The 55,353-nt window shown below is 71.5% G+C and carries 56 protein-coding genes and 1 tRNA gene (2 of these 57 running past the window's edge); 34 read left to right on the forward strand and 23 right to left on the reverse strand.

The window, feature by feature from the left end:
• Positions 1 to 51 carry the 3' end of a class II fructose-bisphosphate aldolase gene (fbaA, locus tag J3P44_RS00285; protein ID WP_255888232.1) on the forward strand. Its footprint begins 984 nt before the window's first position, so 51 of the gene's 1,035 nt are visible here — the last part of the coding sequence; its start codon lies off the left edge, out of view; the stop codon is at positions 49 to 51.
• A 70-nt stretch (positions 52 to 121) separates the two neighbouring features.
• On the opposite strand, the gene J3P44_RS00290 is transcribed toward fbaA, so the two are convergent.
• From J3P44_RS00290 to lysS, 6 genes are all read right to left on the reverse strand, one after another.
• Complete coding sequence (locus J3P44_RS00290) at positions 122 to 2,239, reverse strand: M14 family zinc carboxypeptidase (protein WP_255888233.1); 2,118 nt, start codon at positions 2,237 to 2,239, stop codon at positions 122 to 124.
• A 97-nt stretch (positions 2,240 to 2,336) separates the two neighbouring features.
• The gene (mctP, locus tag J3P44_RS00295; protein WP_305121854.1) at positions 2,337 to 4,064 is read right to left on the reverse strand and encodes a monocarboxylate uptake permease MctP; all 1,728 of its coding nucleotides are present in this window, start codon (positions 4,062 to 4,064) and stop codon (positions 2,337 to 2,339) included.
• Positions 4,061 to 4,342, reverse strand: coding sequence for a DUF3311 domain-containing protein (locus J3P44_RS00300; RefSeq protein WP_255888234.1), 282 nt, complete (start codon positions 4,340 to 4,342; stop codon positions 4,061 to 4,063). The genes mctP and J3P44_RS00300 overlap by 4 nt, the downstream gene beginning before the upstream one ends.
• Before the next feature lie 88 nt (positions 4,343 to 4,430).
• Entirely contained in the window at positions 4,431 to 4,856 is a 426-nt protein-coding gene (locus tag J3P44_RS00305) for a DUF3151 domain-containing protein (RefSeq protein WP_255888235.1), read from the reverse strand.
• 166 nt (positions 4,857 to 5,022) lie between these two features.
• A complete protein-coding gene (locus tag J3P44_RS00310; RefSeq protein ID WP_255888236.1) occupies positions 5,023 to 6,075 on the reverse strand; it encodes a type IV toxin-antitoxin system AbiEi family antitoxin domain-containing protein in 1,053 nt (350 codons plus the stop codon).
• A gap of 254 nt (positions 6,076 to 6,329) precedes the next feature.
• Positions 6,330 to 8,036 carry a lysine--tRNA ligase gene (gene lysS, locus J3P44_RS00315; protein ID WP_255888237.1) on the reverse strand — a complete coding sequence of 569 codons (1,707 nt, stop codon included), beginning with the start codon at positions 8,034 to 8,036 and terminating at the stop codon, positions 6,330 to 6,332.
• Positions 8,037 to 8,253: 217 nt separating this feature from the next.
• Between lysS and J3P44_RS00320 the strand changes: the two genes are divergently transcribed.
• A complete protein-coding gene (locus J3P44_RS00320) occupies positions 8,254 to 9,225 on the forward strand; it encodes a helix-turn-helix domain-containing protein (protein ID WP_255888238.1) in 972 nt (323 codons plus the stop codon).
• A gap of 24 nt (positions 9,226 to 9,249) precedes the next feature.
• Here J3P44_RS00320 and J3P44_RS00325 read toward each other — a convergent pair whose 3' ends face one another.
• Positions 9,250 to 10,161, reverse strand: coding sequence for a diacylglycerol/lipid kinase family protein (locus J3P44_RS00325; RefSeq protein WP_255888239.1), 912 nt, complete (start codon positions 10,159 to 10,161; stop codon positions 9,250 to 9,252).
• A 158-nt stretch (positions 10,162 to 10,319) separates the two neighbouring features.
• Between J3P44_RS00325 and J3P44_RS00330 the strand changes: the two genes are divergently transcribed.
• From J3P44_RS00330 to J3P44_RS00345, 4 genes are read left to right on the forward strand one after another with little or no spacing between them, the layout of a single operon-like run.
• Complete coding sequence (locus J3P44_RS00330; RefSeq protein ID WP_255888240.1) at positions 10,320 to 11,603, forward strand: adenylosuccinate synthase; 1,284 nt, start codon at positions 10,320 to 10,322, stop codon at positions 11,601 to 11,603.
• Positions 11,600 to 12,868: a phosphoribosylamine--glycine ligase gene (gene purD, locus J3P44_RS00335; protein WP_255888241.1), complete on the forward strand. Its 1,269-nt coding sequence runs from the start codon at positions 11,600 to 11,602 to the stop codon at positions 12,866 to 12,868. Before J3P44_RS00330 ends, purD begins: the two co-directional genes overlap by 4 nt.
• A 45-nt stretch (positions 12,869 to 12,913) precedes the next feature.
• Positions 12,914 to 14,341, forward strand: coding sequence for an adenylosuccinate lyase (purB, locus tag J3P44_RS00340; RefSeq protein WP_255888242.1), 1,428 nt, complete (start codon positions 12,914 to 12,916; stop codon positions 14,339 to 14,341).
• Positions 14,342 to 14,381: 40 nt separating this feature from the next.
• Positions 14,382 to 14,648 carry an acylphosphatase gene (locus tag J3P44_RS00345; protein WP_255888243.1) on the forward strand — a complete coding sequence of 89 codons (267 nt, stop codon included), beginning with the start codon at positions 14,382 to 14,384 and terminating at the stop codon, positions 14,646 to 14,648.
• Here J3P44_RS00345 and J3P44_RS25320 read toward each other — a convergent pair.
• Both J3P44_RS25320 and J3P44_RS00355 read right to left on the reverse strand, forming a co-directional pair.
• Entirely contained in the window at positions 14,645 to 17,491 is a 2,847-nt protein-coding gene (locus J3P44_RS25320; protein WP_255888244.1) for a helix-turn-helix transcriptional regulator, read from the reverse strand. The genes J3P44_RS00345 and J3P44_RS25320 overlap by 4 nt on opposite strands.
• Before the next feature lie 55 nt (positions 17,492 to 17,546).
• Entirely contained in the window at positions 17,547 to 17,744 is a 198-nt protein-coding gene (locus tag J3P44_RS00355; protein ID WP_255888245.1) for a hypothetical protein, read from the reverse strand.
• A gap of 183 nt (positions 17,745 to 17,927) precedes the next feature.
• On the opposite strand from J3P44_RS00355, the gene J3P44_RS00360 reads away from it, so the two are divergent.
• The 5 genes from J3P44_RS00360 to J3P44_RS00375 are packed head-to-tail and all read left to right on the forward strand — an operon-like array spanning position 17,928 to position 21,609.
• Positions 17,928 to 18,476: an antibiotic biosynthesis monooxygenase gene (locus J3P44_RS00360; RefSeq protein ID WP_255888246.1), complete on the forward strand. Its 549-nt coding sequence runs from the start codon at positions 17,928 to 17,930 to the stop codon at positions 18,474 to 18,476.
• Between the two features lie 19 nt (positions 18,477 to 18,495).
• A complete protein-coding gene (locus J3P44_RS00365; RefSeq protein ID WP_255888247.1) occupies positions 18,496 to 19,392 on the forward strand; it encodes a phosphoribosylaminoimidazolesuccinocarboxamide synthase in 897 nt (298 codons plus the stop codon).
• A gap of 11 nt (positions 19,393 to 19,403) precedes the next feature.
• Complete coding sequence (locus J3P44_RS25710; RefSeq protein WP_372496479.1) at positions 19,404 to 19,823, forward strand: SRPBCC family protein; 420 nt, start codon at positions 19,404 to 19,406, stop codon at positions 19,821 to 19,823.
• Positions 19,824 to 19,855: 32 nt separating this feature from the next.
• On the forward strand, positions 19,856 to 21,421 hold the full coding sequence (locus J3P44_RS00370; RefSeq protein ID WP_255888248.1) for a long-chain-fatty-acid--CoA ligase: 1,566 nt from the start codon (positions 19,856 to 19,858) through the stop codon (positions 21,419 to 21,421).
• Positions 21,421 to 21,609 carry a hypothetical protein gene (locus J3P44_RS00375; RefSeq protein ID WP_255888249.1) on the forward strand — a complete coding sequence of 63 codons (189 nt, stop codon included), beginning with the start codon at positions 21,421 to 21,423 and terminating at the stop codon, positions 21,607 to 21,609. The genes J3P44_RS00370 and J3P44_RS00375 overlap by 1 nt, the downstream gene beginning before the upstream one ends.
• Positions 21,610 to 21,773: 164 nt before the next feature.
• Here J3P44_RS00375 and J3P44_RS00380 read toward each other — a convergent pair whose 3' ends face one another.
• The gene (locus tag J3P44_RS00380; RefSeq protein WP_255888250.1) at positions 21,774 to 22,613 is read right to left on the reverse strand and encodes a DUF72 domain-containing protein; all 840 of its coding nucleotides are present in this window, start codon (positions 22,611 to 22,613) and stop codon (positions 21,774 to 21,776) included.
• 6 nt (positions 22,614 to 22,619) lie between these two features.
• Entirely contained in the window at positions 22,620 to 23,318 is a 699-nt protein-coding gene (locus tag J3P44_RS00385) for a GntR family transcriptional regulator (RefSeq protein WP_255888251.1), read from the reverse strand.
• Positions 23,319 to 23,416: 98 nt separating this feature from the next.
• Between J3P44_RS00385 and J3P44_RS00390 the strand changes: the two genes are divergently transcribed.
• The 8 genes from J3P44_RS00390 to J3P44_RS00425 all read left to right on the forward strand — a co-directional run bounded on the left by J3P44_RS00390 (position 23,417) and on the right by J3P44_RS00425 (position 29,282).
• Complete coding sequence (locus J3P44_RS00390; protein ID WP_255888252.1) at positions 23,417 to 24,655, forward strand: NRAMP family divalent metal transporter; 1,239 nt, start codon at positions 23,417 to 23,419, stop codon at positions 24,653 to 24,655.
• 11 nt (positions 24,656 to 24,666) lie between these two features.
• Entirely contained in the window at positions 24,667 to 25,440 is a 774-nt protein-coding gene (locus J3P44_RS00395; protein ID WP_255888253.1) for a LamB/YcsF family protein, read from the forward strand.
• A complete protein-coding gene (gene pxpB / locus J3P44_RS00400; protein ID WP_255888254.1) occupies positions 25,437 to 26,045 on the forward strand; it encodes a 5-oxoprolinase subunit PxpB in 609 nt (202 codons plus the stop codon). Before J3P44_RS00395 ends, pxpB begins: the two co-directional genes overlap by 4 nt.
• Positions 26,045 to 26,974 (forward strand): 5-oxoprolinase subunit C family protein, encoded by a 930-nt coding sequence (locus J3P44_RS00405; RefSeq protein ID WP_255888255.1) that lies wholly within the window; start codon positions 26,045 to 26,047, stop codon positions 26,972 to 26,974. The genes pxpB and J3P44_RS00405 overlap by 1 nt, the downstream gene beginning before the upstream one ends.
• Complete coding sequence (locus J3P44_RS00410; protein WP_255888256.1) at positions 26,964 to 27,767, forward strand: putative hydro-lyase; 804 nt, start codon at positions 26,964 to 26,966, stop codon at positions 27,765 to 27,767. Before J3P44_RS00405 ends, J3P44_RS00410 begins: the two co-directional genes overlap by 11 nt.
• A gap of 66 nt (positions 27,768 to 27,833) precedes the next feature.
• Positions 27,834 to 28,115 (forward strand): phosphoribosylformylglycinamidine synthase subunit PurS, encoded by a 282-nt coding sequence (gene purS / locus J3P44_RS00415; protein ID WP_255888257.1) that lies wholly within the window; start codon positions 27,834 to 27,836, stop codon positions 28,113 to 28,115.
• Positions 28,112 to 28,780, forward strand: a complete 669-nt coding sequence (gene purQ / locus J3P44_RS00420) for a phosphoribosylformylglycinamidine synthase subunit PurQ (protein WP_255888258.1) — start codon at positions 28,112 to 28,114, stop codon at positions 28,778 to 28,780. Before purS ends, purQ begins: the two co-directional genes overlap by 4 nt.
• Positions 28,781 to 28,841: 61 nt before the next feature.
• Positions 28,842 to 29,282 carry a DUF3817 domain-containing protein gene (locus J3P44_RS00425; protein WP_255888259.1) on the forward strand — a complete coding sequence of 147 codons (441 nt, stop codon included), beginning with the start codon at positions 28,842 to 28,844 and terminating at the stop codon, positions 29,280 to 29,282.
• 11 nt (positions 29,283 to 29,293) lie between these two features.
• Here the strand turns inward: J3P44_RS00425 and J3P44_RS00430 are convergent, their stop codons facing one another.
• From J3P44_RS00430 to J3P44_RS00440, 3 genes are all read right to left on the reverse strand, one after another.
• Positions 29,294 to 30,679, reverse strand: coding sequence for a glycoside hydrolase domain-containing protein (locus J3P44_RS00430; RefSeq protein WP_255888260.1), 1,386 nt, complete (start codon positions 30,677 to 30,679; stop codon positions 29,294 to 29,296).
• A 125-nt stretch (positions 30,680 to 30,804) separates the two neighbouring features.
• Entirely contained in the window at positions 30,805 to 31,203 is a 399-nt protein-coding gene (locus J3P44_RS00435) for a hypothetical protein (protein WP_255888261.1), read from the reverse strand.
• Positions 31,204 to 31,217: 14 nt separating this feature from the next.
• The gene (locus tag J3P44_RS00440) at positions 31,218 to 32,312 is read right to left on the reverse strand and encodes a hypothetical protein (RefSeq protein WP_255888262.1); all 1,095 of its coding nucleotides are present in this window, start codon (positions 32,310 to 32,312) and stop codon (positions 31,218 to 31,220) included.
• 175 nt (positions 32,313 to 32,487) lie between these two features.
• On the opposite strand from J3P44_RS00440, the gene J3P44_RS00445 reads away from it, so the two are divergent.
• Genes J3P44_RS00445 through purL form a run of 3 tightly spaced genes read left to right on the forward strand, consistent with a single transcriptional unit; the run spans position 32,488 to position 36,374 of the window.
• Entirely contained in the window at positions 32,488 to 32,841 is a 354-nt protein-coding gene (locus J3P44_RS00445) for a hypothetical protein (RefSeq protein WP_255888263.1), read from the forward strand.
• A 1-nt stretch (position 32,842) separates the two neighbouring features.
• Positions 32,843 to 34,048 (forward strand): hypothetical protein, encoded by a 1,206-nt coding sequence (locus J3P44_RS00450; RefSeq protein ID WP_255888264.1) that lies wholly within the window; start codon positions 32,843 to 32,845, stop codon positions 34,046 to 34,048.
• 10 nt (positions 34,049 to 34,058) lie between these two features.
• Positions 34,059 to 36,374: a phosphoribosylformylglycinamidine synthase subunit PurL gene (gene purL / locus J3P44_RS00455; protein ID WP_255888265.1), complete on the forward strand. Its 2,316-nt coding sequence runs from the start codon at positions 34,059 to 34,061 to the stop codon at positions 36,372 to 36,374.
• A gap of 116 nt (positions 36,375 to 36,490) precedes the next feature.
• Here the strand turns inward: purL and J3P44_RS00460 are convergent, their stop codons facing one another.
• Positions 36,491 to 37,273, reverse strand: a complete 783-nt coding sequence (locus tag J3P44_RS00460; protein WP_255888266.1) for an ABC transporter permease — start codon at positions 37,271 to 37,273, stop codon at positions 36,491 to 36,493.
• Entirely contained in the window at positions 37,270 to 38,307 is a 1,038-nt protein-coding gene (locus J3P44_RS00465; protein WP_255888267.1) for an ATP-binding cassette domain-containing protein, read from the reverse strand. The genes J3P44_RS00460 and J3P44_RS00465 overlap by 4 nt, the downstream gene beginning before the upstream one ends.
• A gap of 62 nt (positions 38,308 to 38,369) precedes the next feature.
• Between J3P44_RS00465 and J3P44_RS00470 the strand changes: the two genes are divergently transcribed.
• Positions 38,370 to 39,323, forward strand: a complete 954-nt coding sequence (locus J3P44_RS00470; protein WP_255888268.1) for a helix-turn-helix transcriptional regulator — start codon at positions 38,370 to 38,372, stop codon at positions 39,321 to 39,323.
• Here the strand turns inward: J3P44_RS00470 and J3P44_RS00475 are convergent.
• Positions 39,255 to 39,710: an MFS transporter gene (locus J3P44_RS00475; RefSeq protein ID WP_255888269.1), complete on the reverse strand. Its 456-nt coding sequence runs from the start codon at positions 39,708 to 39,710 to the stop codon at positions 39,255 to 39,257. The two genes, J3P44_RS00470 and J3P44_RS00475, sit on opposite strands and share 69 nt — an antisense overlap.
• A gap of 24 nt (positions 39,711 to 39,734) precedes the next feature.
• Entirely contained in the window at positions 39,735 to 40,583 is an 849-nt protein-coding gene (locus J3P44_RS00480) for an MFS transporter (protein WP_255888270.1), read from the reverse strand.
• 68 nt (positions 40,584 to 40,651) lie between these two features.
• Here J3P44_RS00480 and J3P44_RS00485 point away from each other — a divergent pair, with 68 nt between their 5' ends.
• The 11 genes from J3P44_RS00485 (at position 40,652) to J3P44_RS00535 (ending at position 50,217) form a co-directional block, all read left to right on the forward strand.
• Positions 40,652 to 41,224 (forward strand): winged helix-turn-helix domain-containing protein, encoded by a 573-nt coding sequence (locus J3P44_RS00485; RefSeq protein ID WP_255888271.1) that lies wholly within the window; start codon positions 40,652 to 40,654, stop codon positions 41,222 to 41,224.
• 110 nt (positions 41,225 to 41,334) lie between these two features.
• Positions 41,335 to 42,057, forward strand: a complete 723-nt coding sequence (locus tag J3P44_RS00490) for a prolyl oligopeptidase family serine peptidase (RefSeq protein WP_255888272.1) — start codon at positions 41,335 to 41,337, stop codon at positions 42,055 to 42,057.
• Positions 42,058 to 42,080: 23 nt separating this feature from the next.
• Positions 42,081 to 42,419 (forward strand): sterol carrier family protein, encoded by a 339-nt coding sequence (locus J3P44_RS00495; protein ID WP_255888273.1) that lies wholly within the window; start codon positions 42,081 to 42,083, stop codon positions 42,417 to 42,419.
• On the forward strand, positions 42,416 to 43,318 hold the full coding sequence (locus tag J3P44_RS00500) for a 2-hydroxyacid dehydrogenase (RefSeq protein WP_255888274.1): 903 nt from the start codon (positions 42,416 to 42,418) through the stop codon (positions 43,316 to 43,318). Before J3P44_RS00495 ends, J3P44_RS00500 begins: the two co-directional genes overlap by 4 nt.
• A gap of 9 nt (positions 43,319 to 43,327) precedes the next feature.
• A complete protein-coding gene (locus J3P44_RS00505) occupies positions 43,328 to 44,149 on the forward strand; it encodes a GNAT family N-acetyltransferase (protein ID WP_255888275.1) in 822 nt (273 codons plus the stop codon).
• 33 nt (positions 44,150 to 44,182) lie between these two features.
• The gene (locus J3P44_RS00510) at positions 44,183 to 45,532 is read left to right on the forward strand and encodes a dipeptidase (protein WP_255888276.1); all 1,350 of its coding nucleotides are present in this window, start codon (positions 44,183 to 44,185) and stop codon (positions 45,530 to 45,532) included.
• 43 nt (positions 45,533 to 45,575) lie between these two features.
• Positions 45,576 to 46,043 (forward strand): SRPBCC family protein, encoded by a 468-nt coding sequence (locus J3P44_RS00515; RefSeq protein WP_255888277.1) that lies wholly within the window; start codon positions 45,576 to 45,578, stop codon positions 46,041 to 46,043.
• Positions 46,044 to 46,046: 3 nt separating this feature from the next.
• Complete coding sequence (locus J3P44_RS00520) at positions 46,047 to 47,084, forward strand: NAD-dependent epimerase/dehydratase family protein (RefSeq protein WP_255888278.1); 1,038 nt, start codon at positions 46,047 to 46,049, stop codon at positions 47,082 to 47,084.
• A gap of 91 nt (positions 47,085 to 47,175) precedes the next feature.
• On the forward strand, positions 47,176 to 48,708 hold the full coding sequence (purF, locus tag J3P44_RS00525; RefSeq protein ID WP_255889143.1) for an amidophosphoribosyltransferase: 1,533 nt from the start codon (positions 47,176 to 47,178) through the stop codon (positions 48,706 to 48,708).
• A gap of 40 nt (positions 48,709 to 48,748) precedes the next feature.
• Positions 48,749 to 49,867, forward strand: coding sequence for a phosphoribosylformylglycinamidine cyclo-ligase (gene purM, locus J3P44_RS00530; protein ID WP_255888279.1), 1,119 nt, complete (start codon positions 48,749 to 48,751; stop codon positions 49,865 to 49,867).
• 158 nt (positions 49,868 to 50,025) lie between these two features.
• Positions 50,026 to 50,217: a DUF3073 domain-containing protein gene (locus J3P44_RS00535; protein WP_255888280.1), complete on the forward strand. Its 192-nt coding sequence runs from the start codon at positions 50,026 to 50,028 to the stop codon at positions 50,215 to 50,217.
• Positions 50,218 to 50,375: 158 nt separating this feature from the next.
• On the opposite strand, the gene J3P44_RS00540 is transcribed toward J3P44_RS00535, so the two are convergent.
• From J3P44_RS00540 to J3P44_RS24790, 5 genes are all read right to left on the reverse strand, one after another.
• The gene (locus tag J3P44_RS00540) at positions 50,376 to 51,467 is read right to left on the reverse strand and encodes a Glu/Leu/Phe/Val family dehydrogenase (RefSeq protein ID WP_255888281.1); all 1,092 of its coding nucleotides are present in this window, start codon (positions 51,465 to 51,467) and stop codon (positions 50,376 to 50,378) included.
• A gap of 101 nt (positions 51,468 to 51,568) precedes the next feature.
• Positions 51,569 to 52,894 carry a hypothetical protein gene (locus tag J3P44_RS00545; RefSeq protein WP_255888282.1) on the reverse strand — a complete coding sequence of 442 codons (1,326 nt, stop codon included), beginning with the start codon at positions 52,892 to 52,894 and terminating at the stop codon, positions 51,569 to 51,571.
• Between the two features lie 77 nt (positions 52,895 to 52,971).
• Positions 52,972 to 53,045 (reverse strand) — tRNA-Phe (locus J3P44_RS00550).
• Between the two features lie 52 nt (positions 53,046 to 53,097).
• On the reverse strand, positions 53,098 to 54,429 hold the full coding sequence (locus tag J3P44_RS25325) for a sensor histidine kinase (RefSeq protein WP_255888283.1): 1,332 nt from the start codon (positions 54,427 to 54,429) through the stop codon (positions 53,098 to 53,100).
• On the reverse strand, positions 54,426 to 55,353 hold the 3' portion of the coding sequence (locus J3P44_RS24790) for a cytochrome P450 (protein WP_305121858.1). 188 nt of this gene lie beyond the right edge of the window; the window shows 928 of its 1,116 coding nt (coding positions 189-1,116); the start codon falls outside the window, past its right edge; it ends in the stop codon at positions 54,426 to 54,428. The genes J3P44_RS25325 and J3P44_RS24790 overlap by 4 nt, the downstream gene beginning before the upstream one ends.

A 55,353-nucleotide genomic window follows, 5' to 3' on the forward strand; every position in this document is an offset into this window, starting at 1 on the left:
GTCGAAGCCTGCCAGAACCTCCGCTCCGCGGGCACGTCGCTCGCCGGCTGAGCGGGGCACCCCAGACCGGCGACGGCGCCCGCCCCTCGAGCAGGGGCGGGCGCCGTCGTCGTACGCGGCGTCAGCGACCCCAGCGGCGGGTGCACTCCTTGAGGTCGACGCTGACCTGCTGGCCGCGGTCGACGACGATCGGCACGGTCTGGAGGACCTGGCCGCTCTTCTCGCACGTCAGCGTCCAGGCCTCCACCAACGGGGCCGTGGTCTGCTCGGTGGCGTTGAACAGGCTCGCCGTGAGCGTGTAGGTCGGGCTGACGGACGCGAAGTTGATCACCCGGAGGACGTACGTGCCGGGCGTCGGCGCGTTGATCGTCGCCTTCTCCTTGTCACCCACGAAGTTGCCGGAGCCGCCGACCTCCGTGAGCGAGCCGTCGGCGTTCTTGCGGTAGACCTCGAGGTCCAGGTCGTCCGGGGTCGGCCAGTCGAGCTCGACCTGCATGATCTCCTGGTCGGCCTCGGTCACGACGAATTCGTGGTCGACCGAGGTGGTGGGCGCCGCCGTGCCGGTGAAGGTCTCGGACCGCGTGGGCTCCTCGTCGAGGAGCTTGACCAGTCGCGACTGGACCACCGGGCGGGTGGACTGGTTGACGTCCCAGGCGAAGGTCTTGCCGCTCGTGACCATCGTGGTCTCGAGCGAGTCGGTGAAGTCGTTCTCGGGGCTCCACGTAGGCGTCGAGAACTCCTTGCGCAGCCGCAGCGTCGCGCCGGCCGGCGCCTTGCCGGAGATCACGGCGTGGCTGGTGCGGCTGACGGCGTTCTCGAAGGCGATGAGGTAGGCCTCGCGGTTGCCCTTGCCGGCGTACTGCCCGGCCCCGACGTACTCGTCGACGACCTGCGCGAACGGCGGGTGGAACTCGTTGGGACCGATCTCGAAGGTGTAGCCGTAGCCACCGGTCGCGTTGTAGGACCAGTCCTCGGTGGTGCCGGTGGTGTCGTAGAGCTCCCAGCCGTGGATGTTGGCGTAGCCGTTCTGCGCCGTCATCCGCGCGCCGAGCTCCTTCATCGCGTGCTCGTCGGGCGCGTCGCCGACGGGGAGCCCGTCGGGTCCGATGGTGGTCGGGTTGACGCCGTTGGGGCGCAGCACCAGGTTGGAGAAGGTGTGGTTGGAGATCATCATCGTCACCTGACGGGTGGAGATCAGGTGGCGGACGTTGCGGGTCTCCGGCTCGGAGAACGGACCGGCGCCGCGATAGGTCGGGTCGGCGAACAGGTCCGAGGCGCCGGGACCGCCCCAGAAGCCGCCGTAGTTGCGGTTGGGGTCCACGCCCACGCCGTACCCGCCGTTGGAGGTCGCGCTGAAGACCGCGCAGGTCCCGTCGGGGGTGTCCTGGCCGTCGATGACCCGGCAGTTCTTGCGCTTGTAGGCGTTGCCGGGGGTGCCGAGGATCGTCGCCGTGCCGCCACCGTCGGTCGCGCGCAGGTCGACGAGCTGGCCGTCGGTGATGGACAGGTGGAAGCCGTCGGCGTTGACGACCGGCACGACGACCGCGCGCCCGCGCTCGAGGAGGCCGGTGATCCGCGGGTCGCCGGCTCGGGCGCCCTTGACCAGGTCGACGGCGAACTCCATCGCGTGCTCCCCTGAGGGCCACTCGCGGGCGTGGTGCAGACCGAACATCGCGAACGTCGGGCGGCCGTCGCGCGCCGCGACGTTCTTGGCGATCTCCACGCCGTAGACGGTCCGGCCGTCCAAGGTCTTCTCCGGCATCTCGAGGAGCTTGACGAGGCCGGGGTTGGCGTCCGCCATCGCCTTCATCTCGGCGTTGTAGTCGGCGAGCGTGCGGTAGGCGTCGCGGCCCGACGGCAGCGACGTACGCAGGGTGGTGGCGGCGAAGAGATCGTCGAGCCGGTTGATCTCCCCCTCGCGACGCAGCAGGTCGGGGATGCGCACGCGATAGGTGAAGCCGGCAGCGGTGAGCGCCTCGCGGTCGGCCGCGCTGTGCAGGACCACCTCGATGTAGTCGTGGCCGGCGTGCTCCGTCAGGTCGAGACCGAGGGTCTGCAGCCGGGACTTGTCGGCTCGCGTCGGGGTGTCGACTGTGACGAGCTGAGGGGCGAAGACGGCGGCAGCGGTGGTGCCGGCGACGTTGCCCTGTGCGGCGGTCGGGGCGGTCAGGGCCGCCGCTCCCATCGCGAGTGCGGCCAAGGCGGTGGCCTGGCGGCGGCGGGACGAGCGTGTGCGCATGTGTTCCTCCGGGGGTGAGCCGCGGCGTCGGGGGCACCGCGTCGAGTGGTTCAACGCGGCACCGTGCGCCAGGTCACGCCCCCGGAGGGACAGCAGGTCAGCGTGCCGGTGCGTTCCCAGGGACGTCGTCCGGGTCGCCGTAGCGGTCGCCGTGCGTGTCGTGCGCCGCCAGGTCCTTCTGCACGCGGGGGTCGTCCGCGTCGGCGAAGTAGTCGAACGGGATCGTCTCGTCGCTGCCGTTGGAGACCTTCATGGCGTTGAGGATCGCGCTGACGACGACCGCGAGCACGACATTGAGCACGAAGGCAGTGACCGCGATGTAGCCCATCTGCTCCAGGCCGGGGATGAGGGCCGTCGAGCCGCCGAAGTGCTTGCCCGTCACCGGGTTGACGACCTGGTAGGCCTCGATCGTGCCGTAGACCATGCCGGCCGCCCAGCCCACCAGCAGGCCGTGGCGGTGGAACCAGCGGGTGAAGAGGCTGAACACCACGGCGGGAAAGGTCTGCATGATCCAGATGCCGCCCAGGAGCTGGAAGTTGATCGCGTTCTGCTTGTCCAGCGTGAGCACGAAGAGCAGTGCGAACGCCTTCACCAGCAGCGACATGAGCTTGGAGACCTTCGCCTCCTGCGCTGGGGTGGCGTCCTTGTTGAGCCATTCCTTGTAGATGTTGCGGCTGAACGTGTTGGCCGCGGCGATCGACATGATCGCGGCCGGCACGAGCGCGCCGATCGCGATCGCGGCGAAGGCGACGCCGGCGAACCACGACGGGAACATGTCCTCGAACATCTGAGGGATCACCAGCTGCGCGTTGGGCTCGCCGTCGAGACCGATCGGCTGCGTGCCGGCGGCGATGGCGACCCAGCCGAGCAGTGCGAGCAGGCCCAGCACGAAGGAGTACGCCGGCAGGATCGCGGCGTTGCGGCGCACGACGTTGCGCGAGTTGGACGACAGCGACGCGGTGACCGAGTGCGGGTACATGAACAGAGCCATCGCCGAGCCGAGGGCCAGGGTGGCGTACGCCCAGAAGGCCGGCGAGCCGGGGATGAAGGAGGAGGTGGGCTTGAGGCCGGCCTCCACGGCCGCTGCGTTGTTGGACTCCATCTTGTCCTGGGCGGCGCCGAAGATCGCCTCCCAGCCGCCGACCTGGCCGGGCAGGTAGACGATCGCCACGATGATGACGAGGTAGATGAGGATGTCCTTGACGAACGCGATCACCGCCGGCGCCCGCAGGCCGCTGGAGTAGGTGTAGGCCGCCAGCAGGGCGAAGGCGATGAAGAGCGGGGCGTCCTTGGCGAGGAGGTTGTCGCCCCCGCCCAGCCCGGCCACCTCGAGCACCGCCTGGATGCCGACGAGCTGCAGGGCGATGTAGGGCATCGTCGCGACGAACCCGGTGACCGCCACTGCCAGGGACAGGGTGCGGTCGTCATACCGGCCCCGGACGAAGTCCGCCGTGGTGACGTAGCCGTGGCGGTGGCTCACCGACCACAGCCGCGCCATGAAGATGAAGATGATCGGGTAGAGGATGATCGTGTAGGGGACGGCGAAGAAGCCGGCGACCGCGCCGGTCGCGAACATCGCTGCGGGGACGGCGACGAACGTGTACGCCGTGTAGAGGTCCCCGCCCAGCAGGAACCACGTGATCCACGTGCCGAACTTGCGGCCGCCGAGGCCCCACTCGTCCAGCGACTCCATCGAGTCGGCGCGCATGAACCTGCTGGCCATGAACCCGGCGACCGTGACCACGCCGAAGAGCACGATCAGCACCGCGAGGGCGACCCCGTTGATGCCCTCGTCCGCGGCCATCACGGTGAGCTGAGGCGTCATCGGTCCTCACCCACCTTGTGCGTGGACATGCCGCGCGCGGAGAGCGTCAACCGGTAGGCCGCGTAGGTCAGTCCCGAGCAGAGGAAGACCCAGAGGAACTGGTACCAGAAGAAGAAGGGGAAGCCGAGCAGCTCCGGCTCGACCTTCGCGTAGTGCGGCACCCAGAGCAGCACGACGATGGGGATCGCGAGCAGCACGCCCGCGAGCACCATCTTGCCCTTGTCGGTCGGGGGGACGCCCTGTTCAGGGCGCGACTGTGGAGGGTTCCCGGGAATCATGCGCGCGACCCTACTGGCGCAGTGAGGGCCGTCACGGCCCCTCGGAGGGCAGGTGCGCGACCAGCGGTCGGTCTCGCGCGACGAGCGGTCAGCCGAGCAGCTCGTCCGCCGCCGTCGGGCTGGAGTCGCGCAGGAAGGTCGAGCACCGCTCCCACTCGGCGGTCTCGCCGATCGCCCGGGCAGCGAGGGCGAGGAGTGCGAGCGAGCGCAGGAAGCCGCGGTTGGGCTCGTGCTCCCACGGGACCGGGCCGTGGCCCTTCCACCCGTTGCGGCGCAGCTGGTCGAGCGAGCGGTGGTAGCCGACGCGGGCGTAGGCGTAGACCGTCACGTCGTCGGCGCCCGCCTCCTTGGCCTGGCCGGCGAGCGCCGCCCAGGCGGCAGGCGACTCCGGATGACGTCGTACGACCGCTGCCGGGGCCTCGCCGCCCGCGAGCTCCGCGTCGGCGGGGTCAGTGGGCAGGTGGGTGGGCGGGGGACCGGCCATCAGGTCGCCGCCGAAGGGTCCGGAGGTCATGGGTCACAGTCTGCCAACCCGGCATACGCGGCTCTCGGCGGGGCGCTGCGATGCCTGGGGGCCCCGCCCGACCATTTTCCCACTCGAGCGGCCATATGGTCGCTCGAGTGACGCCAAATCGTGCGACGGGCGACCACATCGGTGCACCAGTGCGAGTGATCGGCGCTCAGGCGGCGGTAGTGGAACAGGGCGTCCGCAGTCGCGACGTACGTCGTCGCGGGTGACTGTCCGCGAACCGCCGCAGGTGCTCGGGCAGCTCGCGTCCGAAGCGAGCCTCGGTGACGACGTACTCCTTCCGCAGGCGCGTCAGGGCTCGCTCTCGCCCGGCGCCGAAGCAGTCGGCCCAGACGATGCGCGACGCGCCCAGGCCCTCGGCACAGACTGCTGTCTCCCGAGCCTGCTGCTTCCAGAGCACGCGTTCAGCTGGTTCGGTCGCCACACCGCCCGTACTGACCGGGACGAGCTTCGCCATGCCGTGGCACTCGAAGATGTGGCAACCCACGCGGATGTCGCACCACACCACTCGTCCGTCCGCCAGTCCCACGGCGAACTGCGTCTCGATGTCGCCGAGCTCCAGGGAGGCCACGAGCTCGCGGCCGAGTGTCTCCAGCACCGATTCGGCGCCCTCGTCCGAGTCGGCAACAGCCGCGCGAGCCCGGGCGACGTGTGGGTGGCGAACCATCCGGGTCAGCTCCGCCTCCAGGTCGGCGAGCGGGACACCCATGTTGCGCACGGAGTCGACGGCCACCAACCCGTGTCGATAGCCGTGCCAGCGCCCGATGTCGATGGCGGTGCGGGCGTACGACGTCGCAACGAGGTCGTCGACCCGTTCCACGCACAGCGGCAATAGGTCGCGGTGCCGGGTGAGGTCGCCGTTCGTCCGGCTGCCGGTCGTCCCCACGACGGTCAGGTGGCTGGCCTGGGTGGGCGGCTCGAGCGTGTCGATGCCCAGCAGGCGTGCGGCTGAGTCGTGGCTCAAGGTCGACGGCTGCCGCGTGGAAAGGGCAGCGGCGCGGTCCTTGAGGATCCACCGTGCGCGCTGGTCGAGTGCTTCGACGTCGATGCGCTGGCAGTAGACGCCGTGGCGCACCACTGCCCAGACGCCGCCCGGCCGGGTCAGCGCCTTGATCTCGCGCGCGGTGTAGCCGGCTCGGAGCGCTTGCTGGCGGGAGAACAGGCCGCCCTGGACGGCCGCAGCTGCTACGAGTGCTGATCTCATGGCCTCAGGCTGCAACCGAGCGCGCGTGAAGAAGCGAGGCGGACGAGAAGGCTGTGAACGACGGTCGTTTCACGCCGCCTGTGGACGCGTGGTGGCTCGGACTCGCGGAGGCGACTCAGGCGCAGCGCCCGCGGTGCGGCGGTGGGACCTCCACTGGTAAACCGATACGGCCGCTCGTCGCACGGTATGTCGCGACTCGAGCGACCATATGGCCGCTCGAGTCGCCATTCGGCGGCGGCGGCAGGCCCGGCCCGTCAGGCGCCGAGCAGGTGCCGCACCTTGGCCGGCCCCAGCGCCAGCACGAGCGTGGGCAGGCGAGGACCCCGGTCGGCGGACACCAGGAGGTTGTAGAGGAGCCGGAAGAAGTCCTTCTGGTCCGCCTTCACCTGGTCGGTCGGGGCGTCGTCGAAGCCGAGGCCGCGGGCGACCTTCGGCACGCCGTAGACGACGCTGGTGACGGCCTCGAGGTCGGCCTCGTCGGGCAGGCGGTCGAGGAAGATCCGCAACCAGAGCTCCTCGTCCTCGCTCAGCGCCGCGAGGCGCTCGACGTCCGGCTTCTCGCGGACCGTCGTGCGCTCCTCGGCGGGCACGTGCTCGGCAGTCCACTGCATCGCCTTGGACAGCCGCGGCTCGAGGTCGTCGACGGACTCGTGGGGGAACCCCGCGGACTCCACGATCCGCGAGATGAGCTCGGCCGAGCCGGCCGTCACGTCGGCGACCGACGACAGGGTGCGGAAGGGGACCGCCACGACGGGGGTGGGCAGCCGGCCGGCGGACGCCGTCTCGGAGGCGCGGTGCCAGGCGAGCGTCGCGACGTCGGCCTTCGCGGGGTCGCCGGCCTTGCGGCCCAGGGCGTCCCACTCGTCGTAGAGCCGCACGACGGCCGGGCCGAAGTCGATGTCGAAGGCCTGCGTCGGCGCCCGGCGGACGTAGAGCCAGCGCAGCATCGGCGCCTCGAGGATCCGCAGTGCGTCGACCGCCGTGGGCACGCCGCCGGCCGAGGACGACATCTTCTGCACGCCGGCGAACCCGACGAAGGCGTAGATCACCCGGGCCGGCGCGCGCCATTCGAAGATCGACGACACGAGGTCGGTGCCGACGGTGTAGGACGACCCCGGTGTCATGTGGTCACGGCCGGCGGGCTCGAAGTCGACCTTCTCGTAGGCCCAGCGCATGGGCCAGTCGACCTTCCAGACGAGCTTGCCGTCGGCGTCGCTGGAGAGGTCGGTCGTGCCCTCGAAGCCGCAGGAGGAGCAGGTGTAGGACAGCGTCGTCGTGGCGTCGTCGTACGCCGTGGTGGCCACCGTGTCGCGTCCGCACTGGCGGCAGTAGGGGCGGTAGGGGAAGCGGGCGATCGCGTCGCCGGCGCCGGTCGGGTCGGCGTCGTCGTTGGCGACCGAGTCCGCGAGGTCGGCCGCCTCCTGCTCGGAGGCGTCATCGGCCGGGGTGAGCCTCTTGGTGCGGTGCCGAGCGAGCACCGCCTCGATCTCGTCGCGTCGCGAGACGGCCAGGAGGACCTGCTCGCGGTAGGCGCCCGAGGTGTACATCTGCGTCTGGGAGATCTCCTCCATCTCGACGCCGAGGTCGCGCAGCGCCGCCTGCAGCGGTGCCTTGAAGTGCTCGGCCCAGCTGTCGTGGCACTCCCACGGGTCGGGCACCGCGGTCAGCGGACGCCCGATGTGCTCGGCCCACTCGGCCGGCACACCGGCCGGCACCTTGCGGAACCTGTCGAAGTCGTCCCAGGAGTGCAGGTGGCGCACGGGCACGCCGCGGCGCCTCAGCTCCTCGGCCACGAAGTGCGGCGTGATGAACTCGCGCAGGTTGCCCAGGTGGATCGGGCCACTCGGGGAGGCGCCTGACGCGACGGTCACCAGGTTGCCCTCGCCCGCGTGGCGTACGGCGTCGTCCGCCGCGCGCGTCACCCAGTCGACCGGTTCGCCCTGCTGTCCGCCTCGTGCCATGCGGCAAGGCTATCGGGGGATGATGCTGGCGCCGGAGCCATCCCCCGGGCGGCTCCGGCGCCACCACTCGGGCGCTGCGCTCACGCGCCGAGCCACGTGGGCACCCCCGTGCCACGTGGCTGTCCCGAGCAGTCGGCAGCATTGTGCCATCAGGGTTGCCTTGACGCGTGGCTCCAAGTGGCCGCTGGCACTAAGATGCCAACCGAGGGGGTGGCGGATGCCGGAGAGCGCAGTGGTCGCGGCCCTCGGGCTGCCCACCCAGATGGAGCCGGTCTACCGCAGGGTCCTGCCGGGCTCGGGCCAGTCGGTCGAGCAGGTGGCGGCGAGCATGCTCCTCTCCGCCGAGCAGCTCCTCGACCAGCTGGCACCGTTGGTCGCCCTCGAGGTCGTGACCGTCGAGGACGGCGTCCTCCACGTCCTGGACCCGGCCACCGCCACGAGCCGGGCGCTCGCAGCCCAGGCCGCGGAGCTCGGCGTCGCGGCACGGGAGCTGGCGCGGATCGCGGAGGTGCTGCCGGTGCTCTCGGAGCGCCGCTACGCCGAGCCCGGCAACGACCAGCTCATCGACGGGGACGTGTCGACCACGGCCGACGTACCCGGCCTGATCGCCCAGTGGATCCGGGAGAAGCGCGGAGACGTGTGCTTCCTCCGGCCCGACCAGTGGCGGTTCCCGAGCGAGTCCGAGATGGCCGTGGCGGTGGGCAACGCCGTGCGCGAGGGCCGCCGTGTCCGCGCCATCTATCCCGCCCGCGCGCTGTCGGAGGCCTCGCAGGTGCTGCGGATGCGCGTCGAGATCGGCGAGGACGTCCGGGTCGTGCCGAGCGTGCTGACCCGGCTGGTCATCGTCGGCCCTCGCCGCGCGATCGTGCCCGAGCCGCTCGGCACCGGCTCCGACCACCGCGTCGTGGTCCGGCAGGCGTCCCTGGTCGGCATGCTCCAGGCCTACTTCGACGCGCTCTGGGAGACCGCCAGCCGAGTCGACCCCAAAGGTGACCGACTGGCCGAGCGCGACCACCGACGCCTCCTGCTGGCCGAGCTGGCCGACGGGGTCAAGGACGAGCAGATCGCCCGCAACCTCGACATGAGTCTGCGCACCGTCCGTCGACGGGTCGCCACCCTGATGTCCGAGCTCGGGGTGGACACCCGTTTCCAGGCAGGGGTCGAGGCCGTCCGTCGCGGCTGGCTGTGACGCCGTCCCCGGCGCGGGGAGCCGTCAGGGCAGGATCATGGAGTACGCCGCCGGCTCCAGGCGCCAGCTCCGGCTGCGCTCGGGCCCGGAGACCTCGCCGTCGGCGGACAGCCAGAACTCGTCGCCGCTCACCTTGACGGACCTGCCGCGCAGCGTCAGCACGTCGTCGCGCTCGTCGTGCTCGCCCTTGCGCAGCCGAGCGGCGTAGCCGAGCTTGGCCATCGGGGAGACCGCCCGGCTGATCATCACGTCGAGCACGCCGTCCTCGGTGTCCGCGTCCGGGTTGAGCTCGGTGCCGCCACCGACGTTGCTGCCGTTGCCGATGGCGACCATGAGGACCGGACGGTTGACGTCGTTGACGACCGTGCCGTCGAGCTCGACGCGCAGCCGCCAGCTCGGCGGGTGGAAGGCCGACAGGAGGGCGCCGATCGGGTAGCCCAGCTTGCCGAGGTTGGCCTTGCCGACGCCGATCGCGCCGAGCCGGCCCTTCCACTTGTGCCCCTTGCGACTGGCCTGGGCGCCCACGCCGACGTGGACGTTGTTGACGACGATGTTGCCCGTCTCGTCGACCAGCAGGTCGACCGGCCGGGGCTCGCCGGTCAGCACGAGACGGGCGGCGTCCTCGATCTCGAGCGGGATCTGGTTGCCGCGGGCGAAGTCGTTGCCGGTGCCCATCGGCAGCAGCGCCAGGGTGGCGCCGGCCAGCTCGTGGCGCTTGTAGAGAGCCGTCACGACTGCGTGCAGGCTGCCGTCGCCGCCGGCGACGACCACCGTGCGCCCGCCCGCACGGTGCAGCACCCCGTCGAGCTCGCCCGGGTTGGCGGTCCTGGCGACCTCCACGGAGGCGTCCTCGCGGAGCACGGCCATCGCCTCGGCCAGCCGCTCCTCGTCCGAGGTGCCGGCTTCGGCGTTGGTGATCACCAGCAAGGAGCGCACGGCCGGACACTAGCCCACTCCCGACCGCCGGCATCTCACCCTGAGGGCCGCACGCGCGGTCCGCTCCGCGCGGGTGCGGTAGCGTGGCTGCGCAAGAGCCCCGGTGCCTTGTGCCGGGGTTGTTTCTATTTCTGCTGACATGACAGAGGAGGGCTGAGATGCCCGCGATCGTCGTGCTCGGCGCCCAGTGGGGCGACGAGGGCAAAGGCAAGGCCACCGACCTGTTGGCCACCACGGACCCGATCGACTTCGTGGTCCGCACCAGCGGTGGGCACAACGCCGGCCACACCATCGTCGTCAACGGCGAGAAGTACGCCACCCACCTGCTGCCCAGCGGCATCCTCACGCCGGGAGCCACGTCGGTCATCGCCGGCGGCGTGGTGGTCTCGCCGGAGGCGCTGTTCCGCGAGCTGGACGGCCTCATCGCCCGGGGCGTGGAGGTCGCGGACCTCAAGGTCAGCGCCAACGCGCACGTGATCGCGAGCTATCACGCGACCATCGACAAGGTCACCGAGCGCTTCCTCGGCAAGAACCAGATCGGCACCACGGGCCGCGGCATCGGTCCGGCCTACGCCGACAAGATCAACCGGGTCGGCGTACGCATCGCGGACCTGTTCGACGAGAAGATCCTGACCGAGAAGGTCGAGGCGGCGCTCGACGTCCGCAACCACCTGCTGACCAAGGTCTACAACCGCCGGGCGATCGAGGTGGAGGTCGTGGTCGAGGAGCTCCTCTCCTACGCCGAGCGGCTGCGGCCGATGGTCTGCGACACCTCGCTGCTGCTCAATCGCGCGCTCGATGCCGGTCAGACGGTGCTCTTCGAGGGCGCCCAGGCGACCATGCTCGACGTCGACCACGGCACCTATCCGTTCGTCACGTCCTCCAACCCGGTGGCCGGCGGCGTCTGTGTCGGTGCGGGCATCGGCCCCACCCGCATCGACCGCGTGGTCGGCGTGATCAAGGCCTACACGACGCGGGTGGGCTCGGGTCCGTTCCCCACCGAGCTGTTCGACGAGGACGGCGTCCAGCTCCAGCAGCTCGGCGGCGAGATCGGCGTCTCGACCGGCCGCACCCGCCGCTGCGGCTGGTACGACGCCGTGGTCGCGCGCTACGCGAGCCGGGTCAACGGCCTCACCGAGTTCTTCCTGACCAAGCTCGACATCCTCGGTGCGTGGGACCGGATCCCGGTCTGCGTCGCCTACGAGATCGATGGTCAGCGCGTCGAGGAGATGCCGATGACCCAGACCGAGTTCCACCACGCGAAGCCGGTCTACGAGTACTTCGACGGCTGGAAGAGCGACATCTCCGGGTGCCGCTCCTTCGACGAGCTGCCCAAGAACGCCCAGATCTACGTCCAGGCCCTCGAGGAGATCTCGGGCGCGAGGATCTGGGGCGTGGGCGTCGGACCGGGCCGCGAGCAGACCGTGGTGGTGCACGGGTGAGGACGCTTGTCGTCGGCGCCGGCGGGCGCGAGCACGCCCTGGCGATCGCGCTGGCGCGCGATCCCGCCGTCGCGGAGGTGCACGCTGCCCCGGGCAACCCAGGCATCGGCGAGGTCGCCACGCTCCACGACGTGGACCCGATGGACGGTCCGGCCGTCGCGGCGCTCGCCGCCTCGATCGGCGCGGACCTCGTCGTGGTCGGACCCGAGGCGCCGCTGGTCGCCGGGGTCGCGAACGCCGTGCGCGACGCAGGGATCGCCTGCTTCGGCCCGTCGCGTGCCGCTGCGCGGCTCGAGGGCTCCAAGACGTTCGCCAAGGAGGTCATGTCGGCCGCCGGCGTGCCGACTGCCGGCTCCTTCACGTGCACGATGCCCGAGGAGACAGCGGCTGCGCTCGACGCGTTCGGGGCGCCGTACGTCGTCAAGGACGACGCGCTGGCCGCCGGCAAGGGCGTCGTCGTGACCAACGACCTCGGTGAGGCGCTGGCCCACGCGGCGGCCTGCGAGCGCGTGGTCGTCGAGGAGTTCCTCGATGGCCCCGAGTTCTCCCTCTTCGTGGTCTGCGACGGCACGCAGGGGCGTCCGCTGCTGCCGGCGCAGGACTTCAAGCGCATCTTCGACGGCGGGCGTGGCCCCAACACCGGCGGCATGGGGTCCTACTCCCCGCTCGCCTGGCTCCCCGACGGCACCGTCGACGCGGTCATGGAGCAGGTCGTGGCCCCCACCCTCGCCGAGATGCAGCGACGGGGCGCACCCTTCATCGGCTGCCTGTACGTCGGACTGGCGCTCACCACCGCGGGCCCCAAGGTCATCGAGTTCAACGTCCGCTTCGGCGACCCGGACATCCAGCCCGTCCTGGCGCTCCTCGAGTCACCGCTGGGGGTCCTGCTCCGGGCCGCGGCGGACGGCGACCTGTCGTCCGTGCCTGCTCCGGCCTTCGCCTCCGGTGCGGCGGTCACGGTCGTGGTGGCCAGCGCGGGCTACCCCGAGGGCTCCAGCAGCGGCGACGTCATCGTCGGCACCGAGACGCTGGCGGTCGAGGGCGACGTCGACGTCGTCCACGCCGGCACCGCGCGCACCGAGGCCGGGCTGGTGACCGCAGGTGGTCGGGTCCTGGCCGTCCGCGCGCGCGGCACGGACGTAGCGGACGCCCGGGCCAAGGCGTACGAGGGTGTCGCCAGCATCAGCTTCCCGGGCGCCCAGTGGCGGCGCGACATCGCCGCCGAGCCGCTCGGGGTCGTCGAGGGCGCTGCGGCCCTCGACTGACCACGCCCGACCGCTCGTCGCGGCGGTCCCTGGTCGGATGGGAGGATGGGGGTCGTGAGCGTCCCCAACGTCCTGGCCACCCGCTACGCCGGTGCCGACCTCGCCGAGATCTGGTCTCCCGAGCACAAGATCGTCCTCGAGCGGCAGCTGTGGGTCGCGGTGCTGAAGGCCCAGCGCGACCTCGGCATCGACGTGCCCGAGGGCGTCGTCGAGGCCTACGAGTCCGTCATCGACAAGGTCGACCTCGACTCGATCGCCGCGCGCGAGCGGATCACCCGCCACGACGTGAAGGCCCGCATCGAGGAGTTCTCCTCCCTCGCCGGCCACGAGCACATCCACAAGGGCATGACCTCGCGGGACCTCACCGAGAACGTCGAGCAGCTGCAGGTACGCCGCTCGCTCGAGGTGGTGCGCGACCGCGCCGTCGCGGCGCTGGTCCGCCTCGGCCGACTGGCCGCCGAGCACGAGCTCACCGTGATGGCCGGCCGGTCCCACAACGTCGCGGCCCAGGCGACCACCCTCGGCAAGCGCTTCGCGACGGTCGCCGACGAGATGCTCATCGCGGTGCAACGCATCGAGGAGCTGCTCGCCCGCTATCCCCTGCGCGGCATCAAGGGCCCGATGGGCACCGCCCAGGACATGCTCGACCTCCTCGACGGCGATTCCGACAAGCTCGATGACCTCGAGCGGCGGGTGGCCTCCCACCTCGGCTTCGACCAGGTGCTGGCCAGCGTCGGCCAGGTCTACCCGCGCTCCCTCGACTTCGACGTGGTCGCGGCCCTGGTGCAGCTGGTCAGCGGACCCTCCAACCTCGCCACCACGGTCCGGCTGATGGCCGGTCACGAGCTCGTGACCGAGGGCTTCAAGGAAGGGCAGGTCGGCTCCTCGGCGATGCCCCACAAGATGAACACCCGCTCGTGCGAGCGGGTCAACGGCCTGGCCGTGATCATCCGGGGCCACCTCTCGATGGTCAGCGAGCTGGCGGGCGACCAGTGGAACGAGGGTGACGTCTCCTGCTCGGTCGTGCGCCGCGTCGCACTGCCCGACGCGTTCTTCGCGACCGACGGGCTCTTCCAGACCTTCCTCACCGTGCTCGACGAGTTCGGTGCCTTCCCGGCGGTCATCCAGCGCGAGCTCGACCGCTACCTCCCGTTCCTCACCACGACCAAGGTGCTGATGACGGCGGTCCGCAACGGGGTGGGCCGCGAGGCGGCCCACGAGGCGATCAAGGAGGCAGCCGTCGGCACCGCGCTGGCCATGCGGGCCGGCCAGGGCGACAACGACGTGTTCGCCAAGCTCGCCGCCGACGAGCGGCTGGGGCTGACGCGCGACCAGATCGACGCGCTCGTCGCCGACCCGATCGAGTTCACCGGAGCCGCCGTGTCCCAGACCCGTGCGGTCGTCGCCCGGATCGAGGACCTCGCTGCCCGCCACCCCGACGCAGCGGCGTACGTCCCCGGGGCAATCCTCTGACCCGTCAGTCGCAGTGCCGCCGCCGGGTAATGATGGACTCGTGAAGGCGATCCAGGCCCGCGTGACCGGGCGCGTCCAGGGCGTCTCGTTCCGTTGGTACGCCCAGGAGCAGGCGCGCAGCCTCGGAGTGTCCGGGTGGGTGCGCAACGAGCCCGACGGCTCGGTCCTGCTGCACGCGGAGGGCGACGACCAGGCCGTGGACTCGCTCGTCGAGTGGTGCCGCCAGGGGCCGTCGCTGGCGAAGGTCAGCAACGTGGCGGTGCGCGAGGACACGGCCTCGGGTGCGACGTCGTTCGAGATCGGCTAGGGAAGCAGCCCGTGCCTGCGGGCCGTCGCGGCAGCCTCGGTGCGGTTCGCGGCTCCGAGCTTGGCGATGATGTGGGAGACGTGGACGCTAGCGGTCTTGGGTGACATGAACAACGTGTCCGCGATCTCGGCGTTGGTGCGGCCCTCCGCGAGCAGCGCCAGCACTTCGGCCTCACGGCCGGTGAGGACGTCGGACGTACGCCGCTCGCGAGAGGCCAGCGCCCAGCGCTCGGCCAGCGCGTCGGCCCTCTTCAGCATGGGCAGGGCGTCGAGGCGGGTCGCGATCTCCCGGCCGGTCGACAGGTGGCGCCGAGCCGACTCGCGGTCGCCGTGGAGGGCGTGCGCCTCCGCCAGCGACAGGTGGGTGACAGCCGCGTCGGGGACGTGGCCGATCCGCTCCCAACCCGCCAGCGCGGCCTCCAGGTTCGCCCGCGCGTCCCGGCCGTGGAACCGGTCGAGCTGGGCGGCCAGGTCGAGCGGCCACACCTCTCCGAGCGCGCCGTGGCGGTGGAAGTCCCCGGCAACCACGTCGATCGTGTCGAGGTGCGCGCGGGCGTCGTCCCAGTCGTCCAGCACGCCGGCCCCCACTGCCGCGTCGGCCTCCATCCGGGCAGCATCGACCACCATGAGCCACACGTAGTCATCCAGCCTGCGCAGCTCCCGGTCGGTCCAGACGCCGCGATAGGTCTCCCGGGCGCCTGCCGGGTCACCCTCGCCGGCCGCTGCCACCACGTGCCGCACCAAGACCTGGGCTGCGCCGCCGGGGATGTCCCCGCCGATGTGCGCACGCCACTTCTCCGCGTCGACCGCGCCCCGCTGCCGGATGTCCAGGAGGTCGAGCCGGACGTTGCTGCTCCGCAGGTCGTCCTCCCACCACGGCGCCGACTCCTCCAGCAGCGCGCGGGCCCCCGTCCAGTCCCCGGTGCAGGTCAGGCTGAAGGTGTGGTTCTCGACCAGGTGCTCCCACACCCCGAGGCTGAGCTGCGGGTGCTTCAACCGGGCCAGCGCCTGCGCGCCCACCTGCTGGGCGCTCCGATGCTCGCCGCACACGGCGCGGCACCACACCAGATTGCCGTCGAGGAGCAGCACGTAGTTGTCGGACCTGTCGGGCAGGCAGGCCAGCTCGTGCTCGAGGAAGTCCGCAGCAGCTGCCGGGCTTTCGAACTGTCGCGAGTGGGACTTGGCCTCGATCACACGCGCCCGGGCCCGCAGCCCCCCGTCGGTCGTGGCGAGCTCGCCGGTGATCACCGTGCCGAGCTCCAGAGCCTGTTGCGCGCGAGGGTCGTCGCGCCGCAGGCGCGTTGCGCACAGCAGCACGTGCACCGTGAACAGGTCGCGTGGACCTGAGAACCAGTCGTAGAGGTCGAAGACGTGGGCGGCCTGATCGCGGAACCGCCGGTCGAACTCACCCTTCGCCTCGCCCCAGAGCGCTCGGAAGAGCTGCACCGCCGCGCGTTCGTGCTCCGCGAGCAGGTGGAGCGGGACCGCGTCGAGCAGCGCATAGCCGTCGGCGAGTGCGCCGGGGCCGGCGACGGCGACCGCATCGGCCACCACCCGTCGCAGCGTCCACCCGGTCAGGGACTCAGGATCGTCGATGCGGGACCACCCCTCGAGCACCCGGCAGAACAGCTGGGCCTGTTGGGTGACGGATGCGATGCGTTCCGCCGCCGGCTGGGCCGCAAGAGCCGCCTCGACCGACCGGCGTACGTCACGTGCGTGGTGCCAGTGCTCTGCGATGGCGAGCGCGGCCGGGTCCGACGCGAGGAGGCCCGGGCTGGCCTCCAGCACCTCCGCCCACCGGCGGTGCCAGGACCTCCGCGCGCCGGGGCCGAGCTCCCTGTCCGCCGCCTCGCGGAGCAAGGCGTGGCGGAACGCGACCGCGTCCGCCGTGTTGTCGGTGACGAGGATGCCCGACCTGACCGCTTCGGCGAGCGCGACGTCGAGCTCGTCGGAGGTGGCGTCGACCACCTGCTCGAGGAGTCCGATGCGGAGGTGCCCCTCGCCCACGGCAGCCGCTTCGACGAGGCGGCGCGCCTCGGGGAAGAGCCGCGCGAGGCGACCGGCAGCGACGTTCGAGGCAGTCGCGACCTCGGGTCTGCCTCGCGCCGCAGCCAGCTCCTCCACCACGAAGGGCACGCCGTCACTCAGCTGCTCGATCCTTGTCGCGACGGCTGGCGAGAGGCCCGACCCCACCAGCTCGAGCAGCTGGGCCCGGACCTCCTCGGGGGTGAGTCGGGTGAGCGGCACGACCGTCGTCCTCGGCAGCCGCGCCAGCCCGGCGACGTACGACGTCAGCGCCACCTCGTCCGCGGCGGTCCGTTCCGGGTCGTCCGTGCGCACGGTCGCCACGACGAGCAGCCGTCCTCGCAGCGTGCGCACCGCGAGGTTGACCAGGTCGCGGGTGGCCGAGTCGGCCCAGTGGAGGTCCTCGACCACCCAGACGACCAGCTGCTCGGCACACAGGCGCTGCAGGAGGTCGACGAACGCCGAGAGGACCTGAACGCGCTCGACGTGGCCCGACGGCACCGAGCCGGGCAGCAGCGGCGCGAGCGCCGTCCGCTCGGCTGCTGTCAGGGCGTCGGCCCCGCGGCGGTGGAGGAGGTCACGCAAGGTGTCGGCGAGGACACCGAACGGGATCTCGCCGGTCGACATGTCGGCCCCATGGCCGGTGACGACCAGCGTGTCGTCCATGCCGGTCAGCGCCTCGCGGACGAGCCTGCTCTTGCCGATCCCTGCCTCGCCGGTGACCAGCAGGCAGCGGGGCTCCTCGGCCCGGGCGCTCACGATCGCGTCGCGGAGGATCGCGACGTCATCGTCCCTGCCGATGAGCCGTGCGGGTGCCACGACAGGATCGTGGCACGCCGCGGCTGCGGGCGCGACGGGCTCGAGCACGCCCTCGTCACTGTCCGGGAACGGCGACGCCGAACCAGCGGCGCTGGCGGGGGATCCGGATGGGGCGGGTCGCGGGCGACTGCTGCTGGGCCTCGGCGGGAGGTGTGCTGCGGAACGCGCGCGCGAGGCGGCGTTGCTCGGCAGCCGCGATGGCTTCTCGGTGGTTGCTGCCGGCGATCTTCTCGATGGAGTAGCTGGTGTACATGGTGGGCTCCTCGGTGGGTGGTGCGGACATCTCCGAGGTTGGTGCTGAGGAGCCCAGTGGCGGATCGGGAGAACGCCTTATCTTCGGTCGACCGGGTGTCTTAGCCGGCACCAGCCAGACGTGGCCGGGATCTCGTCGCCCTCGGCTTCGCCTGCCGTGCCGTCACGCCCGACACTGGGCCCCATGACCGCCCCCGTCACCGTGTCCGTGACCCGCCACGTCGACCCGTCCCGCACCAGCGAGATGCTCGCCTGGGTGCAGGCCGGCACGTCGCTGGCGGAGAAGTTCGACGGCTTCCTGGGCTCCGGGTGGGTCCGGCCCAGCGAGGACTCGCCCGACTGGCACATGCTCTACCGCTTCGCGGACACCGACTCCCTCGCGACGTGGGAGGCGTCCCCGCAGCGCGAGTGGTGGCTCGAAGCCGCGCAGGGCGATGTCGAGGAGAAGCGCCGCGAGCGGCGTACGGGCATCGAGGGCTGGTTCGACGAGCCGGCCTCGGTGGAGTCGCTGAGCGCTGCCCCGGTGCCGCCGCCGCGGTGGAAGCAGATGCTCGTGATCTTCATGGTCTTCCTGCCGCTGAGCCTGCTCGCCAACTTCGTGGCCTCGCGCACGATCTCCGGCTGGCCGCTCGTGCCGCGCGTGGTGCTGGTGACGTCGGTGATGACGCCGCTGATGACGTACGTCTTCCTGCCGTGGACGACGCGGCGCATGGCGTGGTGGCTCCACCGGTGAGCACGACTAGGCTCCTCGCGTGGCCGACCTGAACATCCCCGCAGCCCCAGCGATCGAGGGCACCACCCACCTCCACTCCGGCAAGGTGCGCGACCTCTACCGCATCGACACCGGTGAGCACGAGGGCCGGTTGCTGATGGTCGCCAGCGACCGCATCTCGGCCTACGACTTCGTCCTGGACTCACCGATCCCGGACAAGGGCGAGATCCTGACGCGGATGTCGCTGTGGTGGTTCGAGCAGCTCTCCGGCCTCGTCGACAACCACGTGGTGTCCACCGACGTGCCGGCGACCGTGGCCGGCCGGGCGGTGGTCTGCGAGCGCCTCGAGATGTTCCCGGTCGAGTGCGTCGCCCGCGGCTACCTCACCGGCTCGGGCCTGAGGGAGTACGTCGCCACCGGCGAGGTCTGCGGCATCCCGCTGCCGGCCGGACTGCAGGACGGGAGCCGGCTGCCCGAGCCGATCTTCACCCCGGCGACCAAGGCCGACCTCGGCGACCACGACGAGAACGTCGACTACGAGGCCGTGGTCGAAGCGGTCGGCGACGACGCGGCCGCGGAGCTGCGGATGCTCACCATGGAGGTCTACGGCAAGGCTCACGCCCTGGCCCACGAGCGCGGCATCATCCTCGCCGACACCAAGCTGGAGTTCGGCAGGCGGCCCGACGGCACGAGCGTCCTCGGCGACGAGGTGCTCACGCCCGACTCCTCGCGCTTCTGGCCGGCGGACCAGTGGCAGCCGGGCCGCGCGCAGCCGTCGTACGACAAGGACGTCATTCGCAACTGGCTGACCTCGGCCGAGTCCGGCTGGGACCGTACGTCGGGCGAGGCGCCGCCGTCGCTGCCCGCGGCCATCATCGAGCGCACCCGTGCCCGCTACGTCGAGGCCTACGAGCGGCTCACGGGGGAGGCGTTCTGAGCTCGCGCCGGATCTCTGCGACCGTCGAGCTGCCGGTCTCGGCAGAGGTCGCCTTCCGCTACCTCTGCGATCCCCGCAACCGGCCCGAGTGGCAGTCCTCCCTCCGCTCGGTCGACGTCCCAGCCGACGAGGAGCCGCACCTGGGACAGACGTGGCGCGAGACCACCACGGTCGGCCTTCGGCCCCATCTGGCGACGACCGAGCTCACGCCGTTCAGGCTGTGGGCGGAGCAGGGGCGCTGGCGCGGGGTCAGCGCGACGCTCGCCCTCCACTTCACCGATGTCGTCGGTGGGTGCCGGGTGCGTGCCGAGGGAGAGGTCAGTGGTCGTGGGCCCTGGGCCGCGGCGGCCGTGTCCGCGAGGCTGTTGGCGTCGCAGGCCGTCGCCGCGGACCTGCGCCGGGCCGGCCGCATCCTGGCGGGAGACGGGTGACCCGGGCCCCGACCGCTGAGTAGGTTGGCGGCATGCCGAACCTCTCCTCGCTCCTCGAAGGCTCCGCCGATGCCTATCCGGACCGTACGGCGGTCGTGCTCGGCGAGAGCAGGCTGACCTACACGCAGGTCAACGCCGCGGCCAACCAGGTGGCCAACCTGCTGGTCTCGCGTGGGATCGAGCCGGGGGACAAGGTGGCGCTCAGCTGCCCCAACCTGCCCTACTTCCCGATCGTCTACTACGGCATCCTCAAGGCTGGCGCGACCGTCGTCCCCCTCAACGTCCTGCTCAAGGCGCGCGAGGTGGCCTACCACCTCGACGACTCGGACGCGAAGGCGTACTTCTGCTTCCAGGGGACTGCCGACCTGCCGATCGGTGCCGAGGGCCACGCGGGCTTCGAGCAGACCGAGGGGTGCGAGCACTTCTTCGTGATCACGGCCGACCCGGGCGCGAGGCCGCCGATCGAGGGCGCGCAGACGCTCGGCCAGGCGCTGATCGGCCACGCGCCGATCTTCGAGACGCGCGAGGTCGACGGCGACGACACCGCGGTCATCCTCTACACCTCGGGCACCACCGGACAGCCCAAGGGTGCCGAGCTGATGCACCGCAACATGGTCTCCAACGCGCTGGTGAGTAACGCGCTGTTCGGGGTGGACGCCGACAACCCCGACACGCTCCTGTGCGTGCTGCCGCTGTTCCACTCCTTCGGGCAGACCGTGATCATGAACGCCGGCTTCGCCTTCGGTGGCACCGTCGTGCTGCTGCCGCGGTTCGAGGCCGAGGCGGCGCTGGCGCTGATGGACAAGGAGGGCGTGACCTTCTTCGCCGGCGTGCCGACGATGTACTGGGGGCTGCTCGGCGCGCTCGACGGGTCCGGCGTCGACGTGGACAAGCTCGCCGGGCGGATGCGGGTCGCCGTGGCGGGCGGGTCGGCGCTGCCGGTCGAGGTGCACAAGGAGTTCGAGCGCCGATTCGGCGTGACGATCCTCGAGGGCTACGGCCTCTCCGAGACCTCCCCGGTGGCGAGCTTCTCGGTGTGGGGCGAGCCGGCGCGCGTGGGGTCCATCGGCAAGCCGATCCCAGGGGTGGAGATGAAGCTGATCAACCCCGAGCCCGGCGTCCGCGAGGACCTCGAGGAGGGCGAGGACGTCATCGGCGAGATCGCGATCAAGGGACCCAACATCATGAAGGGCTACTACGGGCGGCCCGACGCCACGGCAGAGGCCATCGTCGACGGGTGGTTCCGCTCCGGCGACCTCGGCCGCAAGGACGGCGACGGCTGGTACTACATCGTCGACCGGTCCAAGGACATGATCATCCGCGGCGGCTACAACGTCTATCCGCGCGAGATCGAGGAGGTCCTGCTGACCCATCCCGACGTCTCCCTCGCGGCGGTCATCGGCGTACCCCACGAGAGCCACGGCGAGGAGGTCAAGGCCGTGGTCATCCGCAAGGACGGCGCCACGGTCACCGAGGACGAGCTGGTCGCGTGGGGCAAGGAGCAGATGGCGGGGCACAAGTATCCGCGCATCGTCGAGTTCGTCGACGCGCTGCCGATGACCGCGACCGGGAAGATCCTCAAGCGGGAGCTGAGCTGATGCGGCCGCTGTTCGTCGCTCTCGGCGCGGTCATGGTGCTGATGGGCGCGGTCTGGACGGCCCAGGGGTTGGGCTACCTCACGGGCAGCGCGATGACCGGCGAGAGCACGTGGGCGATCCTCGGTCCGCTGGTGGCCGGTCTCGGCGTCGCGCTGATCGTGGTGGCTGCCCGCCGGCGCCAGCGGTGACGTGACGCGTGTGCACACGCGGCAGGTGCCGAGCTGACGCTTGTGCACCTGCGGCACGTGTCGGGCTGACGCTTGTGCACGCGCGGGGAGTGCCGAGCTGGCGCATGTGCACGCGCGCAAGGTGCACAAGCATCAAGTCGGCGGGTCTGTCACGCACACAAGCGTCACGTCGGCGGGTCTGACGTCGGCGTGATGCCCAGCCGATCCTGCAGGGCGATCGCGTCGAAGGGGGCGTGCACCCGGGCGTCGTTGTCGAAGTAGACGAGGACGTCGAGCCCGTCCGCGTCCCACCCCCTGACCTTCTCGGCCCACCGGTCCAGGGCCTCGTCGCTGTAGCCGCTGGCGTAGAGCTCCTCGTCGCCGTGCAGCCGCACGTAGACGAGGTCGCTGGTCACCTCGTCGAACATGGGCCACGTGCCGGCGGAGTCGGCGACCACCATGCCGATGTCGTGCGCCCGCAGCAGCTCGCAGAACTCCGCCGTGCGGAACGACTTGTGGCGGACCTCGAGCACGTGACGGATCGGCAGGTCGGCGGGCGAGGTCGTGTCGGGCCCTTCCTTGAGCTTGGTCTCGTCGTGGTGCGCGTCGGCGTACAGCGCGGCGTCAGACGTACGACGTGGCAGCAGGTCGAAGAACGCTGCCAGCCGGTCGGGGTGGAAGCCGAGGTTGGGCGGCAGCTGCCAGAGGACCGGTCCGAGCCGGTGACCCAGCGACAGCACACCGGAGGCGAGGAAGGTCCCCAGCGGCGCCTCGACGTCCACCAGCTTCTTCATGTGGGTGAGGTAGCGGGGGCCCTTCACGGCGAAGAGGAAGTCGTCGGGCACCTGCTCGGCCCACGACCGCCAGCTCGAGGGACGTTGCAACGAGTAGAACGATCCGTTGACCTCGACCGACGTCAGACATCGGGACGCATGCTCCAGCTCACGACGCTGGGGCAGCCCGCTCGGGTAGAAGACGCCGCGCCACCGGGGGTAGCGCCAGCCGGAGATGCCGACCCGGATCATCGGCGATCACGAGCCGGCGTAGGCGGAAGTGAGCTGCGCCTCGGCGTCGTCGAGATAGATCGCGAGCGAGCGTTCGGCTGACTCGAAGTCACCGTCCTCCAGGAGCTGGAGGATGCGACGGTTGTCAGCCAGGTAGGGCTCGTGGAACGTCTCCGGCGCGGCCATCACGTGGAAGACCAACCGCAGCTCGGCGAGCACGTGGCGCATGGCCTGCTCGATGCGCGGGCTCCCCGCGAGCGCGGCCAAGCCCTGGTGGAAGTGCATGTTGGCCGACCCGACATCGACCCACCGCCTCTCTCGGGCCGCGGCCTCGCCCTCCTCGACGGCTCTGCGTACGGCCTCGAGCCCCCTCGGCGCCGTCCCCGACTCGCGCACCTGGCGGATGGCCCCGCACTCCAGGACCCGGCGGAACCGGTAGAGGTCACGTACGTCGTCGACGCTGAGCCGACGTACGAAGACGCCCCGGTTGAACTCGTGGATCAGGAGCCCTTCGTGGGTCAGCAGCCGGAACGCCTCGCGCAAGGTGTTGCGGGAGACCCCGAGGGCCGTGCCGAGGTCCTCCTCCGAGAGTCGGGTCCCGGGCAGCAGCCGGCCCTCGGTGATGTGGGCCCGGAGCACGTCGGCGACCCGCCCGGCCGTGCTGGCCCGGCCCAGGGCGGCGCGCTCCGCGCCGAGCGCCTGCACCCAGTCGCTCGTCGTCGGCATGCTCTCGAGTCTAGAGGGGTCAGGGTATTGACGGATTGTTCAACAATCCTCCATTCTGGTGTGACCCGGCTCACTCGACACCCGACAAGGACCACGTGATGGATGACCAGAAGACGGCAGACCACCCGACCCGGACCGCCACCCGCGCCGGCCGGGGGGCACTGGTGGGCGCCATGTTCCTCATGGCGACAAGCGCGATCGGCCCCGGGTTCATCACCCAGACCACGGTCTTCACCGACCAGCTGGGAGCGGCGTTCGCGTTCGCGATCGTCGTCTCGATCCTGGTGGACATCGCGGTCCAGCTGAACGTGTGGCGCGTGATCGGCGTCTCGGGCATGCGCGCCCAGGACCTGGCCAACAGGGTTCTCCCCGGCGCGGGATACGCCCTTGCCGCCCTCGTCGTGCTCGGTGGCCTGGTGTTCAACATCGGCAACATCGGCGGCACTGCCCTCGGCATGAACGCGATGTTCGGGATGGACGTCAAGCTCGGCGGAGCGATCTCGGCCGTCATCGCCATCGCCGTCTTCCTGAGTCGCCGGGCGGGGGTGGCGATGGACCGCATCGTGGTGGTGCTCGGCGTGCTGATGATCGGGATGGTCCTCTACACGGCGGTCGTGTCCGACCCTCCGGTCGGCGACGCCCTGCGCCAGAGCGTGGTGCCGGACCAGGTCAGCTTCCTGATCATCACGACGCTGATCGGCGGCACGGTCGGCGGCTACATCACCTACGCGGGCGCGCACCGCCTGGTGGACTCCGGGATCACGGGTCCCGAGCACGTCCAGCTGATCAGCCGCGGGAGCGTGACCGGCATCCTCGTCACTGGCGTGATGCGAGCCCTGCTGTTCCTCGCGGTGCTCGGGGTGGTCTCGGGAGGCGCGGTGCTCGCCGCGGACAACCCGCCGGCGTCGGCCTTCGAGCACGCCCTCGGCGAGGTCGGGGTGCGCGTGTTCGGTGTGATCCTGTGGGCCGCCAGCATCACGTCCGTCATCGGGGCCTCCTACACCTCGGTCTCGTTCCTCAGCGGCCTGCTGAAGGACTCCTCGCGGCGGCGCAACCTCGCGGTGGTCGCCTTCATCGCCTTCTGCACGGTCGCGTTCCTGGTCCTCGGCAAGGCGCCAGCGGACCTGCTGGTCCTCGCCGGCGCGCTCAACGGGCTGATCCTGCCGGTGGGCCTCGCGATCATCCTGTGGGTGGCCGCCCGGCGCGGGCCCGATCTGCTCGGCGGCTACCGCTACCCCAGGTGGCTGCTGGTGATCGGCGTGGTGGTGTGGCTGCTCACGGTCTACCTCGGCTGGAACTCGCTGGGCGGCATCAGCGACCTATGGGCGCGAAGCTGAGGATGACGACGATGGCGGTCATCGACCTCAACGCCGACCTCGGTGAGAGCTTCGGGCAGTGGACCCTGGGCGACGACGACGCCCTGCTCGACCTCGTCACCAGCGCCAACGTCGCCTGCGGGTTCCATGCCGGTGACCCGACGGTCCTGCGACACACGTGCGAGCGCGCCGCGGAGCGAGGGGTGGTCATCGGCGCCCAGGTCGGCTACCGCGACCTCGCGGGGTTCGGGCGGCGGTTCATCGACGTCGAGCCCAGCGACCTGACCAACGACGTGCTCTACCAGATCGGCGCCCTCGACGCGTTCGCGCGCGTTGCCGGCACACAGGTCCGCTACGTCAAGCCCCACGGCGCCCTCTACAACGCGATCGTGCATCACGAGGCGCAGGCGGCCGCCGTCGTCGAGGCCGTACGAAGCTACGACCCGTCGTTGCCGGTCATGGGGATGCCCGGGTCGGTGTGGCTGCGGCTGGCCGAGGAGGCGGGCCTCGCCGTCGTGCCGGAGGCGTTCGCCGACCGTGCCTACACGCCTGAGGGGACCCTGGTCTCCCGGCGTGAGCCCGATGCCGTGCTGCACGACCCCGACGAGGTCGCCGAGCGATGCGTGAGCCTGGTGACGCGTGGTGAGGTGACGGCCGTCGACGGGTCGGTCGTGCCGGTGCGCGCCGCCTCCCTCTGCGTGCACGGCGACAGCCCCGGGGCAGTGGCGATGGCGCGCGCCGTGCGTGGTCGTCTCGAGCGTGCCGGCGTGACGGTGGCCCCCTTCCTCGGCGGTCCTTCGCGATGAGAGTGCTTCCCTACGCCGACACGGGCCTCCTCGTCGAGCTCGCCGACCTCGACGAGGTCCTGGCGCTGTACGCCGAGCTCGTGGACGCGCCTCCGCAGGGTGTGGTCGACCTGGTCCCGGCAGCCCGCACCCTGCTGCTGCGCCTGGACCCCGACCGGACGGACGTGCGCGAGGTCGAGCGGGCGGTTCGGTCCGTCAGACCCCGCCCAGGCGCCCGCCCGGACGCGGGCCACCTCGAGGTCCCGGTGACCTATGACGGTGAGGACCTCGTCGAGGTGGGCCGGCTCACCGGGCTGGGCGAACGGGGGGTCGTCGAGGCGCACACCGGCCAGGAGTGGACGGTAGCCTTCTGCGGCTTCGCGCCCGGCTTCGGCTACCTCGTCGGCACCGAGGACCGGCTGCACGTTCCCCGTCGCGCCACACCCCGTACGAAGGTGCCAGCCGGTGCCGTCGCGCTCGCGGGCGAGTTCACCGGGGTGTACCCGCGTGAGTCTCCCGGTGGCTGGCAGCTCATCGGGCACACCACTGCGCAGGCCTGGGACATCGACCGCGACCCACCGGCGCTGCTGCAGCCCGGCGTCCGGGTGCGCTTCGTGGAGTCCTGATGGCGCCCGTGCCCGCTCGGGGAGGGCCCGAGCCGCTCACCGGGAGGGTCCTCGGCGTGGTCGCCACCGGCCCGCTCACCACGGTCCAGGACCTCGGCCGTCCCGGCCTCGCGGCGCTCGGCGTCGGTCAGTCGGGGGCGGCCGACGCCGACGCGCTCAGGTTGGCCAACCGCCTCGTCGGCAACCCCGAGGGGCACGCCGGTCTCGAGGTCACGTTCGGCGGCCTCGAGGTGCGCGGGCACGGGGGGATGTACGTCGCGCTCGCCGGCGCGCCGTGCGCGATGGTCGTGGATGGGCGACAGGTGGCGCCGTACGGGCCTGTGTGGCTGCCCGACGGCGCGACGCTGCGCCTGGATGCCCCTCCGTGCGGGCTGCGCAGCTACCTCGCCGTGCGCGGGGGCATCGACGTGCCGCCCGTTCTCGGGTCGAGGGCCACCGACACGCTCGCTGGGCTGGGTCCCGCGCCCCTCGCCCCCGGTGACCAGGTCCAGGTCGGAGCGCCGGAGGCGTCGATGCCGGGCGTCGACCTTGCGACCGTGCGACGTCCGGAGCCCGGCGAGGTCCGCCTCCGTGTGGTGCTCGGCCCGCGGGACGACTGGTTCACCCCGGCCGCTCGGCGGGCCCTCCTGTCGGAGTCCTATGAGGTCACCGCCGAGAGCAACCGGGTCGGCATGCGGCTCGCGGGGCCTGCCCTCGAGCGCGCCCGTGACGGCGAGCTGTCCAGTGAGGGCATGGTCTGCGGCGCGCTTCAGGTGCCACCGTCCGGCCAGCCGACCCTGTTCCTGGCCGACCACCCGGTCACCGGCGGCTACCCGGTCATCGCCACGGTGGTCGCCGACGACATCGGTCTTGCCTCTCAGGCCCGACCCGGACAGGTGCTGCGCTTCACCCACGCCAACAGACTTGAAGGAAGCCTCCGTGCCCACTGACGATCTCGACACCCCTCACCCCAGCAGACTCACTCCCGCGCAGGCCCGTGCCCGGTTCCGCGCGGGCCTGCGGGTCCCGACCTCCGGCTGGTGCTCGGGGTGGACCCAGGCCAACCTGCTCGCAGTGCCGCGCGACCTCGCCTACGACTTCCTGCTGTTCGCCCAGCGCAACCCGAAGGCCTGCCCGGTCCTGGACGTCTCCGAGCCCGGGGAGGTGAGCACCCCGCTCTTCTCGGGCGACCTGCGCTCCGACCTCGGCGCCTACCGCGTCTACGAGCACGGCGAGATGGTGGCCGAGGTGGACGACGCCACCGACCTGTGGCGCGACGACCTCGTCAGCTTCCTGATCGGTTGCAGCTTCACGTTCGAGGCGCCATTGCTCGAGGCAGGGGTCCCCGTGCGTCACATCGAGCTCGGCCGCAACGTGCCGATGTACCGCACCAGCGTCGCCTGCCGGGGAGCAGGGCGGTTGTCCGGTCCGCTGGTGGTCTCGATGCGACCCGTGCCCAGCGCTCAGGTCGCCACTGCCGTGCGCGTGTCCTCGCGGTATCCCGCCGTGCACGGCGCTCCCGTCCACGTCGGCGACCCCGCCGCGCTCGGCATCCGGGACCTCGGTTCGCCCGACTTCGGCGACCCGGTGGAGATCCGGTCCGGCGAGGTCCCCGTCTTCTGGGCCTGCGGCGTGACGCCCCAGGCGGCGGTGATGCAGTCGCGGCCAGCCTTCGCGATCGGGCACGCACCCGGCCACATGGCCCTGACGGACGCACGCGACAGCGACTACCTGGTGCCCTGACCGGAAGACCGCCCTCCTAGACTGTGGTCGCCGGCCTTCCCACCAGGTTTCACACAGGAGCACTCCGTGGCCCGAGTCGTCGTCGACGTCATGCCCAAGCCAGAGATCCTCGACCCCCAGGGCAAGGCCGTGCTCGGTGCACTGCCCCGCCTCGGCTTCAGCGGCGTGAGCGATGTCCGCCAGGGCAAGCGGTTCGAGCTCGAGGTCGAGGGCGAGATCACCGACGAGGTGCTCGCCGAGATCGACAAGATGGCCGAGAGCCTGCTCTCCAACCCGGTGATCGAGGACTACGAGGTCCACGTCGAGGAGCACTCCGTCGCCGAGATCGCCCAGGGCCGCACCTCATGAAGGTCGGGGTCGTCACCTTCCCCGGGTCGCTCGACGACGTCGACGCGCGCCGCGCCGTGACCATCGGTGGCAACGAGGCGGTCGCGCTGTGGCACGGCGACGACGACCTCAGGGGCGTCGACGCGGTGGTGCTGCCCGGTGGCTTCTCCTACGGCGACTACCTCCGCTGCGGCGCCATCTCGCGGTTCTCCCCGGTGATGGCCTCGGTCGTCGAGGCGGCCGGCAAGGGGATGCCGGTGCTGGGCATCTGCAACGGCTTCCAGATCCTCTGCGAGTCCCACCTGCTGCCCGGTGCGCTGATCCGCAACGACCACCGCAAGTTCGTCTGCCGGGACCAGCGCCTGCGCATCGAGCGGACCGACACCGCGTGGACCTCGGCGTACGCCCCGGGCGCGGAGGTGACGATCGTGCTGAAGAACGGTGAGGGCGGCTTCGTCGCCGACGAGTCGACGCTCGACCGCCTCGAGGGCGAGGGTCGCGTCGTCGCGCGCTACCTCGACGACAACCCCAACGGCTCGCTGCGCGACATCGCCGGCATCTCCAACGAGCGCGGCAACGTGGTCGGCCTGATGCCGCACCCCGAGCACGCCGTCGAGGACCTCACGGGCCCCGGGACCGACGGCCTCGGCTTCTTCACGTCCCTGGTCGAGAAGGCGTTTGCGTGAGCACCCCACGACGTTCTTCTCCTCCGCTTCGCTCCCCCGAACAACGCCGAGGGGACCCCGCGTGAACCCTCGCCGCCTCTACCGGGGCGTCGCCGTCGCGGAGGCGATCACCTGGGCGCTGCTGCTCAGCGGGATGTTCCTCAAGTACGTCACGAGCACGACCGAGCTGGGCGTGCAGGTCTTCGGGATGGTGCACGGCGTCGTCTTCATCGCCTACTGCCTGGTGACGCTCCTCGTCGCGATCGACCAGCGGTGGTCTCTGAGCCGCACCGTCGTCGGCCTGGCCGCGGCCGTTCCGCCGTTCGCGACGCTCCTCTTCGAGGTGTACGCCGATCGCCGTGGGCTGCTCGGTGAGGAGTGGCTCTCGCGGCGCGACAGCCCGACGGCTCGCCAGCGTGCCGTCTGCTGGCTGCTGCGCCACCACCGGCTCGCCGCGGGCCTGCTCGTGGCAGCCGTTGCCGGGCTGACCGGCGTGGCCCTGCTGGTCGGTCCTCCGGCCTGACCGACCCCGGCTCAGAGGCCGCGCTGCAGCTTGTTCCAGGTCTGGCTCGTCGCGACTCCCGAGACGGCGATCCTCAGGCGTGACTGGTAGGCGCGCACGGCGGCCTCGGTCTTCGCGTCGAAGACTCCGGTGGCCCGGAACCGGCCGGCGCCGGCCGCGTTGAGCGCGCGCTGCAGCCGGTGGACCGACTCGTCGACCGAGCCCCGCTTCACCGTCGTACGCGCTCCGGCAGAGAGCAGCGCCGTCCAGTGCCGCTTCTCGAACGTGTCGGTGGGCGTGAACTTGCGGCTGGCCTGCCAGGCACGGGCAGCGGCGATCGTGGCGGGGTCGTAGGCACCGTTGACCGGTCCGGAGTAGGTGCCCTGCTCGGTCAGCAGGCACTGCAGGACCTTGACCCGGGTCGCCTGCGCAGCGGTGGGGGACAGCGTGGGGTACTTCCAGTAGCCGAGCCGGGTGCCGGGGCAACGGCCCTCGGGGACGGCGACGGAGCCGGCACCGAGGTCGATGAAGTTGCTGTCGATGTTGATCGTCACGCCACCCCAGGTCTCGTTGTGGCCGCCGAGGTACTGCTTCATCCGGCCACCCGGACGCCAGCCGTCCTCGGGGATGTAGGTCGTCGAGGTGTTCGCGGCACCGTCCCAGCGCGCGATCCAGATCCGGTCCGGCAGCGCGAACTGGCCGGGGCGCAACCGGCGGGCGTCGTCGAGCATCTTGATGCCCGAGCTGGCGCTGGAGTAGAAGCCGGCGACGTAGCCGTGCTGCTTGATCCGCGTCACCCAGTGGGAGACGAAGACCAGCGCGGACTCGCGGCAGTGCGTGTTGCCGAGGTCGAACCCCTCGAGGTCGTACCAGATCGTGCTGCCGGCCCCGATGCCGTACGCCGTCGCGTCGGCGGCGTTCTTGTCCGCCTCCGCGGCGCCCTGGGCGGCTGCCTTGGCGTAGCCGTTCTTCGTGTCCGCGGAGATCTTGAAGTCGTCGGAGTAGCGCGGGAACCGCGGCTGGCACGACGCCTGCGGGCCGAGGGCGATCGGCAGCAGCCGCCAGCCACGGGCGACCTGGGTGGCGATCCAGGTCGGGCTCAGGTTCGGCTGCGAGCGGCAGGCGCGGGAGTCGCCGGAGATGTAGATGCCGACCGCGGAGAAGGGCGACTTCTTCCACCAGGTGTCCATCGCGGACTGGGTCGGCGCCAGGCACTGGTCGAAGCCGTAGCCGGTGAAGTCGCCAGGGGTGGCCTGCGCGACCTGCCGCTGGGACGCGAGGCGAGGTGTCGTGCCGCTCGTCTCGGCGGTCGCCGGAGGCGATGCCACGGTGGGCCAGGCGAGGACCAGCGCGAGCGCGGTGAGGAGCAGGTGGGCGGTCCGAGTCGGGCGTGGGTGTGTCGGGCGTGGGCGACGCATGGTGACTCCAGCAGGCGGGGAAGGCGGCGAGGCGGAACGCCACAGAATCACACCAGTCACACGGGTAACAGAGGTTCGAGCGAACTACAGGCGTGTAGTTCGCGCGTGTGTCGACGTCCGCGCAGTCAGGAGTCGCTGGGGGGCACCTCGTCGAGGATGAAGTTGCCCTTGGCCTCTTCCTCCTCGATGAGCTCCTCGAAGGCCAGCGCGATGTCCTCCTTGTGCTCCTCGCACATCTTCGTGAGGTGGCCCTGGAGGAGGCTGCCGTTGGGGGACTCGCCGGAGAAGACCTGCTCCCAGGTGTCCTCACCCTCCTTGATCCTGCCGACGAGCGTCTTCATGTCCTCGCCCAGCTCGCCCGACTCGGCCTGCTCCTCGAGCGCCGCCTTCTCCTCGTCGGTCAGCAGCGGACGGGCGTTGAGCTGGTCGACCGTCGCCTGGAGGTCGGCCAGGCTGGCGGTGAGGTCGTCGCGGGCCTCGGCGATGGACGCCAGGATCTCGGCCTGGCTGCGGATCTCGCTCATGTCGTGCGGTGACGTCACGCGATGGCGGGGGTGGGGGCTGTGGGCGCGACAGGTGCCGGGCGCTGCCCGACCGTCGGGGTGGTGATCGAGCCCGGGTCGCGGGTGATGCTGCTCGGCGTGCCGGTCGACGTGGGTGCGGTGGGTGTGGAGACCGGCGCCTTGTCGCCATCGAAGAAGTTCTTGACGGTCTCGATGAAGGACTTGACCTGCTTGAGGATGTTGATGAGCTTCATGATCGCCTTGTAGGCCTTCATGACGGCCTGGAACGCCTGGAACACGGCCTGGACGACGCGGGCCCAGCCGACGCCGGGGATGCTCATGGTGGCCAGCGCCGAGGACACGGTCTGGACGGCAGACTTCACGCACTGCACGACCGATAGGGCGGTCTGCCAGGCGTCGCGGCAGATCTGGACGATGTTCTGCCCCATCTGGATGAGCTGGCCGGCCTGAGTGTTCAGCGAGCCGACCCACGTGCCGATCTGCTTGATCGCGGCGTCGGAGGCACCGCCGGACCAGGTCCTCGAGATGGTCTCCCCGCCGCTCTGCAGGTTGGCCGCCACTCCGGTCATGGACTGGCCGAGGCTGCCGAAGGACGAGCCCTGCGACGAGGCACTGACGACGTCGCCGCCGATCTTCTCGGCGAGCTCGGCGCGGATGTCGAACCCGGTGAGCATCCGGACCAGGTCGCACACGGTGTCGTAGGGGAACCCGAAGCTGATCTGCGGGAGGCTGGTCTCGGTCGGGCCGGCCCGGCGGATCGTGGTGTCGGCGACGTCCCAGAAGCTGCTCGACCCGTCGCGGGCGTCGACGCCGTGGGCGTTGTGACGTCGTACGACGCCGTCCTCGGTCAGCGTGAAGTCGCGAGCCGTGGCCCGCAGCGCCTCGGCGTGGTCGCGCATCCCGGTGCCGTTGTCCTCCAGCGACTGGTTGACCGACGGCAGGAGCGAGTTGTAGGCGCCCATCATCGTCTCGAGGATCGGCCCGAAGTCGGTCTGGACGAGGCTGTTGCCCCCGTTGCGGGCGATGCCGGTGAGGTCGTCGCTGGCGCGCTGGACCTGGGCGGACCAGGCGTCGAGCTCGGAGAGGTCGACGGTCATCACGGCGTTCATCGCGGCTCCTGGGGACGTGCCTGGGGCAGAGGGTGTGCTCGCAGACGTTCCCCGATGTCCCGGCTCCGAAACCGGCCGATGCCGATTTGTTTGCCCACAGGTCGCGCCCGCGGTGTTTGGGCCATCACATGGGGGGTATCCCGCTGAGGTGAGCGGAATCGGGAAGCGTTCCTTGATGCAGGTGGAGCCTGCCAAGCTGGTCGAGCTCGCCGCCTCGTCGGAGCGCATTCTCGCCGCGATGCAGCAGGACTGGGCGAGCGGTCTCGAGGACCTGTCCGGAGCGTGCCGGGCACTGGGCGACGCCACGGGCATGACCAACGTCGCGTCCTCCTACGCCGACTCGCTCACCGACGCGGCCGAGGTGGTCGCCGCCCTGGTCGAGGCCCTCGACCTCGGGGTCTCCGGGCTCGTCGAGGCCGCCCACGACGCCGTACGCACCGACGACACGGTGGCCGCCGACCTGGAGAGGGCCGCCCACGAGGTGAGCGACGGCGACTTCGGTCGTCTCCCGGGATGCGGCGGTCGCTGACGTGCCGGCCAACCCGTGGGAGCTGCGCGCCGACGTCCTACCGCTGGAGGCCGCGGCACAGCGCTGGACCGACATCGCGACGCTGATGGCACGCCGGGGCGACGAGATCGTCGACGCCGCCCGACGAGCCACCGAGGGCTGGGACGCGGCTGCGGCCGAGAGCTACGACCACCACCGACGCCAGGTGCTGGTCAACCTCGACCGGTTCACCACCCTGGCAGGCCAGATCTCCGGGTCGTTGCGGGCGATCAGCGCGATCATCACGTCCTACCAGAAGGAGCTCGACCAGGCCTGGACCAAGGTCGCGCTGGTCCCCCACGAGGTCGTGGGCGAGTCGCGCTACCTCGTCTTCCGCCCCGAGGCCGACGAGGACCGCGGCAAGGTCACGCGCGGGCAGGCGGAGGCCGACGAGATCCGACGCCGACTGACGCTGTCGCTCGACCAGGAGAGCACCCGGCTCCGGGCGGCACGGGCCGAGTTCGTCATGGTCAGCACCGAGCTCAAGACGCTGGCCGGCGCCACCTTCGCCCGGGGTCTGGCGCCGGGTGAGGAGGAGTCCGGTGTGGGCACGGTCCCGCCGGCGTCCACCTCGGTGCTCGGGTCGGCCCAGTCCGGGGTGGCCGGGGCGGCGGGGCTCCCCCCGATCGCTCCGATCTCGGTCTCCATGCCCGACCTCGCCGGCATCTCGCCGACCGGGTCGGCGCCGTTCGCCGCCACCGCCGCTGCCGGCATCACCCGGCGGAGCGGCGGCGGGCGTACGTCCAACGTCGTGCCCCCGATGGGTGGCATGGGCGTCGGAGCCATGGGCGTGCGTGCGGGGGCGACGTCTGGTGGCGCGGCCGGTGGCCGCAGCGGGTCGCGCCGCCTCGCCACGCCGCAGCTGCACAAGCCCGCCGACGACGAGGCTGCGCGGATCGCGCGGGAGAAGGCCGCCGCCGCGCAGGCGGAGAAGGAGGCCAAGCGGGCCGCGCTCGCCGAGAAGCGGGCCGAGCGAGCCGCCCGCAAGGCGGAGCGCCAGGCGGAGAAGGCGCGCGAGAAGACGGACGACCGCGCCGAGCGGGAGCAGCTGGGGGAGGAGGAAGCGTCCGCGGAGCCGGACGCCGACGAGCTCACCCACCAGGGCGACGAGGAGCCCGGCGACCGCCCGGCGGCCATCACGGTCGTCCACTATGCGCCCGGCGAGGAGCCCGAGGAGCCGCGCCGGTAGATTGGGGGCCGTGCCCGAGACGAGCGTCCACCGGTCCGCATCCACCATCTCCGGCGCCTCTGGCACCCTCGACACGGTCGCGGCGGCCTCGGTCGACGCCGAGCGCGAGCAGCCGTGGGCCGACCTGGGCCTGAAGGCCGACGAGTACGCCCGCATCCGCGAGATCCTCGGGCGGCGTCCGACCAGCTCGGAGCTGGCGATGTACTCGGTGATGTGGAGCGAGCACTGCTCCTACAAGTCGACCAAGGTGCACCTCAAGCAGTTCTCCGAGATCCCGCAGGAGACGCCGGTCGGCAAGATGCTGGCGGGCATCGGCGAGAACGCCGGCGTCCTCGACATCGGCCAGGGCTACGCCGTGACGTTCAAGGTCGAGAGCCACAACCACCCGTCGTTCGTCGAGCCCTACCAGGGGGCCGCCACCGGGGTCGGCGGCATCGTGCGCGACATCCTCGCGATGGGCGCCCGGCCGGTCGCGGTCATGGACCCGCTGCGCTTCGGCCCGCTCGACGCACCCGACACCGCGCGCGTGCTGCCCGGGATCGTCGCGGGTGTGGGTGGCTACGGAAACTGCCTCGGCCTGCCCAACATCGGCGGCGAGGCCGTCTTCGACGAGACCTATCTCGGCAACCCGCTGGTCAACGCGCTGTGCGTGGGCGTGCTCCGCCACGAGGACCTCCACCTGGCGAAGGCTTCCGGCGTCGGCAACCAGGTCGTCCTCTACGGCGCCCGCACCGGTGGCGACGGCATCGGCGGCGTCTCCGTCCTCGCGAGCGAGACCTTCGACGAGGGCGGCCCTGCGAAGCGGCCGAGCGTCCAGGTCGGCGACCCGTTCATGGAGAAGCTGCTCATCGAGTGCACGCTCGAGCTCTTCGCCGCCGGCGTGATCGCCGGGATCCAGGACCTCGGCGGCGCCGGGCTCTCGTGCGCCACGTCCGAGCTCGCCTCGGCCGGCGACGGCGGCATGCACGTCGAGCTCGACAAGGTGCCGCTGCGCGACTCCACGCTCGCTCCCGAGGAGATCCTCATGAGCGAGTCGCAGGAGCGCATGATGGCGGTCGTCGAGCCCGACGACGTCGACGCCTTCATGGCGATCTGCGAGAAGTGGGACGTCGAGGCCGTCGTGGTCGGCGAGGTCACCGACACCGGCCGCCTGCACATCGACTGGCACGGCGAGCGCGTGGTCGACGTACCTCCGCGGTCGGTGGCCCACGACGGCCCGACCTACCAGCGCCCCTTCGCTCGCCCCGACTGGCAGGACGCGCTCCAGGCCGACCGCGCCGAGGTGCTGGACCGCCCGTCCTCGGGCGCCGACCTGCGCGAGACGCTGCTGCGGCTGGTGGCCAGCCCCAACCTGTGCGACAAGTCCTGGATCACCGACCAGTACGACCGCTACGTCCAGGGCAACACGGTCCTGGCCCAGCCGGCCGACTCCGGGATGGTGCGCGTCGACGCCGACACCAACCTGGGCGTCTCGGTCTCCACCGACTGCAACGGCCGCTTCGCCAAGCTCGACCCCTACGCCGGGGCCCAGCTCGCGCTGGCGGAGTCGTTCCGCAACGTCGCGACCGGTGGGGCCCGTCCGCTCGCGGTGTCGGACTGCCTCAACTTCGGCTCGCCCGAGGACCCGGCGGTGATGTGGCAGTTCGCGGAGGCGTGCCGCGGCCTCAAGGACGCCTGCCTGGAGCTCGGCATCCCGGTCACCGGCGGCAACGTCAGCCTCTACAACCAGACCGGCGAGACGGCGATCCTGCCGACGCCCGTGGTCGCCGTCCTGGGTGTCATCGAGGACGTCACCCGGCGTACGCCGACCGGCTTCGGGGCCGGGGGCGAGCGGGTGTTCCTGCTGGGCGAGACCCGCGAGGAGCTCTCCGGGTCGGAGTGGGCGCACGTCGTGCACGGCCACCTCGGGGGGCTCCCGCCGCAGCTCGACCTGGCCGCCGAGCAGGCACTCGCCTCGCTCCTGCAGGACGCGGCCCGCGGCGGTGTCGTCACCAGCGCTCACGACCTGTCCGACGGTGGCCTCGCGCAGGCGCTGGCGGAGTCGACCTTCAGCCGCGACATCGGCGTCTCGGTCTCCCTGGCACAGGTCGCCGGAGGCGATGGATTCGTCGCGCTGTTCGCCGAGTCGACCGCCCGCGCGGTGGTCACGGTGACCGACGACCGGGCGGACGCGCTCGTCGCCCTCGCCGAGCGCCACGGCGTACCCGTCACGCCGCTCGGCCGCACCGGCGGCGACACGATCTCCGTCGACGGCCTCTTCGACGTGCCGGTCGCCGAGGTCAAGGAGGCGTGGCGGGCCACGCTCCCCTCGGTCCTCGGCTCCTGACGCTCCACCATGGGATGTCGCTGAACCCGCACTTCCCCTGGTCAATTGATGCAGGGAAGTGCCTGTTCACCGACATCCCATGGTGAACAGGCACTCCCGCGCCGCCCGTACGGCCCTCAGCTGGACCGGCGCATCGCCCGTACGCCGACCCAGAGGCCGAGGGCAGCGACGACCACCGCGCCGGCGAAACCGGCTGCCACGGTGTCCCAGGCGAACGAGCCGGCGAAGAGCGCCCGCACGGCCTCCACGACGTACGTCATCGGGTTGAGGTCCGAGGCGATCTGCAGCCACCGCGGCGCGCCATCGATCGGGAGCAGCACGCCCGCCAGCAGCAGCACCGGGAAGAGCAGCGTCTGCTGGACGGTCCAGAACATCCAGTCCTGACCCTTGGCGGCCAGCGCGAGCGCGAACGACAGGGCGCCGATGCCGACGCTGAACAAGGACAGCACCCCCACACCCACCAGCACCCCGCCGACGTGCAGGTCGAAGCTGAACGGGGTCACGACGGCCAGGATGATGGCGGTCTGCATCAGCATCGGGACCACCTCCTTGAGCGCGCGGCCCACGAGCAGCGACGAGCGGCTGAGCGGGGACACGAGCTGCCGCTCGTGGGAGCCGGTCTGCATCTCCTCCATCAGGTTGGCCCCGGTGAACGACGCGCCCATCAGGCACGTCATGGTCACGATGCCGGGCACGAACCACTGCAGCGCCGAGCCGGTCGCCAGGTCGGGCAGGAGCGGCGCGAACAGCGCCAGGAACACGAGGGGCTGGATCATCGCGAAGATCACCGCCATCGGCTCGCGCCACACCGGCTTGAGCTCACGGTTCATCACGTTGAGGGTGTCGGCCACGAAGCTGCTCTTCGGGGTGTCCATCAGGGTCAGGTCCTGGGCGCTCATGCTGCAACCTCGCTCTTCTCTCCGGCGGCCGGAGTCGTGTCGGTCTGGGGGGTCTCGGCGGCGTGCGCCTCGCGCAGGCTGCGTCCGGTGAGGTCGAGGAAGACGTCGTCGAGCGTCGGGCGCTGGACCTCCACGCGCGCCACCGGGGCGCCGAGGGCGGCCAGGTCGCCGATCAGCTCGGCCACCAGCTCCGAACCGCCGGCGACGCGGATGCTCACCTGGGTGGAGTCGTGTTCCACGCGAGCGCCGGGGACACGACCGGCCCTGGCCGCTGCCGTCGCCGAGGCCTCCGACGTGCCGAAGCCCAGCCGCACCAGGTCGCCCAGTCCCGACTTGAGACGCGAGGCGGTGTCGTCGGCGATCACCAGCCCGTGGTCGATCACGATCACCCGGTCGGCGATCGCGTCAGCCTCCTCGAGGTAGTGCGTGGTCAGCACGATCGTGCTGCCGGTCTGGGCGTGCAGGCGCTGCACGATGGACTGGAGGTTCGCCCGGTTCTGCGGGTCCAGCCCGGTGGAGGGCTCGTCCAGGAACAGAACGCGGGGCAGGTGCACCAGTCCCATCGCGATGTCGAGGCGACGCCGCTGCCCCCCGCTGAGCGTGGAGACCTTGCGGTCGGCCACGGCCCCCAGGTCGAGGTCGGCGATCAGCTCCTCGGCTCGCCGATGGGCGTCGCGGCGGGAGAGCCCGTGGGCCCGTCCCTGGCTGATCAGCTCGTCGCGTCCGCGTTGCTGGTGCCCTGCGCCGTTGCCCTGCCCGACGTAGCCGATCGCGCGGCGTACGTCCCGCTGGCCGGTGACCACGTCGTGCCCGGCGACGCTCGCCGAGCCGGAGGTGGGCGGGATCAAGGTGGTGAGCATGCGCAGAGTGGTCGACTTCCCGGCCCCGTTGGGCCCGAGGAAGGCGACCAGCTCGCCCTGCCCGATCTCGAGGTCGAGGCCCTTGACGGCCTCGACGGTCTGCTTGCGCGAGGTGAAGTGGCGGGTGAGGCCACGGGTCACGATCGCCGGTCCGGTGTTGTGGTGGTGGGTCATGGAGATGACGTTATGGACCCATGCGGTCAGAATCTGTCCGCATTCGGAATATTCTTGGAGACATGAGCACGAGTGAACGGATGCTGCGGCTGCTGTCCCTGCTCCAGACCCACCGCTACTGGCCGGGCCCGGAGCTCTCCGACCGGCTGGAGGTGAGCCCCCGGACGCTGCGGCGTGACGTCGACCGCCTGCGGGAGCTCGGCTACACGGTGGACGCCGTGCGCGGCGCTGCCGGGGGCTACCAGCTGCGTGCCGGCGGGTCGCTCCCTCCGCTGCTGCTCGAGGACGAGGAGGCCGTGGCCATCGCCGTCGGGCTGCGCACGGCGGCCGCCGGAGCGGTCGCCGGGATGGACGACTGGTCGGTCCAGGCGCTGTCGAAGGTGCTCAGCCTGATGCCGCCGCGGCTGCGTCGCCAGATGGACGCAGTGGCCTCCCAGACGGACTCGCCCGGGCCGTGGGAGGGAGCGCCGGTCTTCGACGCCGCGGTGCTCACCACGCTGGCCCAGGCGTGCCGCGACAGTGAGCTCCTCCGCTTCGACTACACCGCGCGCGAGGCGGAGGTGACCCATCGCCGGGTCGAACCCCTCCGCCTCGTCTCGCTCGGGCGACGCTGGTACCTCGTCGCCTGGGACCGCGACCGACTCGACTGGCGCAGCTTCCGGCTCGACCGGATCTCCGCCCCCGAGCCGACCGGCCAGCGGTTCCGAGCGCGCGAGCTTCCCGCAGAGGACGCGCTCGCCTTCGTCCGCCAGGGCATCCGGCAGATGCCCCAGCGCTACGCCGTACGTGTCCGCGTCGCGATGCCCGCCGACACCCTTGCCGGCCAGGTCGGCCGCTGGGGCACGGTGACGCCGGACGGTGACGGCTGCGTGCTCGAGATGAACGTCGACGACCTCGACTGGCCCGTGATGGTGCTGGCTGGCTCCGGAGCCGCCTTCGTCGTCCAGTCACCGCCCGAGCTGGCGGAGCGGATCGCCGAGGTCGGGGAGCGGTTCTCGCAGGTCGCGAGTGCCTGACCGGTCAGATGGCCGGGCCGGCGCCTGTGGCTGCTCCTGCGCCCGCACCCACTCCGACGGCTTGGGCACTGAGCGGATCGAGCGGCTCGAGCTGAGCACGAGTGCCAGGAGGGCGGTGCATGCAACGAGGATGCTCATGGTCGACTGACCGCCCAGCCGTTCGAGAAGCCAGCCGCCGAGGATGGGTGACAGCGGCATGACTGACATCGAGGCGAACTGGCTCGCCGACGAGACGCGTCCCTGCAGGTGGTCGGGGGTCACCGCCATCCGGTAGGAGCCGATGCCGGCGTTGCCCACCGGGTTGAGCAGCAGGAAGAAGAACGTGCAGACGCAGGCCACGGCCGGACCGGACGACAAGGTCAGCGGCACCAGTGGCAGGCAGCACATCCAGCCGATGATCACGGTGAGGGCTCACGTCGGCAGTCGGTGGATGACGCCCGGAGCGAGTGCGGCGCCGAGGAGACCACCCACCCCGGCGGCCGTCGAGACGAGCCCGATCTGGGTCGCCGGAACGTCCTCCTGGACCATCCGCAGGACGACCACGAAGAAGATCGCGTTGGAGACAAGGTTGGTGAGCGAGGCCCACACGAGCAGCGTCCTGAAGAACGGCTGCGCCCACATGAAGCGGAAGCCTCCGGCGAGCTGACGACGCAGCGTTTCATGCTGCCGGCGAGGTGCGGAGAGGTCGGTGCGGATCCGGCTCACGGTGACGCACGCGACGGCGAACGAGACCGCGTCGGCAGCGAAGGGCAGCCATCGCGTGACGGCGTACAACGCGCCTCCAAGAGGTCCGCCAAGGAGCGAGGCGACGTGCTGGCGCGCCTGGTTCTGGCTCAGCGCCGTGGGCAGGTCATCGGTGGGGACGACCGACCTGATCGCCGACGTCTGCGCGGGACTGTAGGCGCCAGCCGCGACACCGCTCACGACGGCGACGGCGAGGAGGTGCGGGAGCGTGAGCCTTCCGAGGGCTCCGGCCACCGCCAGCGAGGAGTACGCCGCACAGCCGGTGGCGCTGGCGAGGACCATGATGCGACGGCGGTCGAGACGGTCGGCCAGCGCGCCGGCAGGCAGCAGCATCGCGCACAGGCCGCCCAGGTAGGCGGCTTCCACGAGTGCGGCGGTGATCGCTGATCCGCTGATGGCGTAGGCGATCAAGGGAAAGACGAACATCGACAGCGCGCTGCCCAGCTCGCTGATCGTGTCGCCGATCCACAGCACCGTGAAGTCGCGGTTGCGAGCGAGCTGTCGGTATCCCGGCATATACGCACCATATGGTGCGCACTTAATGTTGCGCAATAGTGCGTGCGCAATTCGGGTACGGTAGGTGCATGGCCGACCTCCAGCCCGTCAACGACCCCCGCGTGCTCCGTGCCCTGGCGCATCCGGTCCGGGGACGGATCCTGGACGAGATCGAGGCATCGGGCCCGGTCCGCGCGGCCGACGTGGCGCGCGAGCTCGGCATCCCCGCCAACCAGGCAAGCTTCCACCTGCGGCAGCTCGCCAAGTACGGGTTGATCGAGGAGGCGCCGGAGGAGGCTCGCGACAAGCGGGACCGGGTGTGGCGGGCAACCACGACGGCCTCACTCACCGTCAACCTGAGCGAGCTCGAGAGGGCGCCTGGGGGCAAGACCGCGGTCCACCTCTTCCGTCGGAGCAAGCAGGCGTGGGGCCACCACCTCGTGGACCGCGCGTTCGACACCCGCCACCCCAAAGGGAGCGGCGTCTTCACGTCCGCCGAGCACGCCCTGAAGCTGACCGACGCGGAGGCGGACGACCTGCGCAAGGAGCTCGACGCGCTCGTCGGGTCGTGGCAGGAGCGCACGCGCGGTCGCGATTCCGAGCGCCGCACCTACGTGGTCTTCCACCTGCTGCAGCCCTACCCCGACGACGGCGGCAAGTGAGACTGTCGCGACGCGCCGTTCTGGTCGCAGGTGCGATCGCACCCGTGGGCGCCTGCGGCAACCCCAGCGAGCCCGCCCGCACCGAAGACGGCCCTACCGAGGAGCACCCCGTGGAACGACTGGCCTACGGCGACGACCCCAGCCAGTGGGCCGACCTCCACCGGCCCGACGGCACGTCCCGCGGCGTCGTCGTCGTCATCCACGGCGGCTTCTGGCGAGCCCAGTACGACGCCTCGCTCGGCACGCCGCTCGCCGAGGACCTGGTCGCGCGCGGCTGGACCGCGCTCAACGTGGAGTACCGGCGCGTGGGCAACGGCGGTGGCTTCCCGGCCACCTTCGACGACGTCGCGGCCGCGATCGACCTGCTCGCCGACGCCGATGTCGACACCTCGCGCGTCGTCACCCTGGGTCACTCGGCCGGCGGCCACCTGGCCGCGTGGGCAGCCGCACGGACCAGGTTCGCGGCGTGGTCCGGGGGCGTCGAGGTCACCCACGTCGTCTCCCAGGCCGGCGTCCTCGACCTGACGACGGCGCAGGAGGTCGGGCTCGGGGGCGGGGCGGTCGACGCGCTGATGGGCTCGAGCCCCGACCACGCGTCGTACGACCTCGCCGACCCGGCGCGCCACGTCCCGCTCGACGTACCCGTCTGGGCGGTCCACGCGCGCGACGACGACACCGTTCCCTACGAGCAGGCCACGACGTACGTCGCCGCGGCGACCGCAGCCGGCGCCCAGGCCACCCTGGTCGAGGTCACGGGCGGGCACTTCGGCGTGGTCGACCCGGCCAGCCCGGCCTGGGCCTCGATCCTCGAGGTGCTGGACGGCATCGGCTGACCCGCGCCGACTAGCCTCGGACCGTGCCTGCCCGACTCAAGAAGCTCAACCCCGCCGAGCTCGCCGGCGCCGACACCCGTGCGCTGGTCAAGCACTACCTCGCCGTCCTCGAGGAGCGGGCCCCCGGACGATCGGTCGAGGTCCGGGTGCCTCCCTACGCCGCGGTCCAGGTGGTGCCCGGGGTGCGCCACACGCGTGGCACCCCGCCGGCGGTCATCGAGACGGACGCCGAGACCTGGCTCGCCCTCGCCACAGGTCGTACGTCGTGGCACCAGGCAGTGCACGACGGCATCGTCGTCGCGAGCGGCGAGCGGACTGACCTGTCGCCCTACCTCCCGTTGACCGAGCAGGACGACGCATGAGGGCGCTCGTCGCGACCGCCGAGCTGGCAGAGGCAGTCGGTCCCGTCGAGGGCGTCGAGGTCATGGTCTGGAACGGCGACGGACCCGCGCCCGACGGCGTCGTCGAGTTCTGGGTGCCGCGCTACGCCCCTCGCGCCGACGTCATCGACCAGGGCCACCAGCTCCGGGGGCTGGAGGTTGTCCAGCTGCAGACCGCGGGGTACGACGGCGTGGCCGAGCGGCTGCCTGCCGGGACCACCCTCTGCAACGCGACCGGGGTGCACGATGACGCCACCGCCGAGCACGCGGTCGGCCTGGTGCTCGCCAGCCTGCGCGGCGTCCCGGAGTCAGTGCGCCAGCACGGGCACTGGAGGCCGATGCCGGGCCGCCGCTCGCTCGCCGACTCCCGGGTGCTGGTCCTGGGCTTCGGCTCGATCGGCCGTGCGCTCGCCGAGCGGCTCCTCCCGATGAAGGCCCTGGTCACCGCCGTCGCCACGCGGGAGCGGGACGACGACCTGGTCGGCCGGGTGCGCAGCGTCGGCGACCTGCCTGCCCTGCTCCCACAGCAGGACGTGGTCGTCGCGCTCGTCCCGCTCAGCGACGCGACGCGCGGCCTGCTCGGCGACGAGGCCCTCTCCCTGCTGCCCGACGGTGCGCTCGTCGTGAACGTCGCACGGGGTCCCGTGGTCGACACCGACGCGGTGCTGAGGCACGCCGGTCGGCTGCGCTTCGCCCTCGACGTCACCGACCCCGAGCCGCTGCCCGACGGGCACCCGCTGTGGGACGCCCCGGACGTCCTGATCACGCCGCACGTCGCCGGCGGGACGACCGCCATGCTGCCCCGCATCGGCGGGCTCGTCCGCGACCAGCTGCGCCGGATGGTCTCGGGCAAACCCTTGATCAACGTCGTCAACGGCTAGGTTTCGCGCATGCACGTGAACTCGCTCGGCTTCCGCACCGACCTGGCGCTCCTGACTGCGTCCGGCAGCGTCGTGGAGGACCGGGGCACGCACCTCGTCGTGCGCTCGCCCGACAATCCGTCCTACTTCTGGGGCAACTTCATCCTCCTCGCACAACCCCCGGTCCCCGGCGGCGAGCGCGAGGTCGTCGCGGCGTTCCACACCGAGTTCCCGCTGGCCGACCACGTGAGCATCGGCATCGACACCGCCGACCTGACCGACGAGGCGCGATCGGCCTTCGAGGCCGCCGGGCTGACGGTGGACGTGGCCGTGGTGCTCACCGCGTCCTCCCTCCGGCCTCCCCAGGAGGTCGGGGCGGAGGTCCGCGCGCTCGAGGGCGACGAGGACTGGGAGGCACGGGCCCGGCTCAGCCGGGAGCTCTACCCGGAGACCTCCGAGGAGTCCTTCATGACGTTCGCGCGCCGGAAGAACACGCAGGAGCGGCGGCTCGTCGACGCCGGACGGGGGGCTCGGTTCGGCGCCTTCGTCGACGGCCGGCTCGTCTCCACCGCCGGGATCTTCGTGACGGAGGAGGGTGTCGCACGCTTCCAGAGCGTCGAGACCCACCCCGAGCACCGCCGCCAGGGACTGGCCGCAGCGGTCACCCACGTTGCCGGCCAGCACGGCCTCGACCACCTCCTCCAGGGGGCCGGCGTACGTACCCTCGTGATCGTCGCCGACACCGACGGCGAGGCGATCGGGGTCTACCGCCGGCTCGGGTTCACCGACTCCGAGCGGCAGCTCATGATGGAGAAGCGCAGCGGCGAGTGGGCCTCCATGGGTGGGTCCTGAGGCGCGTCCCAGGCCGAGTCCTAGGGTGTCCGCATGACTGTCGACATCACCGCTCGCCTCGCCGAGGTCATGCCCGGCATCCGCCGCGACCTGGAGGACCTGGTCCGCATCCAGTCCGTGTCCGCGGACCCGGCCCGCGCCGGTGAGGTCGAGCGCAGCGCCGAGGCCACGCGCGACCTGTTCGCCGCCGAAGGCTTCGAGACCGAGATCGTCCGCGCGTACGACGGTGCCCCGCCCGCCGTGATCGCCAGGAAGGCCGGACCCGAGGGCGCCCCGACGGTCCTGCTCTACGCCCACCACGACGTCCAGCCCGAGAACGACCACGCCGACTGGGACTCCCCGCCGTGGGAGCCGACGGAGCGTGGTGACCGGCTCTACGCCCGCGGCGCCGCCGACGACAAGGCCGGCATCGCCGCCCACCTCGGCGCGGTCCGGATCTTCGGCGACGAGCTCCCGGTCAACCTGGTGATGTTCATCGAGGGCGAGGAGGAGGTGGGCTCGGACACGCTCGTCGAGCTGCTCAACACCTACCAGGACCGCCTCGAGGCCGACGTCATCGTCATCGCCGACTCGGGCAACTGGGACATCGGCGAGCCGGCCCTGACCACCAGCCTGCGCGGCCTCGTCCGGATGGACGTCGAGGTCCGCACGCTGACCCACGCCGTGCACAGCGGCATGTGGGGCGGGCTCGTGCCCGACTCGATCATGACGCTGAGCCGCCTCATCGCCAGCCTCAACGACGACGCCGGCAACGTCGCCGTCGAAGGACTCGTCTCCGGCCGCGCCGCCGACGTGGAGTACCCCGAGGCCCGGCTGCGCGCCGAGTCCGGTGCCGCCCCCGGCATCGAGTGGATCGGCGAGGGCAGCATCGTCGAGCGGCTGTGGACCAAGCCCTCGATCAGCATCACCGGCTTCGACGCGCCCAAGGTCGACGGTGCCTCCAACACGCTGGTCCCCGCCGCGCGCTGCCGCATCAGCATGCGCATCGCCCCCGGCGACACCACCGCCAATGCCGTCCAGTGCCTCGAGGCCCACCTCGAGAAGCACACCCCGTGGGGCGCCACCCTCACCACCAAGGTCGTCGACACCGGTGAGGCGACGCAGATCGACGCCAGCGGTCCGGCGTACGACGCCGCGCGCGCCGCCTTCGCCGAGGCGTGGGACGGCACGGCCCCCGTCGACATGGGTGTGGGCGGATCCATCCCGTTCATCGCCGAGTTCCTCGAGGCGTTCCCCCAGGCCAGCGTGCTCGTCACCGGTGTCGAGGACCCCGACACCCGGGCGCACGGTGCCAACGAGGGCCTGCACCTCGCGGAGTTCGAGAAGGTCGTCAAGGCCGAGGCGCTGCTGCTGCGCAACCTGGGCGGGCTCGGCCGCGGCTGAGGCTCGGAGCTGCCGGCGCGGGACCGGCCGGTAGCGTGGCGGGATGGCGACGTTCCGTGCTCGTGACCGTTCCTCGGCGGTGCTCCGCTCGCCCCGCAGCGAGGTGTGGGCGGCGCTGACCGACGCCGACCTGATCGCGAAGATCACCCCCTACGTCACCTCGATCACGGTCGACGGCGACCGGTGGACGTGGCGGATGGGCACCCTCCCGGTGCTGGGCATCTCGGTGGCGCCGCGCTTCACCGAGGTGATGGACTTCGAGCCCGAGGACCGGATCGACTTCCACCACGACCCGTCCCGCCCGGACGAGATGACGGCCGTCGAGGGCACCTACCTCCTGGCCGACCACACGGGCGGCGGCACCGACGTCAGCATCGACCTGCAGGTCTCCTGCAACCTCCCCCTGCCTGGGCTGGCCCGGCCGGCGGTCGAGCGGGTGATGTCCTCGGTCGTCACGCACATGGGCACGGTGTTCTCGCGCAACCTGCTCAAGCACCTCGGCGAGGCCTAGGGCATGCGCGTCCTCGTCCTCGGTGCGACCGGCTACGTCGGCTCCCGGCTCGTCCCGCACCTGCTCGAGCACGGCCACGAGGTGGTCGCGGCCTCCTCGTCGGCTCCCGACCCGCAGCGCTTCGGGTGGGGCGACGAGGTCAGCGCCATCCGCTGCGACGTGACCGACGCGTCCGCCGTGGCAGCCGCCGTGGCGGGGGCGGACGCGGTCGTCTACCTCGTCCACTCGCTGGACCGCGCCGACTTCACCGAGCGTGACCGGCGCGGTGCCGAGGTCGTGGCGGAGGCGGTGGCGCACAGCGACGTACGCCGTCTCGTCTACCTCTCCGGGCTGGTGCCGCCCGTGCCCGAGGGCGAGCTCTCGGCCCACATCTCCTCCCGGCTCGAGGTGGAGCGCATCCTGCTCGGTGCGAGCGAGGGCGCGGTGGCACTGCGGGCGGGCGTCGTCATCGGCGCCGGCTCGACCTCCTTCGAGATCATCCGCCAGATCGCCACGCTGTTCCTCGTGCAGCCGGTGCCGACGTGGATGAACAACTCGGTGCAGCCTGTGGCGGTCTCCGACGTGCTGCGCGCCGTCAGGGAGGCCCTGGAGGGTGGGATGCGGGGTGCCGTGGACGTCGGTGGACCCGACGTCGTCGCCTATCCCGACCTGATGCGGGCCTGCGCCCGCGAGGCCGGGCTCACCCGGTTGCGAGTGCCCGCGCTCGTCGCCCCGGCGGGCCTCGTCGGGCTGGCGACCGCCCTGGCCACCACGGCGCCGTTCCACACGGTCACCGCGCTGATCGAGTCGCTGCGCCACGACATGGTGTGCCGTCCCGGCTCGACGTGGGTGCCGCGCACCGGCGGCCCGCTCCTGGGGGTGGAGGAGGCCGTACGCCGGGCCAGCGACCCCCAGCACGGCGGAGCCGAGGGACCGCGCCCGTCCGATGCGGCATGGACCCGGCGCAGCCCGCTGTGGGACGCGCTGCCGCTGCCGGCCTCCACGCGGGCGGTCGGCCGCCTCGCCCTGCACCACGCGCGCACCCTCCTCTCCGACATCTGAGGACCATCTGAGGTATCGGGAGGCGTCGCTCGCGGACGTCGATGAAGTCCCAGGCGATTTCGCCCGTAGACTGCAGACCGTGCCTCAGCCGATGAGCAAGCGGAAGGGCGGCGACGGCCGTCTGACCATGGCGATCGACCCCCACGACCAAGGCCCGCAGGACGCGTGCGGAGTCTTCGGAGTCTGGGCTCCGGGCGAGGACGTCGCCAAGCTGACGTACTTCGGGCTGTACGCCCTGCAGCACCGCGGCCAGGAGTCCGCCGGCATCGCGGTCAGCAACGGCCGTCAGATCCTGGTCTACAAGGACATGGGCCTGGTCTCCCAGGTCTTCGACGAGTCGACGCTCGAGTCGCTCAAGGGACACCTGGCCATCGGTCACTCGCGCTACTCCACCACCGGCGCCAGCACCTGGCAGAACGCGCAGCCGACCTTCCGCCCCACCGTCGACGGGTCCATCGCCCTCGGCCACAACGGCAACCTCATCAACACCCACGAGCTCGCCCAGATGGTCGAGGACCTGCCCGACCCCGACGGGGAGCTGCCGCTGCACAGCCGCGACGTCGAGACCTCGACCAACGACACGGGGCTGGTCACCGCGCTCCTCGCGCACCACCCCGACACGTCGCTGGAGCAGCGCGCGCTGGAGGTCCTCCCGCAGCTGCGCGGAGCCTTCTGCTTCGTGTGGATGAACGAGGGCACCCTCTACGCAGCTCGTGACCCGCAGGGCATCCGCCCGCTGGTCCTCGGCCGTCTCGACCGGGGCTGGGTGGTCGCCAGCGAGGACGCCGCCCTCGCGACGATCGGTGCCAGCGTGGTCCGGGAGGTCGAGCCCGGAGAGATGATCGTCATCGACGAGAACGGCCTCCGCTCCCACAAGTTCGCCGAGCCGGACCGCAAGGGCTGCGTGTTCGAGTACGTCTACCTCGCCCGCCCCGACGCCACCATCAGTGGGCGCAACGTCCACGAGGCGCGCGTCGAGATGGGTCGCCGCCTCGCCCGCGAGTTCCCGGTCGACGCCGACCTCGTGATGCCCGTCCCCGAGTCGGGCACCCCCGCGGCGTCGGGCTACGCCGCGGAGTCCGGCATCACCTTCGGCCAGGGCTTCGTCAAGAACGCCTACGTCGGGCGTACGTTCATCCAGCCCAGCCAGACCCTGCGCCAGCTCGGCATCCGGCTCAAGCTCAACGCGCTCGAGCACATGATCCGCGGCAAGCGGATCGTGGTGGTCGACGACTCCATCGTCCGCGGCAACACCCAGCGCGCGCAGGTGCGGATGCTCCGCGAGGCCGGCGCCCTCGAGGTGCACGTCCGGATCTCCTCACCCCCGGTGAAGTGGCCGTGCTTCTACGGCATCGACTTCGCGACCCGCGCCGAGCTGATCGCCAACGGCCTCGACGTCGACGAGATCGCCGCGAGCGTAGGGGCCGACAGTCTCGGCTACATCTCGCTCGAGGGAATGATCGAGGCGACGAGCCAGACGGCCGAGCGCCTGTGCACGGCATGCTTCACCGGCCAGTACCCGATCGAGCTGCCCGACGAGAGCCTGCTCGGCAAGCACCTGCTCGAGACGACGCTGCAGTCGCCGACGATGGGCCGCGCCCTGCCGGTCCTCAACAACCCCTGAACCGCCACCGGCCATCCTTCAGCGCCACCCGAGGAGACACGTGACCGAGCAGCCCGCCAGTGCCCATGCCGACAGCGCTGACGTCGGGGGAGGGGCGTACGCCGCTGCCGGGGTCTCGATCGACGCGGCCGACCGCGCGATCGACCTGATGAAGGGGTGGGTCGAGAAGGCTCGCCGTCCCGAGATGATCGGCGGCCTGGGCGGCTTCGCCGGGCTCTTCGACGCCTCCGCGCTCACCCGCTACGAGCGCCCGCTGCTCGCGACCTCGACCGACGGGGTGGGGACCAAGGTCGCCATCGCGCAGCTGATGGACGTGCACGACACCATCGGCTTCGACCTGGTGGGCATGGTCGTCGACGACCTCGTCGTGTGTGGGGCCGAGCCGCTCTTCATGACCGACTACATCGCCTGCGGCCGCGTCGTTCCGGAGCGGATCGCCGCCATCGTCAAGGGCATCGCCGAGGCCTGCGTCGTCGCCGGGTGTGCGCTGATCGGCGGCGAGACCGCCGAGCACCCGGGCCTGCTCGACCCCGACGACTACGACGTCGCCGGCGCGACCACCGGTGTGGTGGAGGCCAGCAAGCTGCTCGGCCCCGGCCGGGTCCGCCCCGGAGACGTGGTGATCGCGATGGAGGCCAGCGGCCTCCACTCCAACGGCTACTCGCTCGTGCGCCACGTCCTGCTCGCTCCGTCCGACCGTGGGGGTGCCGGGTGGACCGTCGACCGTCACGTCGACGAGTTCGGCCGCACGCTCGGCGAGGAGCTCCTCGAGCCGACCCGCATCTACGCCAAGGCCTGCCTCGACCTCGCCGACCGCACCGAGACCCACGCGATGTCGCACGTCACCGGCGGCGGGCTCGCCGCCAACCTCGAGCGGGTGCTCCCCGAGGAGCTGTCGGTGCGCATCGACCGCTCGACGTGGACGCCGCAACCGGTCTTCGACGTCGTACGCCGGGTGGGCGAGGTGTCGCAGGCCGACCTCGAGGCGACCCTCAACTGTGGCGTCGGCATGGTCTCGCTCACGGCGCCGGAGTCGGTCGACACGGCCATCTCCGTCCTGGCCGGCCACGGCATCAGGGCATGGGTGGCCGGAGAGGCGACGGTGGACCCGGAGCACGGCGGCCGGGTCCGGCTGGAGGGCCAGCACCCGGGCTGGTGAGCCCGAGTTCGCTGACAGCGGACGAAATGCCGGGGCTTGGTGTGCGGGAACAGCCACCGCTCAGGTAGCGTTGTCCCCACGATATGTGACCGATCAGACCGGGCGCGTCGGGGTGAGCCCCCGGCAGCCCCGGCCAAGTGTGCGAGGGGGTCGACCCTATGGGGCGCGGCCGAGCGAAGGCGAAGCAGACCAAGGTCGCACGCGACCTGAAGTACCGGACTCACGAGACGGACTTCGGCGCGTTGGCGAAGGAGCTGCACGGCGAGGACCATCACCCGGCGACGAGTGATGTCGAGCCGGACGAGGACGAGTGGGCGGACTATGCCGACCCGCGTCGTCGCGCAGACTGACTGATCCACCACCACCGCATCCGCTGACCGGGTGCGCGGGGGTCTCGTCGCGCCCACTGCCGGGCTGACGCTTGTGCATGCTGCGACGGGCCGAGCTGACGCTTGTGCACGTGCACAAGCGTCAGCTCAAGGGGTCCTGCGTGCGCACAAGCGTCAGGTCAGCGCAAGTGGATGCCGCGCAGGCGGCCGACCTCGCGCATGCGGCGCTCTGCCAGGCGGTCGGCGGCGTCCGCGGGGGTGACCCCGTCGGCCTTGGCCAGCTCGAACACCCGGCGGGTGGTCTCGAAGATCCCGGCGGCACGCTGCTGCGCTCGCTCGAAGGAGAAGCCCTCGAGCTCGTCGGCGACCTGGATCACGCCGCCGGAGTTGACGCAGTAGTCGGGTGCGTAGAGCACGCCGCGCTCCTCGAGCTGCTTCTCGATCCCGGGGTGCGCGAGCTGGTTGTTGGCGGCGCCGCACACGATCTTCGCGCTCAGCACCTCGACCACCTCGTCACTGATGGCTCCGCCGAGGGCGCACGGAGCGTAGACGTCGAGCGCGCCCGCGACCAGCTCGTCGGTCGAGCCGACGGCCTGCACCTCGGGATAGGCGGAGCGGATGGCCTCGACGGAGGGGGCGTAGACGTCGGTGACGACCACCGTCGCGCCGTCCTCGACCAGGTGGCGTACGAGGTGGCGTCCGACCTTGCCGACACCGGCGACGCCGACGGTCCGCCCGGCGAGCGTGGGCTCGCCCCACAGCTGCTCGGCGGCGGCGCGCATGCCCTGGAAGACGCCGTACGCCGTCAGCACCGAGCTGTCACCCGCGCCGCCGTGGGCGACGGTGCGGCCGGTGACGAAGTCGCACTCGCGGGCGATGTGGTCCATGTCCTCTGAGAACGTGCCGACGTCGCAGGCCGTGTAGTAGCGGCCGTTGAGCGACTGGACGAAGCGGCCGTAGGCGCGCAGCAGGGCCTCGGTCTTGATCTCGGCCGGGTCTCCGATGATGACGGCCTTGCCGCCGCCGAGGTCGAGGCCGGCGAGCGCGTTCTTGTAGGACATGCCGCGGGAGAGGTTGAGCACGTCGACGAGCGCGTCGTCGGTGCTGGCGTAGGGGTAGAACCGCGTCCCGCCCAGTCCGGGACCCAGGGCCGTGGAGTGGAGGGCGATGATGGCCTTGAGGCCGGTCGCGCGGTCGTTGCAGAAGACGACCTGCTCGTGCTCGCTGCCGAGCTCGAAGACGTCTCGGCCGGAACTGGGTGCTCCAGACATGCTGTGGGTCCTTTTCTGGTGGCGGCCGCGGGGTGTGCGGACCTGGTCAGCGCGGTCGGGGGGGTGGTGACCGCCGTCACTCCCAGCGTATCGCCGCGCGATCACCCGGACCGCATCAGCACCAGGTCCCCGTGCGTGCCGTAGCCGAGCAGCGGCTCGTTGACCGCGCGGCCGTTGAAGGTCGCCATCAGCCACGTCCCGTCGACGTGCGCCACTGACGGCCACGGCAGGTTCGTCGGGTAGGGCGCGTCGAGCAGGCCGAGGTCGCCCATCTCCAGGTCGAACACCGGGAAGCGGGCGCGCTGACCGCGGGGTGAGTCGCGCCCGTCGCTGGCCAGCACGAGCATTCGGCCGTCCACCTCGACCAGCGTGGTGCCCTCGGTGGCCCGGCGGTCGGTGGCGGCCCCGAGCAGCCCCAGCTCGTCGAGGGAGGGGCCACCTGCGAGGGCGGGGTGGAAGTCGATGAACCGGCGGGCACTCACGAAGCCGACAAGCCACTGCCCGTCGCGGCGGACCAGGTGCGGGTCCCACGTGGCGATGGAAGCGAGGTCGTCGGTCGGCAGCGGTAGCTCGCGGGTGTCGAGGACGTGGGCACCGTGCAGCAGGTCGGCGTCGGTCTCGGCGAAGGTGACCCGCAACCCGGCGGGCGTACGACGACCGGCGCGCGTGGTCGGCGTCTCGAAGTCGCCCCACGTGCTGGTGGCCACCAGCCAGCCGTCCCCCGAGCGGACGAGGTGCGTGGCGTGGTCGCCGAACACCCCCGGCCGGTCGGGGCGGCGGAAGTAGAGGTCGGCGGCGTGGGCCACCTCGAGGAGCGTGGCGTCCAATCGCCAGACGCTGGTGTGGGCGGTGTCGAAGAAGCCCGGCCCCGCAGAGGTGGCGGTGAGCCACAGCGCGTCGCCGTCGCGCAGCGGCCGGCCGTCCTCCTCCGTGACGAACCGGACGTCGCGCAGGCCCAGCTGCCCGAAGCCACCGGCGACACCGCCCCAGGTCGGGAGCTCGACGCGGAGCCCGGCGAGCGCGGCCTCCCCGTGGACGTCCACGTCGTCGCGCAGGTCGTACCTCGCCCGCGCGACCCACTGGACGCCCTCGCGGGTCCACGCCGTGAGGTGGGACCCGGTGAGCGTGAGCCCCAGCTCGGTCGGGTCGACGGACCGGTGGAACCGCCGGCTCCGCACCTCCTGGGTGGCGTGGTCGCGGGTGATCGTCAGGGACACGGAGCCCCCCGCCACATCCGCGCCGAGCCGCAGCCCGCCCAGGTGGAGGGCGAGCCGTGGCCGCTCGCGCACCGGCGTCGTCACCGCCACGTAGGGCGCGACCGCCGGCATCGGCACGATCCCTCCCGTCGTGGTGTCGACGCGGACGGAGCCCGGCGCCACCAGGTCGACCGGGCGCAGCCGGCGGACGATCTCGAGGCGCGGGATCACGGGTCCATCCTGCCGTCGAGTCGGCCGGGTCGCAGAAGGGCCCCGATCGGGACGTGATCGGGGCCCTTCTGTGCTTGTGGGCAGGGGCGGGGTCGAACCGCCGACCTATCACTTTTCAGGCGATCGCTCGTACCAACTGAGCTACCTGCCCAAGCGGTGACGAGAATACATGAGCCACGAGGGGAGGACGGAATCGGCTCGCGTCACGGAACCGGTGGCGCGTGGGCCGGCAGCTCCAGCCAGAACGACGACCCCACGCCGGGCGTCGACTCGCCCCGGACCGCCCCGCCGTCGCGTTCGGCGATGGTGCGCGAGATCGACAGACCGAGCCCGCTGCCCTTCCTCCCGGACGGTGCGAACCGCACGAACGGCTCGAACACGTGCGCCAGCTGGTCAGCGGTCAGGCCGGGTCCGTCGTCGCGCACGATGATCCGCACCATCTCCTTCCCGCTCTCGCCGAGCAGCGCCTCGGCGGTGAGGTGGACGTTGCCCCCGTCAGGGTGGTGGTGGGCGATCGCGTTGCCGAGGAGGTTGGTGAGCACCTGGCGGACGCCGGAGGAATGTGCGTAGGCGGTCACCGCGGGGTCCACCTTGACGTGCATCTCCACGTGGGCGGTCCGTGCCGGGGTGCGGTGCCAGTGCACGACGTCGGCGACCGCGTCGGCGATCGGGACATCCTGGCGCTGGTCGTCGCCGGACAGCGTCCGGCCGGCTCCGAGGAGGCTGTCGACCACCGCGAGGACCTGGTCGCAGGCGCGCAGGATCACGGGCCCGTCGCGGAGCATGCCTGCCGACACCACCTCCGCCGGGGCGTGCGCGGCATCGTCCAGGAGGACCTCGGTGTAGCCGAGGACCGCCGCGAGGGGCGTACGCAGCTCGTGCCCGACGGCGGCGAAGAACTGCTGGTAGGCCAGCTGCGCCTCCGTGCCGGCCTCGATCGCTTCCGCGAGGGCGCGCCGGGACTGCTCGAGCATGAGGCGCGAGACGAGAGCGGCGTTGAGCAGGCGAAGGTCGTCCACGAGGACCTGTGACCATGGACCGGACTCGGTGCTGACGGTCGACATGCTGCCGAACATGTCCCCCTCGGACAGGAGCGACGAGGCGATCAGGCTGCCGACCCCCTCCCGTCTGAGCTCTGCGACGTCCTGTGCCGCCTCCGGGGGCAGGAGCTCTCTGTCGGGGAGAGCCACGATGCCCCGGCGCGCGAACTGCGACATCCAGGGCATGGTCAGGGCGGCCTCGGGACCGGCCCCGGGCGGCGGGACGAAGGAGCGGACGGAGCCAGGGCGTTTCCACTCGCGGATCCAGGCTCGCCCGCCCAGCCGGGTCCAGCCCGTCTCGTCGTCGGGGGACAGGCTGGTGAGCACGGTGATGACGACCTCGACGCGCTGCTCGGCGAGAAGGTGCTCCGCCACGCGCGCGATCGCCGTGTCGAGGCTGATGTCCCCCCTGAGGGTGACCGCTGCGAGCGCGGCCGCCTCGCCCGAGACAGGTCCGCTGACGGACGTGTCCTGCAGGGCGGGGTGGTCGATCACAAGACCGGTTCCCTTCTGGCAGTGACCGTGAAGCGGCACGGTGCCGGGGCGATGCCACGACTCTGGTCGATGGCGACGTGTTCCGCCAGTGAGATTTCGTGCGAGGCCGCCCACTCAGCAAGATGGGTGAGGACGGCCATTCCGAGATTCCGTCCGGGGCAGGCGTGCGGACCGGCTCCGAACGGCAGCCACGCGCCGGGTCGCCGAGTGCCGTCGCGCCACCGATCGGGGTCGAAGCGGACCAGGCCGGAGGCATCGCCGGGCACCAGGTCGGCCAGGCGGCCGAGCAGGAGTGGACTGACGAAGACCAGACCTCCTGCGGGGATCGGCGTCCCGCCCAGCTCCACGTCTCCCGTGGTGACCCGGGCCGTGAGCCAGGTGGGCGGTGTCAGGCGGAGCGTCTCCCAGACGGCATGGACCGGGTCGACAGCTCCCGTCGGGTGATCCGCGAGCCAGGCCAGGAGGAAGGCGCCGGCAGCGATCGGGACCTGGGTGCCGGCCGCCAGCAGGGTCGCCATCTGCTGCGGGGTCTGGCCGGGCGCGGGCAGGCTCGCGAGCGCGTCCTCCAGGACGTCCTCGAGGGCGACCCGCGTGTCGTGCTCCACGCGGCGGATCCGGCTCCAGCGCCGCGGTGGGCGCCGGGCGGCGATGATCGGCCCGAGGGCATCGATCCACGCCAGAACGCGGTCGGCCACCACGTCACGCACGTCTTCCCCGATCGAGGGCATGGCAGCTGAGGCCGTGGCACGGGCGACCGGGCGGCGGAGCAGCACCATGGCGTCGTACGGCTCACCGGAGCGCGTGCGGTCGTGCTCGCGAAGTGCCGCCGCCCATTCCCGGTCGAAGGTGGTGATCCCCCGAGTCACCTGGCCCGGCGTGACCGGGGGGAAGATCGTGTGACCTGAGCGGGTCTCGCCCCGGCTG

Source organism: Nocardioides astragali (assembly GCF_024436375.1).
GTDB classification, from domain to species: domain Bacteria; phylum Actinomycetota; class Actinomycetes; order Propionibacteriales; family Nocardioidaceae; genus Nocardioides; species Nocardioides astragali.

Bases quoted from the DNA above. Each gene is read 5' to 3' on its own strand.
- J3P44_RS00290 (WP_255888233.1), bottom strand. From the start codon at position 2,239: ATGCGCACACGCTCGTCCCGCCGCCGCCAGGCCACCGCCTTGGCCGCA.
- mctP (WP_305121854.1), bottom strand. From the start codon at position 4,064: ATGACGCCTCAGCTCACCGTGATGGCCGCGGACGAGGGCATCAACGGG.
- J3P44_RS00300 (WP_255888234.1), bottom strand. From the start codon at position 4,342: ATGATTCCCGGGAACCCTCCACAGTCGCGCCCTGAACAGGGCGTCCCC.
- J3P44_RS00305 (WP_255888235.1), bottom strand. From the start codon at position 4,856: ATGACCTCCGGACCCTTCGGCGGCGACCTGATGGCCGGTCCCCCGCCC.
- J3P44_RS00310 (WP_255888236.1), bottom strand. From the start codon at position 6,075: ATGAGATCAGCACTCGTAGCAGCTGCGGCCGTCCAGGGCGGCCTGTTC.
- lysS (WP_255888237.1), bottom strand. From the start codon at position 8,036: ATGGCACGAGGCGGACAGCAGGGCGAACCGGTCGACTGGGTGACGCGC.
- J3P44_RS00320 (WP_255888238.1), top strand. From the start codon at position 8,254: ATGCCGGAGAGCGCAGTGGTCGCGGCCCTCGGGCTGCCCACCCAGATG.
- J3P44_RS00330 (WP_255888240.1), top strand. From the start codon at position 10,320: ATGCCCGCGATCGTCGTGCTCGGCGCCCAGTGGGGCGACGAGGGCAAA.
- purB (WP_255888242.1), top strand. From the start codon at position 12,914: ATGGGGGTCGTGAGCGTCCCCAACGTCCTGGCCACCCGCTACGCCGGT.
- J3P44_RS00355 (WP_255888245.1), bottom strand. From the start codon at position 17,744: ATGTACACCAGCTACTCCATCGAGAAGATCGCCGGCAGCAACCACCGA.
- J3P44_RS00360 (WP_255888246.1), top strand. From the start codon at position 17,928: ATGACCGCCCCCGTCACCGTGTCCGTGACCCGCCACGTCGACCCGTCC.
- J3P44_RS00370 (WP_255888248.1), top strand. From the start codon at position 19,856: ATGCCGAACCTCTCCTCGCTCCTCGAAGGCTCCGCCGATGCCTATCCG.
- J3P44_RS00375 (WP_255888249.1), top strand. From the start codon at position 21,421: ATGCGGCCGCTGTTCGTCGCTCTCGGCGCGGTCATGGTGCTGATGGGC.
- J3P44_RS00380 (WP_255888250.1), bottom strand. From the start codon at position 22,613: ATGATCCGGGTCGGCATCTCCGGCTGGCGCTACCCCCGGTGGCGCGGC.
- J3P44_RS00385 (WP_255888251.1), bottom strand. From the start codon at position 23,318: ATGCCGACGACGAGCGACTGGGTGCAGGCGCTCGGCGCGGAGCGCGCC.
- J3P44_RS00390 (WP_255888252.1), top strand. From the start codon at position 23,417: ATGGATGACCAGAAGACGGCAGACCACCCGACCCGGACCGCCACCCGC.
- J3P44_RS00395 (WP_255888253.1), top strand. From the start codon at position 24,667: ATGGCGGTCATCGACCTCAACGCCGACCTCGGTGAGAGCTTCGGGCAG.
- pxpB (WP_255888254.1), top strand. From the start codon at position 25,437: ATGAGAGTGCTTCCCTACGCCGACACGGGCCTCCTCGTCGAGCTCGCC.
- J3P44_RS00405 (WP_255888255.1), top strand. From the start codon at position 26,045: ATGGCGCCCGTGCCCGCTCGGGGAGGGCCCGAGCCGCTCACCGGGAGG.
- purQ (WP_255888258.1), top strand. From the start codon at position 28,112: ATGAAGGTCGGGGTCGTCACCTTCCCCGGGTCGCTCGACGACGTCGAC.
- J3P44_RS00430 (WP_255888260.1), bottom strand. From the start codon at position 30,679: ATGCGTCGCCCACGCCCGACACACCCACGCCCGACTCGGACCGCCCAC.
- J3P44_RS00435 (WP_255888261.1), bottom strand. From the start codon at position 31,203: ATGAGCGAGATCCGCAGCCAGGCCGAGATCCTGGCGTCCATCGCCGAG.
- J3P44_RS00440 (WP_255888262.1), bottom strand. From the start codon at position 32,312: ATGAACGCCGTGATGACCGTCGACCTCTCCGAGCTCGACGCCTGGTCC.
- J3P44_RS00445 (WP_255888263.1), top strand. From the start codon at position 32,488: ATGCAGGTGGAGCCTGCCAAGCTGGTCGAGCTCGCCGCCTCGTCGGAG.
- J3P44_RS00460 (WP_255888266.1), bottom strand. From the start codon at position 37,273: ATGAGCGCCCAGGACCTGACCCTGATGGACACCCCGAAGAGCAGCTTC.
- J3P44_RS00465 (WP_255888267.1), bottom strand. From the start codon at position 38,307: ATGACCCACCACCACAACACCGGACCGGCGATCGTGACCCGTGGCCTC.
- J3P44_RS00470 (WP_255888268.1), top strand. From the start codon at position 38,370: ATGAGCACGAGTGAACGGATGCTGCGGCTGCTGTCCCTGCTCCAGACC.
- J3P44_RS00475 (WP_255888269.1), bottom strand. From the start codon at position 39,710: ATGTGCTGCCTGCCACTGGTGCCGCTGACCTTGTCGTCCGGTCCGGCC.
- J3P44_RS00480 (WP_255888270.1), bottom strand. From the start codon at position 40,583: ATGCCGGGATACCGACAGCTCGCTCGCAACCGCGACTTCACGGTGCTG.
- J3P44_RS00485 (WP_255888271.1), top strand. From the start codon at position 40,652: ATGGCCGACCTCCAGCCCGTCAACGACCCCCGCGTGCTCCGTGCCCTG.
- J3P44_RS00500 (WP_255888274.1), top strand. From the start codon at position 42,416: ATGAGGGCGCTCGTCGCGACCGCCGAGCTGGCAGAGGCAGTCGGTCCC.
- J3P44_RS00505 (WP_255888275.1), top strand. From the start codon at position 43,328: ATGCACGTGAACTCGCTCGGCTTCCGCACCGACCTGGCGCTCCTGACT.
- J3P44_RS00510 (WP_255888276.1), top strand. From the start codon at position 44,183: ATGACTGTCGACATCACCGCTCGCCTCGCCGAGGTCATGCCCGGCATC.
- J3P44_RS00515 (WP_255888277.1), top strand. From the start codon at position 45,576: ATGGCGACGTTCCGTGCTCGTGACCGTTCCTCGGCGGTGCTCCGCTCG.
- J3P44_RS00520 (WP_255888278.1), top strand. From the start codon at position 46,047: ATGCGCGTCCTCGTCCTCGGTGCGACCGGCTACGTCGGCTCCCGGCTC.
- purF (WP_255889143.1), top strand. From the start codon at position 47,176: ATGAGCAAGCGGAAGGGCGGCGACGGCCGTCTGACCATGGCGATCGAC.
- J3P44_RS00535 (WP_255888280.1), top strand. From the start codon at position 50,026: ATGGGGCGCGGCCGAGCGAAGGCGAAGCAGACCAAGGTCGCACGCGAC.
- J3P44_RS00540 (WP_255888281.1), bottom strand. From the start codon at position 51,467: ATGTCTGGAGCACCCAGTTCCGGCCGAGACGTCTTCGAGCTCGGCAGC.